This window comes from Streptomyces lateritius (assembly GCF_014649715.1).
GTDB lineage: Bacteria > Actinomycetota > Actinomycetes > Streptomycetales > Streptomycetaceae > Streptomyces > Streptomyces lateritius.
In genome coordinates, this window is record NZ_BMTO01000019.1 from 61,408 (window position 1) to 117,937 (window position 56,530).

A 56,530-nucleotide genomic window follows, 5' to 3' on the forward strand; every position below is an offset into this window, starting at 1 on the left:
TGAGCTGGATCCCCCGGTCACCCCGGCCCTGCGGGACGGCATCCTGCGCCTGTGGGCGGACGTCTCCAACGCGGGCGGCGCCGTCGGCTTCGTCCCGCCGGTGGCGGTCGACGAGGTACGGCCCGAGCTGGTCAAGCACCTCGTCGCCATGGCCGAGGGCCGGATGAGGCTGGTCGTCGGGTACGAGGAGGACGGCACCGTCGCCGCCACCGCCTTCGTCGCGTACAACGCCCACCGGCTGATGAGGCACTGGGTCTGGCTCTACACCGTCATGGTCCACCCCTCTCACCAGGGCAAGGGGTACGGGCGCGACCTGATGGCCGCCGCCGAGCGCGAGGTCCGCGGCCTGGGCGGGATCGAAGCCATCCGGCTCGCCTGCCGGGGCGGCACGGGCGTCGACCGCTTCTACGCCTCCTGCGGCTACAAGGAGGTCGGGCGCGTGCCGAACGCGATCCGGGTCGCCGACGGGGACGACCGCGACGACATCATCATGCTGCTCCCGCTGACTTGATCCCTTTCGTCCCATGCTTCACTGGATGCGACCAGTGAAGAAGAGAAAGGGGCCGTCGTGTCCGAGAACGGAACGGGTGCCGCCACCCTCCGGTACACCCTCATGCGCATCGGCATCTTCGCCGGCTGCTTCTTCGCGCTCTGGGGCCTGGTGTACATCGGCGCCCTGCCGCGCGGCCTCGGCGACTCCAACCTGCTCTGGGTCCTCGTCCTCTCCGTCGTGATCTCCGCGCCGCTCAGTTTCGTGCTGCTGCGCAAGCAGCGGGATGCGATGTCCGAGGGGATCGCGGCCAGGGTCGACCGGGCGAAGACGAAGCTGGAGTCGAACCGGTCCCGTGAGGACGCCCTCTAGAGGGTGTAAAGGGCGCGTAAGTTTCCTCACACGCACCTCACCCCGGTCGTGAGCTTCCAAGGCTCCTGACCGGGGTGTTCTGCGTTTCGGAGGCACGCGTCGGCGCGGGCCCCTCAAAGAAGGGCTTTGAGCATCTCAAAGTTCAAGTGTTAACGTGTTCGGCATGAAGACAGCTGTGCGCCTCCTCGATGCCGTGAGCCCCCCGCTCGTGGCGCGCCTGCATGTCGATCTGTGCCGCTGTATGTCCGCGGTCTGTTGCCGCGAGCTCTGACCCGGCATCATGCAGCGGCACCGCCTGAGCGCGTGTGTGCCGCACCCCCGTCCCCGTATTCCCCCGATACGCACCTGTGGAGTGTGTCTGTGTCCGCGTCCGCGTCCGCGCCCGTGACGAAGTCCCCGTCCCGCATACCGAAGATCCCCTTCTGGGCCCAGATCGTCGCCGGTCTCGTGCTCGGCGTCCTGCTCGGCTGGCTCGCCCGCAGCCAGGACATCAGCTGGCTCAAGGAGACCCTCGGCCAGGTCGGCGACATCTTCGTCCAGCTCCTGAAGCTCGCCGTCGCCCCGCTCGTCTTCTTCGCGATCCTGGTGTCCATCACCAACCTGCGCAAGGTCAACAACGCCGCCCGGCTGGCCGCCCAGACGCTCGTCTGGTTCATGATCACCTCGCTGATCGCGGTCGCCATCGGCCTCACGATCGGCCTGCTCACCAACCCCGGTGCCGGCACCGGCCTCACCCCGCAGGACGGCAAGCTGCCGAAGCGCGAAGGCACCTGGATCGACTTCCTGACCGGGATCATCCCGTCGGACGTCATCACGCCCTTCACCGAGCTGAACGTCCTGCAGATCGTCTTCATGGCCGCCGTCGCCGGTGTCGCCGCGCTGAAGCTCGGTGACCGCGCCAAGCCGATCCTCACGCTCTCCGAGTCGATCCTGGAGCTGCTCCAGAAGGCCCTGTGGTGGGTCATCCGCCTCGCCCCGATCGGCACCGTCGGCCTCATCGGCTTCGCCATCGCCGACTACGGGTGGGAGCTGATCGGCAAGTACGCGACCTTCACCGCCGACGTCTACATCGGCTGCGCGCTCGTCCTCTTCGGCGTCTACCCGCTGCTGCTCGCGACCGTCGCCAAGGTCAACCCGATCCAGTTCTTCAAGGGCGCCTGGCCGGCCATCCAGCTGGCCTTCGTCTCCCGCTCCTCGGTCGGCACCATGCCGGTCACGCAGAAGGTCACCGAGCGCCTCGGCGTCCCGAAGGAGTACGCCTCCTTCGCCGTCCCGTTCGGCGCCACGACCAAGATGGACGGCTGCGCCGCTATCTACCCGGCGCTCGCCGCGATCTTCATCGCGCAGATCTTCGACGTGCAGCTGGGCATCCAGGACTACCTGCTGATCGCCTTCGTCTCGGTCGTCGGCTCGGCGGCCACGGCCGGCCTCACCGGCGCGACGGTCATGCTGACGCTGACCCTCTCCACGCTGGGCCTCCCGCTGGAGGGCGTGGGCCTGTTGATGGCGATCGATCCGATCCTGGACATGATCCGCACCGCCACGAACGTCGCCGGCCAGGCGCTGGTCCCGGTCGTCGTCGCGGCCCGCGAGAAGATCCTGGACCACGACGTGTACAACGCGGCGTCGTCCTCGCCGGTCGACGAGTACGAAGCCCGCGAGGCCGAGCAGAAGGTCGCGGTCCCGGCCACGGCCTGATCGCGTCACAGCCTCTTGATGCCCATGTCCCCGGTGCGGGGGCATGGGCATCAGCGCGTTCCGGCGACCGTCCACAGCGCCGACGCCGGCCTGCGTGCCACGTCCGGGCGGCAGCGCCAGTGGTCAGCTCAGTGCCTGAAGGACTTCACCGCCCGCCCCCGATCCGCCGGTCTTCCCCCCCCCGGCCCGGCGCCCCTCGTCACCTGCGACGGCTGCGACCGGGCCATCCGCACCCACGATCCGGACACACGCTGCGTGGACTGCCGCACGGCCACCGAAGGGGCAGCGGCGTGACCGTCCCGTAGGCTCTCCACGGAGCAGCGAGCGGGGTGGGGAAGGATGTCCGACGTGGGCGGCACGAAGGCCAGGCGGATGCCTCGGGCGGTGCGTGAGCAGCAGATGATGGACGCCGCTGTGCAGACCTTCGGGCAGCGGGGGTACCAGGCCGCGTCCATGGACGACATCGCCGAACTCGCGGGCGTCTCCAAGCCGCTCGTCTATCTCTACCTGAACTCCAAGGAAGACCTCTTCACCGCCTGCATCCGGCGCGAGGCGAAGGCGTTGCTGACCGCGGTGGCCGCGGCCGTCGATGCGCGGCTGCCGGCCGACGAGCAGCTGTGGGCGGGGCTGCTCGCCTTCTTCACGCACACCGCCGAGCATCCGGACGGCTGGGCGGTGCTGAACCGGCAGGCGCGCACGCACGGGGAGCCGTTCGCCAGCGAGGCCGCGCAGATGCGGGACGAGATCGTGGCGTACGTGGGGACGCTGATCGGGGCCGCCGCGAAGGAGACCCACCGGGCGACGCACCGCGATCCGGAGCTGGCCGAGCGGGATGTCGCCGGGCTGTCCCAGGCGCTGGTCGGCGCGGCGGAGTCACTGGCCGGCTGGGCGAACGAGACGCCGGGGATGACGGCCTGGGAGTCCGCGGCGACGCTGATGAACTTCGCGTGGGCGGGTCTGGGCAACCTCATGAAGCACGAGCGCTGGTCGCCGAGATGACTCGGGCGCCCCGGGACGGCTCAGGGCGTCGACACGGTGCCACTGAGGTGCAGGCGGTCTCCGGAGCGTAGCTGGAAGCCGCCCCGCCCGTCGGACGCGTAGGCGACCGTGCGGGGGAGCAGGACCGGCGCCTTGAACTCCGCGCGTACGTGCGCGAGTTCGCCGTCCTCGTCGACTTCCGCCAAGCAGCGGGCCAGGGTCCACATGCCGTGCGCGACCGTCCCCGGGAAGCCGAAGACCCGTGCGGCGAGCGGGTGGAGGTGGATGGGGTTGCGGTCGCCGGACACGGCGGCGTAGCGGCGGCCGAGATCGGACGGGAGCCGCCACTCGGCGCGTTCGGGGAGCGGTGGCGGCGCCGGGCGCGGCCCGTCGGGGGCTCCCGCGCCCTCGGGTGGTGCGTGCCGTGCGTGCCGCGCGAGATAGCCGCTGCGCGACTCCCAGACCAGCCGCCCCGCGAGCCGGGCCTCGGTCACCATCGTGACCTCGGTGCCCCGGCGGTGCGGGGCGAGCGTCTCGGCGTACACGGTGATCTCCGGGCGGTCGTCCGAGGTCAGCGGGGCGTGCCGGGTGATCGTGATCCAGGTGTGGACCAGGCCGGGCACGGGCAGGGGGAAGTCCCGGCGGGACATCAGCCGCATAGCGGCGGGGAAGCCGAGGACATGGGGGTACGTCGCGGGCAGGAGCCCGGAGGGGTCGTACCGGAAGCCGCAGATCCGTGCGTACGCGGCGAGTTGGCCGGGGGTGATCCGCAGCGGGCCGCCGACGATCCGGGCCTCGGGCACGCGGGCGTCCGGGCCGACGGTCGTGAAGGAGGAGCGGACCACGGCCCCGGCCAGGGCGAGCAGGTCTCGCGTCGTCGCTCTCACGGCCATTGTCCTGACTCCCTGACCGGTCATAGATTTACTCCAGAGTAAGGTTACTTGTTGGTTGGGGAGTTGACCGTTCGTTCCGACGACCGAGGAGCCGCACGTGTCCGTCGCCACCCCCTCACACCCCGAAATGCCACCGCCGGTCGAGCCGCACAGAACCGTCGTCGACGGACGGGTGCGGGAGGTCTCCGTACCCCCGCTCGTCCCTCCCGTGCGGCGTGGATCGCTCGCCGACCTCCCCTACGACAACGCCCGCGACGCCCCCGGCGCCGTCGTCTTCGGCCGCAAGCGGCGCGACGGCGCCTGGGCCGACGTCACCGCCTCCGCCTTCGCGGCGGAGGTGCACTCGGTGGCCAAGGGCCTCATCGCCGAAGGGCTCCGCCCCGGGGACCGGCTCGCCCTCATGGCGCGCACCACCTACGAGTGGACCCTGCTGGACTTCGCCGCCTGGGCCGCCGGCCTGATCACCGTCCCCGTCTACCCCACCTCCTCGGCCTTCCAGACCCGGTGGATCCTCCAGGACTCCGGCGCCACCGCCTGCGTCGTCGAGGACACGGCCCAGGCGCGGACCGTCTCCACCGAGCGCCGGGGACTGCCCGGCCTCGCCCACCTCTGGGTCCTCGACAGCGGCGCCGTCGACCAGCTGCGCCGGGCCGGGGCGCACGTGCCGGACGAGGCCGTGACCACGCGCCGCGGCCTGCTCACCCCCGACACCCTCGCCACTCTGATCTACACCTCGGGCACCACGGGCCGCCCCAAGGGCTGCGCCCTGACCCACGCCAACTTCCTCGCCGAGGTCGACAACGCGGTCGCACTCCTGCACCCCGTCTTCCGCTCGGTCAGCGAGGAGCCCGCCTCGACCCTCCTCTTCCTGCCCCTCAGCCATGTCTTCGGGCGCATGGTGGCCATCGGCTGCGTACGGGCGCGGGTGCGGCTCGGGCACGCGCCGTCGATCGAGAACGACGACCTGCTGAGCGACCTGGCCGGCTTCCGGCCCACGTTCCTGCTCGCCATCCCGTACGTCCTGGAGAAGGTCTTCCACACCGCCCGCGCGACGGCGGAACGGATGGGCCGCGGGTCCTCCTTCGACCGCGCCGCACGGGTCGCCGAGCGGTACGGGCACGCCCCGGCTCCGTCCTTCGGGCTGCGCGCGGCCCGTGCGTTGTACGACCCGCTGGTCTACCGGCGGATCAGGGCGGCGCTCGGCGGCCGCGTCCGGTACGTGATCTGCGGCGGATCACCGCTGGGGGCGCGGCTCTCGGAGTTCTACGCGGGCGCGGGCGTGGAGGTCTTCGAGGGGTACGGACTGACGGAGACGACCGCCGCCTCGACCGTCACCCCGCCGCAGCGGCCGCGCACCGGGACCGTCGGGTGGCCGCTGCCGGGGACGGCGGTGCGGATCGCGGACGACGGCGAGGTCTGGCTGAAGGGCGGTCACGTCTTCGCCGGCTACTGGGACTCCCCCCGCGGTGTGGCCCTGCCCGCCACCACCGAGGGCTGGTTTCCGACCGGCGATCTGGGCGCGCTCGACGACGAGGGCTCCCTGCGGATAACCGGCCGCAAGAAGGACGTCCTCATCACCTCGGCCGGCAAGAACGTCGCTCCCGGCCCGCTGGAGGACTGGCTGCGCGCCCACCCGCTGGTGAGCCAGTGCGTGGTCGTCGGTGACAACCGTCCGTACGTCACGGCTCTGATCGCCCTCGACCGCGAGGGGCTGGTGCACTGGCGGCGGATGCGGAAGAAGAACCATGTCGCGCTCTGGGAGCTCACCGGGGACGAGGAGCTCCTGGCCGCCCTCCAGCGGGCGGTGGACGAGGCCAATCGGCTCGTCTCACGCGCCGAGTCGATCCGCGCCTTCCGCCTCCTGACGACCGAGTTCTCCGAGGCCGCCGGACACCTGACACCGTCCTTGAAGCTGAAACGGGCGGCCGTCGTACGGGACTTCGCGCGGGAGATCGACGCGATGTACGCGGGGGAGTGAGGGCGCGGGCCGACCGGAACAGCCGTGCGGTCCGACGACACGCGCCCCTCGCCACGAGCACGCGGGCGGGCGACCCGGCGCACACGCGGGCGGGCGAGGCGCACACGCGGGCGGGCGACCCGGCGCGCCCCACCACCGTGGGGCGCTCCCGGCGGACCGCTCGTCACACGCTGAGCGGCACCTCGTGGATCTCGTCCGCCGCGTGGCCCGTGCGCTCGTGGATGCGCTGGACCGCCTCGGCCGACGGACCCGTGGAGAGGCAGTACACCGTTCCGGACGCGGGGTCCGCCCAGGCCCTCTGGAAGTGCACACCCTCGTCCTTCTCGATGGCGAGGTCGGCCGCGTGGGCCTCCTTGAGCTGATCACCGGTGATGCCCACCATGTTGTGGTGGACGTCCATGTACGTTCCCATCTCGTCCCACCTCCTTCTCTCATGGTGCGCTCGCACGGCGATCACGGCCAGAGCAGCTCACGGACCCAGCCGGCGCCGTCCCGGCGGTAGCGCAGCCGTACGTGCCGGCGCTCTTCGTCCCCCTGGAAGAACTCGACCTCGGAAGGCTCCAGGATGTAGAGCGTCCAGGTCTTCGACGCGGTCTCCGGCTCGGCGTTCGCGCGCTCCCAGGCCGCCGCGCTGGCCTCGGCGAGCACCTCGACCGACTCCAGGACCTCGCTCTGGCGCTGGACGAGCGCCGAGGCCAGGGCGCCCGTCGAGCGCGCGTGGAGGTCGGCGTACGACTCCTCGGGGGTCCCGGTGGCCACCCGGCCGCGGACCCGCACCTGGCGGCCCTGGCCCGGCCAGTAGAAGCCGAGCGCGGCCTCGGGCCGGGCTGCGAGCTGGCGGCCCTTGGCGCTGGTGGCGTGCGAGGCGAAGTGCCAGCCGCGCGCGTCGGCGTCGTGCAGCATCAGGACGCGGACGTCGGGGCGGCCGTCCTCGTCGGCGGTCGCCAGCGACATGACGTGCGGCTCGGTCTCCCCGGCCTCGGCCGCGGCCGTGAACCACTCGTGGAAGAGGGTGAGCGGGTCGGCGGGCGCGGTGGACGGGTCGAAGGTGGGCAGCTCGGTGTCCCAGACCCCCAGCGAGTGGAGGGCGGTGCGAAAGTCGGTCATGCCGCCACCGTAGGGCCCGGCCGGCCGGCCGCGGTCCCGTACTCCCTCACCGGCACGGCGTGTGCCGCCTTCTGGATGTCGTCGCGGATCTTCTTCGCGATGAGGTTCTTCCACGGCGTGCGGGGGAGGGTGCGGACCATGAACATCCGCAGGGCGATCTTCCGGCGGGAGGAGAGCGTCATCTCCTTGGCGAAGCCCTTCGCGAACCTCTGGTTCAGCTCCACACCCGGCCGCATCTCCCGCTCGTACGCCTCGAACGCGACCCGGTGGTCGCCGTGCGCCGCCGCCAGTTCGCCCGCCAGGACGTACGCGCCGGACAGGGCGAGTCCCGTGCCCTGGCCGGAGGCGGGGGAGGCGCAGTGGGCGGCGTCGCCGAGGAGGACGACCCGGCCGCGGGACCACCGGTCCATCTCGATCACGCTGATCGCGTCGAAGTAGAAGTCGTCGGCGTCCGCCGCGTCGGCCAGCAGGCGGGGGATCTCCCAGCCGTCGCCCGCGAACGCCCCGGCGAGCAGGCGCTTCTGTGCGCCGGTGTCACGGTGGTCGTACGACAGCTCCTCGGCCGAGGCGAAGACGAAGCAGTTCTTCGCCGTCCCCGCGCCCTGTCCGGCCGTGCTGTAGACGGAGATCAGCTTGTTCGGACGGGCGTGGTACGTCTCCCAGCGGGTGAGGCCCAGCCGGTTCGGGGCGGTGAAGATCGAGACGTACGCGCCCAGGTACCGCTTGAAGCGCTCCTCGGCACCGAAGACGAGCCGGCGGGTGTTCGAGTGGAGGCCGTCCGCGCCGACCACGAGGTCGAAGCGGCGGCGCGTCCCGCTCTCGAAGGTGACGTCCACGCCGTCCCCGTCGTCGTCGAGGGCGGCGATCGAGTCGCCGAAGACGTACTCGACGTCGTCGCGGGTCCGCTCGTACAGGATCCGGGCGAGGTCGCCGCGCATGATCTCCTCGTCGCCCTCGACCCGGCCGCCGAAGATCTCGGCGGGCAGCTCCCCGACCGTTCGGCCCTGGTCGTCGACGTACGAACCGCCCGTCATGCCGGTGGAGTGGGCGCGGATCTCGTCGAGGATGCCCATGCGCCGGCAGACCTCGACGGCCGTGCCGCGGATGTCGACCTTGTAGCCGCCGGTACGGAGCGCGGCGGCGCGCTCGACGACGGTGGGGGTGAAGCCGTAGCGGTGGAGCAAGAGGGCGAGGGCCGGGCCGGCGACGGAGGCGCCGGAGATCAGGACGGTCTTGTTCACGGGCGTGCGCGTCATGGCAGGACTCCTCGTCGCGTGGCGTGCGGGCCTCTCCGGCCCCGCACCGACGACTATACGGACGTCCTACACGGATGTATATGACGCTTGTATAGATTTGACGGCGGCCTCAGTCCCGGCCGAGCACCACCGTTCCCGAGGAGCAGAACCAGCCCCCCGTCCCCGAGGCCACCGCGAGCTGCGGAAGGCTCCCGTCCGCCCGTCGCACCTGGAGCCCCGGCGCCTCCCCGCGCAGCTGCCGCACCGCCTCCACCAGCAGGAACAGGCCTCGCATCCCGGGGTGACAGGCCGAGAGCCCGCCACCGTCGGTGTTGACCGGCAGCCGGCCCTTCTCCTGCACGAACGGACCGCCCTCCCCCTTGGCGCAGAAGCCCAGGTCCTCCAGCGTCACCAGGGTCATGTAGGTGAAGGCGTCGTAGATCTCCGCGAGGTCGACGTCCTCCGGCCGGACCCCCGCCCGCTCGAAGGCGAGCCGCCCGCTGACCGCCGCCGGGGAGACCGTGAAGTCCTCCCACTCCGACATCGTGGTGTGCGAGACGTGCTCGCCCGTGCCGAGGACCCAGACGGGCGCCTTCGCCGTGTCCGGTACGTACTCCTCGGCCGCCAGCAGCACCGCGCAGCCGCCGTCGCTGCGGATGCAGCAGTGGAGCTTGGTGAAGGGGTCGGCGATCATCGGGCCGTCGAGCACCTCGTCGACCGTGATCGGCTCGCGGAACATCGCCTCGGGATTGTGCGCGGCGTTCGCCCGCGCCCGGACGGCGACCTCGGCGAGCTGCTCCAGGGTGGTCCCGTAGGTGTGCATGTGGCGGCGGGCGGCCATCGCGTACTTGGCGATCAGGGTGTGGCCGTAGGGGACCTCGAACTGCAGTGGCCCGCGCGCGCCGAAGGAGAGGTTCGAGGTGCGGCGACCGGCGCGGATGTCGGCGCGGGCGGTGGAGCCGTAGACGAGCAGCACGGCGTTGGTGTGCCCGGCGGCGATGGCGTCGGCGGCGTGTGCGGCCATCACCTCCCAGGTGGCGCCGCCGACGGTGGTCGAGTCCACCCAGCGGGGCCGCAGCCCCAGGTACTCGGCGACCTCGGCCGGGGCGAGGGTGCCGAGCCCCGCCGAGGCCAGACCGTCGATCACCGAGCGGTCGAGCCCGCTGTCCGCGAGGGCGCGGCGGGCGGCCTGGGCGTGCAGAGTGTAGGGAGTGGCCGCGTCGACGCGGCCGCAGTCGGAGAGGGCTATGCCGACGGCGGCGACGCGGCGCCCGGCGCGGTTCCGTGAGGTGGTGGGCATGAATCTGACGGTACATCAGATCAGATGGGCCGGATAAGGAGCCAGGGATGCCGAGAAGCGCGGCCGAGGATGTGGACGGCTACCTCGCCGAGATCGCGGAACCGGACCGGCTGACGGTCCTCGTCCGGCTGCGCGAGCTGTGCCGCACGGAGCTCCACGGCTTCGAGGAGGTCATGGCGTACGGCGTGCCTGCCTACCGGCGGCCGGGCGGCGAGCCGGAGATCGCCTTCGCCCTGCGGCAGCAGTACATCTCCTTCTGTCTGATGCGGCCGGACGTCCGGGAGGTCTTCGGGGAGCGGCTGGCCGGCCAGGACATGGGCGAGGGGTGCCTGCGGTTCCGGCGCACGGAGAACGTCGACTACGGGCTCGTACGGGACCTGCTGCGGGCGACGGCGCGCAGGCCGGGTGAGGCTTGCTGATCGTGGCGGCGCGCCGGCGCTTCTCCCGGGCGGCCTCCGCCCTCTGGGCTTCTGTCTCGCCCCGGCCTAACATGACGGGCCGTCAGATACGGAGGGGAGCTCCATGGACGCCGCCTCGACCGCCGAGCAGGACGAGATCCGCCGCACGCTGCGCGAACTGCTCGCCAAGCACTCCGGGCCCGCCGAGGTCCGCGCCGCCGTCGCGACCCCCGAGGGGTACGACACCGACCTGTGGCACCGGATGTCCGGCACGCTCGGACTCGCCGGGCTCGCCCTGCCGGAGGAGTACGGCGGTGTCGGCTGCGGCCCCGCCGAACTGGCCGTCGCCTTGGAGGAGACCGGCCGGGCCCTCGCCCCCTCGCCGCTCCTCGCCACCGCCGTCCTCACCGCCCCGCTGATCGCCGCCCTCGGCAGCGAGCGGCAGCGTGCCGCACTCCTGTCCCGCATCGCGATCGGCGGGCTGACCTGCGCACTCGCCGTCCCCGGCGGTTCCCTCGCCCTCGCCCTCGGCCTGACCGGGGACAACGCCGACGACTCCTGGGCCGGCGGCGGCCGGGCCGGCGGCGTCCAGGCACGGACCGTGGAGGGGCGCACGCTGCTGTACGGGGAGGCCGCGCAGGTCCTCGACGGCCACAGCGCCGGGCTGCTCCTGGTCGCCGCGCACGCGGGCGGCTTCGCGCGGAGCCGGACCCTGCTGTTCCTGGTGCGCGGGGACGCGGCCGGTCTGGCGCGCGTACGGCTGCCGACGCTCGACGCGACCCGCACACAGGCCGCCGTACAGCTGCGGGACGTCGAAGGCGAGCTGCTCGGCGAGGATCCGCCGAACGCACCGGCCGGCGTGCTCGGCGCACTCGCCGCGACGGGGCGGACGGCGGCCGTGATGCTCGCCGCCGAGGCGGTCGGCGCGGCCGGGGCGGCACTGGACCGCACGGTCGAGTACACCGCCACCCGCGAACAGTTCGGGCGGCCCGTCGGCTCCTTCCAGGCGGTCAAGCACCGGCTCGCCGACCTGTACGTCCAGGTGGAGGCGGCCCGCTCGCTGGTGTACTGCGCGGCGCGCGAGGCCGGACCGGGCGGGCTCGCGCTCGCGGCGGCCCTGGAGGCACTGCGGACGGTGGCCGGGGAGACGATCCAGCTCCACGGCGGGATCGGCTTCACCTGGGAGCACGAGGCCCACCTCTACTTCAAACGGGCGACGGCCGACGAGCTGCTCTTCGGGCCCGCGCGCAGGCTGCGGGCGCACGCGGCGGCCGGCCTGTTCGGAGAGGTGGCCGCATGATGGCCGCCGGCCGAGAGCGGGTGATCCGTCTGATCCAGAAGGTCTCGTCGACGCGGACGTTCGCGAAGGCCGCCCCGCACGTCATCCCGGCGATGGACCGGACGGTGCACCGGCTGACCCGGGGCAAGGTGCTGCTCAGCGCCCGGATGCTGCCGGGCGTGATCCTCACCGTACGGGGGGCGAGGTCGGGGCTGCCCCGGTCGACACCGCTGGCGTGCATGCCGGAGCGGGCCGGGACCTGGCTCCTGATCGGCTCCAACTTCGGGCGGGAGGGGCATCCGGCGTGGACCGCGAACCTGCTGAATAACCCGGACGCGGAGGTGAGTTGGCGCGGCGAGACGATCCCCGTACGGGCTGAGCTGCTCGCCGGGGATGAGCGGGCGGCGGCGTGGCGTGCGGCTCTGGCGTTCTGGCCGCCGTACGCGACGTACCAGGCGCGGGTGGAGCGGGAGATCCGGCTCTTCCGGCTGACGAGGCGGTGAACCGGGCCGGACGGCAGCCCCTGGCCGGGGGCCCGGACGTGACGGAGTCCGGACATGGGAACGCCGACGGCGGTCTCTCGAAGGGGGGCCGCCGTCGGCGCGACAGGACGGATGAAGGGCGCGTGCCGGTTACTTCGTCGGCTTCTTGCCCGTGATTCCCAGGTGCACCAACAGGGCCAGGTTGGGCTTGAGTTCGGCCTGCTTCACACCCCACGTCTGGAAGCCCTTCTGGTGGCCCGCCACCGAGGCGAGCATCGCCACGAGGGAGCCCGCCATGGCCGCCGGGCTGACGTCCTTGTCCACCTTGCCCTTGGTCTGGAGCTCCTTCACCGCCTCGGTAAGGGAGTTGGTGACGGAGTTCAGGATCTTCATGCGGATCTTGTAGAACCGTTTGTCCCCTTCGGCGGCCCCGAGGTCCACGACGCGGAGGATGGCGTCGTGCTTGCGCCAGAAGTCCAGGAAACCCTCGACCAGTTCCTCGGAGGTCTGCCAGCCGGCCTTGCCGACCCAGGAGCGGCCGGAGACCAGTTCGGTCAATCCTGCGCCTTCCTTGGCCATTTCCTCCGCGATCTCGAGAACGGCGCCCTCGACGTCGGGGAAGTACTGGTAGAACGTCGCGGGTGAAGTGCCCGCCTTGCGGGCCACGTCGATGACCTTGACGTCCCGGTACGGCGAGGAGCTGAGCATCTCGCTGAGGCAGTCGAGCAGCTTCTGCCGCGTCGCCTGGCCGCGTCGTCCGGCCACGCGGCCGTCGACCGTGCGTACTTGTCCTGTCATGCCGTCAGCTTACCGAGGGGTGATCGGGGCGCGATTCGGCCGACTGCAAATGGGGTGCGGGGGCACGTGCGCCCCCTCCCAGGGGCTCGGTGGCGGGTCGTCCTCAGGTCGGCCGTGGGTCCTCGGCGGCCCTCGGCGGGCCCGGCCGACAGGTCCGTACCCGAATAGGCTTATTAACAGCCTGTGGAAAACTTCGGTGGACAACCCATGGGAATCAAGGGCCGCCGGGGACTTTCCTCCCCATCTGTTCGGTTTTGGGGTGTGCGGGGGAAGTCCCTGCGCCCTAGCGTGGAGCCATGGCCGCATTCACAGAGGGCACCCCGTGCTGGGTGGAGGCGCAGCTCCCCGATCTCGAAGCGGGGAAGCGGTTCTACGGCGAGCTCTTCGGCTGGACCTTCGACGACGACCGGGACGAGGCGCTCAGCGACGGCAAGCGGGTCGCCGGACTCCTCCCCAAGCGGGACGGCCGGATGCCCACGACCTGGACCGTCTACCTCGCCACCGAGGACGCGGGCGTGCTCTCGGCGCGGATCAAGGCGGCCGGCGGGCAGATGATCATGGAGCCCTACCCCGTCGGCCGTTTCGGCGTCATGGCGCTCGCCGCAGACCCCGGCGGCGCCGTCTTCGGGCTGCGGCAGGCCGGCGACGACGACGGTTTCGAGAAGACGATGCTCCCCGGATCCTTCTGCTGGATGGAGGTCTACACGCGGGAACGGGACGCGGTCGACACCTTCTACGCCTCCGTCTTCGGCTACCTCGGCCGCCAGGTGGCGGCGGACGAGGAGGGCAGGGAGAGCGACTTCGACTACCGCGTCTGGTCCCCGCCCGGCTCCCGCCCCGGTGACGAGTCCGCCTTCGGCGGCCGGGCCGTCCTGACCGACGCCTTCCCGGCCGAGATGCCCGGGCACGTCCTCGTCTACTTCGCCGTCTCCGACTGCGACGAGACCTGCGCCACCGCCGTCCGCCTCGGCGGCCGCGTCACCAACCCGCCCTTCGACACCCCGCACGGCCGCATCGCCGTCCTCCACGACAACCAGGGCGCCCGTTTCGCGGTGCTCGCGGAGCCCGTGGACGCCGAGCGGACCGACGCCGAGCGGCCCACCGCCGAGGTGCCGGTCACGGACGGTGCGGCCCGGCCCGCCACTGAGCCCGCCCCTGCGCCCCCACGCCCGCCACGCGCCCTGTCCGCGGGTCCGGCCCCGAGCCGACCCCTGAGCCTGACGCTGGGCCCGGCGGGAAGCCGCCCGCCACGCCCGGCGATATGAGCTGACACACGCCGATCCGCCCCCGGGTTCGCAACCACCGCCTCGGACAGGAAGAATCAGGGCCACGGGGCCGTATTCTCATGGCCCGTACGGGGAGGTGGCAGGCAAGTGGAGCAGCTCACGCAGCACGACCCGAGACGGATCGGGCCCTTCGAGGTGCTGGGCCGGCTCGGTGCAGGCGGCATGGGGCTGGTCTATCTCGCGCGCTCGGCGTCCGGCCGGCGCGTGGCGATCAAGACCGTGCGGACCGAGCTCGCCGAGGACCAGCTGTTCCGTGTCCGTTTCACCCGTGAGGTCGAGGCCGCGCGGGCCGTCTCCGGTTTCTACACGGCCGCCGTCGTCGACGCCGACCCCCGTGCCGCCGTGCCGTGGCTGGCCACCGCCTACGTACCGGCGCCCTCCCTCGAAGAAATAGTGAACGAGTGCGGGCCGCTCCCGGCCCAGGCCGTGCGCTGGCTGGCCGCCGGTGTCGCCGAGGCCCTGCAGTCCATCCACGGCGCGGGCCTGGTCCACCGCGACCTGAAGCCCTCCAACGTCCTCGTCGTCGAGGACGGACCCCGGGTGATCGACTTCGGTATCGCCTCCGGCGTCTCCAACACCCGGCTGACCATGACCAACGTCGCCGTCGGCACGCCCGCGTACATGTCACCCGAGCAGGCCCGCGACTCGCGCAGCGTCACCGGCGCGTCCGACGTCTTCTCGCTCGGCTCGATGCTGGTCTTCGCCGCCACCGGCCATGCCCCCTTCCACGGTGCCAACCCCGTCGAGACCGTCTTCATGCTGCTCCGGGAAGGCCCGGACCTGGAGGGGCTGCCGGACGAGCTGCGTCCGCTGATCGAGTCCTGCATGCAGATGGACGTCTCGCGCCGCCCCACCCCGGCCGATCTGCAGGCCCAGCTCGCTCCCCATCTCTTCGGCTCGGGCAGCGACGACAGCGGTACGGCCTCGGCCTGGCTGCCGCACAGCGCCACCGCGATGATCGAGCACCGCCGGGGCGGCCGGCCCAGCCCCCCGCCTCCCGCGCCCGTCGCCGCGCCTCCCGCCCCGCCCGTACCGCCGCGTCCGCCCCGGCAGACGCCGGGGTGGGGCGGGGCCGGCGACCCGCGCACCGGCCAGGCGGTCGGCGGCGGGCGGCACGCCGCGCCCGCGGAGGCCGCCGGTCCGGTACGTCTCGCGGGGGCCGCCGTCCCGATCGGCCCCGGCCCCCGGGTGGCCGACACCCGCGCCGCCGTCCGCCCGGGCGCCGACGCGGGCCCGGCCACCGGCTGGATCCGCCCGCCCGGCGGCGGCCCGAACGGTGCAGAGCCCGGCCCGCCGCCCGGCTCCCGCCCGCTGCCCTCGCCCGCGCCGGCCCCGGAGGCGCAGGCCGCCCCCGAGCCCGGCCACTGGCGCCCCTGGCGCTTCCGGATGTCGAACGACGTCTGGGGCACCCCGGTCGTCGCCGGTGACCTGCTCTACGTCACCTCCTTCGAGGTGCACGCCCTCGACGTGGCCAGCGGCCGCCGCCAGTTCAAGACCCGGGACGTGGCCTGGTCCATGGCCGTCGCCCAGGGCCGTATCCACGCCTCCGACGGCCCCACGCTGTACGCGCTCGACGCCGCCGACGGCAGTGAGCGGTGGCGCCTCGCGGCCGATGCCTGGGTGTACTCCCTCAAGGTCGACCGGGGCACGGTCGTCACCGGCACCCGGGGCGGCGGTGTGCAGGGCTGGGAGGCGTCCAACGGCGCCAAGCTGTGGGAGATCACGGGCGCGCAGACCGACTTCGAGACCCCGGAGGCAGGGCCCGCCGTCCACGGCGACACGGTGTACGTGTGGCGGGACGCCAGGCTCCAGGCGCTGGACGCCCGTTCGGGTGTCGAGCGCTGGTCGTACCCGATCGGCGACGCCGCCTCCTGCGGCAACGTCCCGGTCCGGGTGGCCCCGGCGGAGGACGGCTGTGTGTACGTCTCGGCCGGCACCCGGGTGCTGTCGATCGACATCGCGGGCGGCCACGTCCGCTGGCACTTCGAGGCGCCCGCCGTCTTCCTCTCCCCGCCCGCCTTCGCCCCCGGCCCGGCGGTCACCGGCGGCGGCGTCTACCTCGCCGACTACCTCGGCACGGTGTACGCGCTGGACGCCACCACCGGCCAGGACCGCTGGCGGATCGCGACCGAGTCCCGTCAGTCGATCGAGCCGGTCCTGGTCGTCGACGGCAATGTGCACGTGGGCAGCGGCAGCGCGCTCTACACGCTGGACGCGGTCACCGGCACGCCGAAGTGGCGGTTCGCGGCGGGCGGCGAGCTGATCGGCAGCCCGGTCGTCGCCGACGGCCGGGTGCACTTCGGTTCGGCGGACCACGTCCTCTACACGCTGGACGCGACGGGTGGTCAGCTGCGCTGGAAGCTCGCCACCGGCGGCGAGATCACCGGCTCGCCGGTGGCGCGGGGCGGGGTCGTGTACGCGTGCAGCAAGGACCGGTGCGTGTACGCACTGGACGCGGTGAAGGGAACGGCGACGGGGCGGGGCGCGGCGCCGAGGGCGTGAGCCCCGTGTCAGGGGCGCTGCTGCGGCGGCTCGTCCGGGTACGGGCCGCGGCCGTCGTGGCCGTAGCCGTCTCGCCCGTAGCCGTCCCGCCCGTGGTCGTCGCGCCCGCGTCCGCCGTAGCCGTCCTGGCCGCCGTGGGACGGGTCCTGCTGGTTCCAGCGGGGCTGGTCCATCGTCCGGGTGGGTGAGTCGGCGTCATGCGGATAGCCGGGGACGCCGCGTTGGTCACCCTGATCGCCCCGGTACCCCTGATCGTGAGGGGACGGGTACGGGTGCGCCGGCCGCTGGTGGTCGTCGTCGAGCCGGGTCGTGCGCGCGCGGCGGCGGCCGGACATGAGCGCCGCGGCGAGGAGCAGCAGGACACCGCCTCCCAGCGCGAGCCCGGCCCCGTCGCCCAGACCCGTACCGTCCGAGCCGACCGTCAGACCGCCCTCGGCCTGCCCGACACGGACCATCCACAGGACGGCGAAGCCGATCACGACCACGCCGGCGACGGCCACCAGGATCCGGGAGCGGAGCACCAGGCCGACGAGGGCGACCAGGGCGGCGAGGGCGAACGGCAGCAGGATCGAGCCGAAGACCCCGGCCTTGGCGTCGGTGATGCCGCCGAACAGGTCCCCGATGCGGTAGTCGCTGCCGTGACGGCCGCCGTACCAGGCACGGAAGGGGCTCCAGACGGCGGCCGTCGCTCCGGCGATGGCCAGGACCGAGGCGATGACGTTACGAACCATCGTTCGAGCCTCCTTCGGTCCGGCTCACGCTCCCGACGCTACGCCGGGTGGGGGAGCCCCGCCACGCGGGCTAGGGTGGCGCGGACACGACAGGAAAGGTGTGCGATGGCAACGGGGACGGCGCGCCGCAGGAGCCTCAGGCTGGCGGCGACGCTCACGGTGGTGGTGCTCGCGCTGACGGGGTTCCAGACGGGCAAGGGCAAGGGCAGCTCGGGCGGGAGCGGCGGCAAGAGCCGCAGCAGTGGCGGGGGCGGTGACAGCGGTGGCGGCTGCTCCAGCTCCGAGAAGAAGAACGACGACTACGACTACGACGACAACGCGAACAGCGGCAGCTCGGGCGGCAGTAGCCACACCGCCTCGCCCACCCCTACCGTCTCCTCCACCTCGACGGTGGACGTGGTGGTCGTCGACTGCGTCAAGCCCGCGCAGAAGAAGCGCAAGGGCAAAGCCGCCCGTAAGGCGGACACCACCGCCACCCTGCGGATCACCTCACGGGAGACCTTCACCGAGACCTTCAAGATCACCCTGGAGTTCGAGGGCTCCGCGGGCTCCGAGGTCGACTCGGCGGAGAAGCTGGTCACCGTAGAGCCGGGGGAGACGAAGACCTTCGAGGTCGCGATGAAGACCCCGAAGGCCGTCGGCAAGGTGAAGAACTGCTCGGTCGACGACGTGCGCGTGCGGTAGCGCGCACGCGGGAGGTCGTCAGTTCCAGCGGACCAGGGACTCGCGGTGCTCGTCGGAGCCGTCGATCGGCGGGTCGACGTCGGTGATCTTCACCGGCTCGGCCCCGGAGAAGTCCCCCCGGAACAGACCCCACCGGTCGTTCTCGCCCTTGGAGAGGAACGCGAAGCTCTTGCCGTCGGGGGAGAGGACCGGGGGCAGGTTGGTCCGGTCGTTCTCCGGGATCAGGTCCTCGGTCTTCACGACCTTCGCGTAGTCGGCGGTGAAGGTGATCTGCTTGAACTCGCAGACCAGGGTGGTGGCGTCCCGCCAGAAGGACGGCCGGCAGTTCAGGCTGGTGCCGTCGAGGCCCTTGGTCTCGATGTCGGTGAGGAAGGAACCCGCCCCGACGTCGCCGTCGCGGTCGACACGGTTGAGGTGGACGCCCGCGCCCATGCTGTAGCCGGCCACGATGCCGCCGCGGGGGACGGCCGGGCCGTGGATGCCGTCGGTCGCGAGGATGGTGGTGGCCGTGGGACCGTCCGTCCCGAGGAGGTCCGGGAGCTTCTCGAAGGGGACGGTCTCCTCGGTCTTCGGGCCGCCCTTCGGGTCGCGCGAGGCCACCGGGTCGTCGGACTCGAAGTCGTGGTGCTGCATGTCGTACCAGAGGCGGCCCGTCACCGGGTGGAAGGCGGCTCCGTTGTTCTTCGGGCGCTTGGCGAAGGAGTCCGGGTCCGGCGGTGCGAGCTCCTTGCCGGTGGCCAGGTCGAAGGCGGCGGCCCGGTCCGTCGAGGCGCTCACGATGCCGGCCACCAGGGTGAGGTCCTTGTTGAAGGCGGTCCCGACCCCGTGGCCGGGCCCGTCCTCCTCGCACCCGGCCGTGGGCTCCACGTCGGCGGGCAGGACGGTGCTGCGCTCGCCGACGAAGGCGCCGTCCTTCGCGGAGAAGGAGCGCAGGGTGAGCCCGTAGACCTCCCCGCCGTCCCCGCTCGGGATGGTGTGGCAGAAGGACACCGTGAGGGTGTCGGGCTGGGCCAGCGACGCCGTCCTGGGGTCGCCGCCGCCCGCTGGGCCGGCCTCGCCGCCGCCGTTCTTCCCGCCGCCCGAGGCACCGCCGGAACCGGCCGCGTCCGCCGGGTCGGTGCCGCCTCCGCAGCCCGCCAGCAGCAGCGCGGCCCCCGCCGCGAGTCCGGCCCTGACGATGCGTCGTCCCATCACGATCTCCCCGCGCGCAGGTCACAACGGCCGAGCGCGCGGCCCGGACCAGATGGTGAACTCGGGGCGGTCTCACCGAAGTTGACGGTGTCTCTTCAATGTGAAGATCCATTAAAACAGACCGCGGGCGTCTCCCCGCCGGTACGTCATGCGGTCACCTCACCGCAGGCGGAAGCCGCGGGCTCCGTTCTCCCTTCGAGTGAAGAGTTCCGCCTGTCGCTCGGCCGGCAGGTTCCCGAGTGCGACGAGGTGCGGCGCGTGGGCGAGGGCCTGGGCGCGGGCGGCCTCCTTGACCGACCAGAGCGCCCGGACGGTGCCCTGCACCGCCTCCGTCGGGTACGCGGCGATGACGGACGCGGCCCGGCGCGCGGCGTCCAGCGCCCCGCCGGTCTCCGTCACCTCGGACACGAGCCCCGTCTCGTACGCCCGCCGGGCCGAGATCCGTTCGGCCGTCCCCATCAGAGCCATGCGCGCGACCTCCCCGAACGGCATCCGCTGCGCCATGTGGACGGTCTCGAAGGCGCTGACCATGCCGTAGGCGGTGTGCGGGTCGAAGAAGGTGGCGCCCTCGCCCGCGACGAGGAACTCCGCCTCCCCGAGCAGGTAGAACGCCCCGCCGCAGGCCATGCCCTCCACGGCGGCGACGACCGGTTTCCACAGGTCGTTCGCCTTGGGGCCGATGGAGATCAGCGGATCGTCGATCGTGTACGGGGAGGAGGGCTGGGGGACCTCGCCGGCGGCGGTGCGGTCGATGCCGGTGCAGAAGGCCGCGGTCCCCGCGCCGGTGACGACGACGGCCCGCACCTCGTCCTCGTAGCGCAACCCCCGCCATAGGGCGCCCAGCCGCTCGGCCATCTCCGGGGTGATCGCGTTGTGTTTCGCGGCCCGGTCGAGGGTGACGACCGCGACGCCGGACTCCTTGTCGGTCTCCACGCGGACGCTCATCCGCGCTCCAGCAGCCAGCGAGGCACGATGACGCCGGCGATCTCGGTGAACGCGACCCTCACCCCGGCGCCGATCCGCAGCCGTGCCGGGTCGACCGAGTCGAGCGGCGCGTCCGGGGCGGCGACCACGTTGCCGACGAGACGGATGCGGGGAGCGTCGGCGAGTTCGACGAGGACGGCGTTGTACGGCGCCTGGGCGGCGTAGTCGGGCAGGAGCGGCGGATGGGGCACGACGTACGACCAGATCCGGCCGCGGCCGGACATCCGCCGCCACTCGCTGTCGAAGGACCGGCAGTGCGGGCAGCAGGGGCGGGGCGGGAAGCGCGGCTCCCCGCAGGCGGCGCAGGCCTGGACGCGGAGTTCGCCCCGGGCGGCGTACTCCCAGAAGGGCGCGCCGTCCTCGTCGACCACGGGTGTCAGCATCTCAACTCCTCAGCAGGATCGCCGATGTGGGGACGCCCTCACCGGCCGTGACCAGGCAGGTGGCGGCGTCGGGCACCTGGGCGGTGGAGGTGCCGCGGAGTTGCTTCACACCCTCGTTGATGAGGTTGAAGCCGTGGACGTAGGCCTCGGAGAGTCCGCCGCCAGCGGTGTTGAGGGGCAGCCGTCCGCCGATCTCCAGGGCGCCGCCCTCGGTGAACGCGGCCCCCTCTCCCCGTCCGCAGAAGCCGTAACCCTCCAGGGAGAGCGGGATGAGCGGGGTGAACGCGTCGTAGATCTGGGCGACGTCGATGTCCTGCGGCCCGAAGTCGGCCTGCTTCCACAGCTGTCGGGCGGCGGTCCACGCGGGGCCGCTGAGCGGGTCCTCGTTCCAGTAGTTGACCATGCCGTGATGCTGGGAGGGCAGTCCCTGCGCGGTGGAGTGGACGTACACCGGCTTCTGCCGGCAGTCGCGCGCGCGCTCGGCGCCCACGACGACGCAGGCGAGCGCTCCGTCCGTCTCCAGGCAGTTGTCGAAGAGGCAGAGGGGTTCGCTGATCCAGCGGGCGGTCATGTACATCTCGCGGGTCAGCGGCCGCTCGTACATCATCGCCGCCGGGTTCTGGTTGGCGCGGTTGCGGCAGGCGAGGGCGACGTTGAAGAGGTGGTCGCGGGTGGCGCCGTACTCGTGCATGTAGCGGCGGGCGAGCATGCCGATCTCGTCGGCGGGGCGCAGGAGGCCGAAGGGGCGGGTCCACTGCCCGGGGGTCGGGAGCTGCGCCCGGGTGTTCTTCCAGGGGCGCGGCCCGGAGCCCCGCTTCCGTGACCTCCACGCCACTCCGACGCTCGCCTGCCCGGTGGTGACGGCGGCGGCGAGATGGCCGACGGTCGCGCACGAGCCGCCACCGCCGAAGCCGACCTTGCTGAAGAAGGTGACGTCGCCGGCGCCGATGGCCTTGGCTATCTCGACCTCGTCGGTCTCCTCCATCGTGTACGAGGCGAAGGCGTCCACCTCCTCGGGCGCGATGCCGGCGTCGTCGAGAGCGGCGAGGATCGCCCGGCAGGCGAGGGTCTTCTCGGACTCGGGGAGCTGTTTGGCGAACGACGTCTGCCCGATGCCGACGATGGCCGTGGCGTCCTTGAGCACTGGCAACCTCCCCGTTCGCGAGCTGCTGACAGCGCGTCAGGCTACAGCTAATCTGACGAACAGTCAGCTAAGGGGAGTGGTGGAGATGACGCGCGGCGACCTGGAGTGGGGCTCGGTCCCGGGGCTGGTGCGGGCGGCGGCCGAGCGGTACGGGAGCGCGGAGGCGGTCGTCGAGGGCCGTAGCCGCATCTCGTACGAGGAGCTGGGCGAGCGCGTCGAACGCGCGGCGGCGGCGTGCATGGCCTCCGGGGTCCGGGCCGGCGACCGGGTCGCGATCTGGGCGCCGAACACCGTGGACTGGATCGTCTCGGCGCTCGGAGCGGTGACGGCCGGGGCGGTGCTCGTCCCCCTGAACACCCGCTTCAAGGGCACGGAGGCCGCCCACGTCCTGCAGCGCTGCCGGGCGAAGCTGCTCTTCGTGACGGGTACGTTCCTGGGCACCTCGTACGTCGCCTCCCTGCGCCGGGCGGGAGCCGAACTCCCGGCACTGGAACGGGTGGTGGTGCTCGGCGACGCCGCGCCGGAGGACTGGACGACCTGGAAGTCCTTCCTGGCGGAGGGGGACGAGGTGACGTCGGCGGAGGTACGGCGGCGGGCCGACGCGATCGCCCCGGAGTCCCCCTCGGACATCATCTACACCTCGGGAACGACCGGCCGGCCCAAGGGGGCGGTGATCACCCACGCCCAGACCCTGCGCTGCTACGAGGTGTGGAGCGACCTCGCCGGCCTGCGGGAAGGCGACCGCTACCTCATCGTGAACCCGTTCTTCCACACCTTCGGCTACAAGGCCGGGATCATCGCCTGCCTGATGCGGGGCGCGGTGATGATCCCGCAGCCCGTCTTCAACGTGGACACCGTCCTCGCGAACATCGCCGCCGAACGCGTCTCGGTCCTCCCCGGCCCGCCGACCCTCCACCAGTCGCTCCTCGACCACCCCTCCCGCTCCTCGTACGACCTCTCGGCGCTTCGCCTCGTGGTGACCGGGGCGGCGGTCGTCCCGCTCCGGCTGGTCGAGCGCCTGCGCGGCGAACTGGGCGTCGGCACGGTCCTCACGGCGTACGGCCTCTCCGAGGCGAGCGGCATCGTCACCATGTGCCGCCGCGGCGACCCGCCGGAGGTCGTCGCCACCACCTCGGGCCGCCCGATCCCCGACACGGAGGTCCGCCTCTCGGACGCGGGCGAGGTGTTGGTCCGGGGGCACCACGTGATGCGCGGCTACTTCGAGGACGAGCCGGCCACCGCCGAGGCGATCGACCCGGACGGCTGGCTCCACACGGGCGACGTGGGCGTCCTGGACGCGTGGGGCAACCTGCGGATCACGGACCGGATCAAGGACATGTTCATCGTCGGCGGCTTCAACGCCTACCCCGCGGAGATCGAGCAACTCCTGGGCCTGCACCCCGGCATAGCCGACGTGGCGGTCATCGGCATCCCGGACGCGCGGCTGGGCGAGGTCGGCAAGGCCTTCGCGGTCCGGCGTGCGGGGGCGCGGGTGACGGGCGACGACCTGATCGCGTGGGCCCGCCGCGAGATGGCGAACTACAAGGTCCCGAGGGAGGTCGAGTTCGTGACGGAGCTGCCGCGGAACGCGAGCGGGAAGGTGATGAAGGGGGTGCTGCGGGGCGGGGTGGAGTGAGGGGTCCCCTGCCGGTGGGGCTTCGAAGGCCTCGGGGTGTCACCGACTCACCCGTCCGGCCGGCGGAGGACCACCACACCGTGGTCCTCGTGGATCCGGCGCCAGCCGAGAACCTCCGCCCGGTGCAGGACGGCTCCGACGGCACCGGCCGGGAAGAGGTCCCTCGTATCGGCCACGATCCAGTCCACCGGCGCCACCCGGTCGGGACGATCGGGCCGGTCGAGCACCCCTCGGGCCACGAGACGCACGCGCGCGCGGTCGGTGAGGTGCGGCGCGAGGCTGTTGCTCGCCGCGACGCGGGCACCGTCGGGTACCAGCCGGAGCGCGGCCCGGGCAGCGCCCTGACGGGGACTGTCCTCCCAGAAGCCGGGCGTGGCCAGATCGCGCAGGGGCTGGCCCGGCAGGAGCACCAGTGCGACGAGGAGCGGGGCGAAGTGGGGTATGCGCGCTCCCCGGCGGAGCGCGTCGATCAGGGCGGCGAAGGCTACCGGGACGAGGACGGCGGAGTAGTGCAGCTCCGGTCCCCAATAGGCCGGGTTGGGGGAGGTGAGCCGCCAGGCCAGGGTGGGCAGCAGAAGCCAGGCGAGCGGGCTGCGCAGCACAAGGCCGAGCGTGACGGCCAGGAGGGCGGCGAGGGTGAGCGATTTCACGGGCCAGCCCTCGAGCACCCCGTGCGCGTACGGCTGGTTCAGATAGCCGTACCGGCCGTCCGGTGCCCACGCGGGCAGCACGACGCACACGACGAGCACCGTGGAGGCGGCGCCGAACGCGCAGAGCGCGGCACCGCCGCGGCGATGGTGGCGCATCAAGAGCAGTCCGAACACGGCCGTGGTGACGCCCAGATCCTCCTTGACGAGAGGCAGGCAGGCGGCCCAGCAGGCGGCGGCGCGCCACCGGCCGTCGAGGTGGGCTCGGCAGGCCAGGGCCAGCAGCGGAACGGCGAAGGCGACTTCATGGAAGTCGAAGCCGGCCAGCTGCTGCAGTCCCCAGCACAGGCCGAAAGCCAGCCCGACGGACACGGCGGCGCCGGGATGGGGGAGATGACGCTGGGCCGCACGGGAGATCACGTACACGGACACGGCCACGAGCCCGGACTGGCCGAGGAGCAGCACCTCGACGTGGGGGAAGAGCCGGTACAGCGGCCCCAGAAGAGCCAGGACCGGGTGGAAGTGATCGGCGAGCAGCGGATACGCGTCGCCGTCGAAGCCCGGCGGGGCCGTCGCCGTACGGATCTCCGACGCGGGCGTCCGCAGCTCGGCGTACGAGCGGACGGCCTGCGCGAAGATCCCGAGGTCGTAGCCGCTGGTGCCGAAGCGTCGATGCTCGCGGAGGGAGTAGACGGCGTACAGGACGAGAACGACGGCGGAGGTGAGAGCGGGCGCGGCGCGGGTGCGACGCGGGCCGACGGCCCGGGGGAGCACAGGGCGACGGGCGGACAGAAGTGCCATGGAGCGACCGTCGGTGATACCCGCTGAGGCGCACCTGAAGAAGGCTGAGGATTTCTTCAGCCGGCCGTCTCCGGGGGAGGCGATACTGCGCCGTATGCGGTTGTTGGTGATCGAGGACGAGGAGCGGCTGGCCGCTTCCCTGCGCCGGGGCCTGACGGCCGTCGGCTACACCGTCGACGTCGCGCACGACGGTGTGACGGGCCTGCACCTGGCACGGGAGCATCGTTACGGCGCGATCCTGCTCGACCTGATGCTGCCGGGGCTCAACGGCTACCAGGTCTGCTCCCGCCTTCGTGCCGAGCGGATCGAGGTACCGGTGATGATGCTGACGGCGAAGAACGGGGAGTACGACGAGGCCGAGGGCCTCGACACCGGAGCCGACGACTATCTGGCCAAGCCCTTCTCGTACGTGGTCCTGGAAGCACGCTTGCGGGCGCTGCTGCGCCGTGGCGGATCCCGCGTTCCCACCCTGCTGGAGTGCGGGGACCTCTGGCTCGACCCCGCCCGCCGGGCGTGCGGGAGAGGAGAGAGCGTCATCGCGTTGACGCCGAAGGAGTTCGCCGTGCTGCAGACGCTGATGCGGCGGATGGACGAGGTGGTGCCCAAGCTCGACATCCTCGACGAGGTGTGGTCGGCGGATTTCACGGGCGACCCGAACATCGTGCAGGTCTACATCAGTGCCGTGCGCAGAAAGGTCGATCTTCCCTTCGGGAGGAAGACCGTCGAGACGGTGCGGGGCGGCGGGTACCGGGTGTCGGGGTTCGCCGGTGCGTGAGCCAGGTGCCCGTGCGGTGTGGGCCACGGGAGCGGCTGCCTGGCTGGTGGTCGTGGTGGCGGTGGGGTGGCTGGAGTACGCGGACCGCCGGGCGGGCCCGCCTCCGCCGCAGGGCACGCCGCTCATGCTCGAGGACCGCGTGGGTCCGCAGATCGAGCTGCTGGCCTGGCCGGGACACCTGGTGGGCGCGGGGTTCGTCGCGGTCGTGTGCTGGGCGGTGGGGCGCGGCCACAACAGGACGGTACGGGTCCGGACGACGTTCGTCGCGGCCCTGACCTCGGAAGGGCTGTATGCCACCTACGTGTGGTGGCTCACGCAGGAGAACCCGCAGAAGCCGTGGATCGTGGCCGAAGAGGCCTTCCGGTGGGGGCTGATGTTCATCGGGCCGTCGGCGGGCGGGCTGACGGCGGCGGCCGTCTGGATCGCTCTCGGGCGGGGAGCGGGCCGTCTCTCCTTTCCCGGACGCCTCGTCCTGACGGCGGCGGGCGCGACAGGCGTGCTGTCTCTGAGCGGGGTGTATCTGCTCAGGCAGGCGAGAGAAGAGGGAGCGGGGGAGTCCATCCGCGAGGTCTACTGGATCGCCTGCACCACGGGGGTGCCTCTCGTGGCCCTGCTCACCGGGGCCCTCGTGCACCTGGCGGCCGCCCGCGCCCTTCGCCCGGTGGAGGCGATCCGGCGGGAGCTGGAGGACATCACCAGCCACTCCCTGGACCGGCGGGTCCCGGTGCCGGCGACGGATGACGTGATCGGCCGCCTGGCCCGGACGACGAACGACACGCTCGACCGGCTGGAGCAGGCGTCGGCGCGGCAGCAGCAGTTCGTCGCCGACGCGGCCCACGAACTGCGCAGCCCTCTCGCGGCCCTGCGCGCCCAGCTCGAATCGGCGCTCCGTCACCCCGAAGGCGTCGTCTGGGGCTCTGTCGTGGAGGGTGCCGCCACGGACGTCGTACGGCTCCAGGCGCTGGCGGACGACCTCCTGCTGCTGGCCGGCATGGACGGAACCCGGCACCGGGCCCGGGTGGTGGAGGACGTCGACCTGTCGGCGGTCGCGGAGGATCTCGTCCGGGAACACGCGCATCTGCCCGAGGCCGGGACGCTGAAGCTGCTCTGCGAGACGGAGGGCCCGGCCGCGGTCGTCGGCGACGCACGACAGCTGGAACGCCTGGTCCGCAACATCCTCGGCAACGCGTGCAGGCACGCCGACTCCGCCGTGACGGTGGCGGTACGCACCGACAGGGGCTCCGTCGTCCTCGAGGTCCTGGACGACGGCCCCGGCATCCCGCCCGCCGACCGCCACCGCGTCTTCGACCGCTTCACCCGCCTCGACGAGTCCCGCGCCCGCACCGCGGGCGGCGCGGGCCTGGGCCTCCCGATCGCCAGGGAGATCGCGGCGCGTCACGGAGGGACGCTGACGGTCGAGGAGAGCGCGCGGGGAGCGCGGTTGGTGGCGCGCCTGCCGTGCGGGCTTCACCCTTCGGGGTGATGCGGGCCATTTCCCCTGTCGGCATGGTCATTGGTACGGCAACGAAGAAGTACACAGTCACCCTGCCTGAGGGGCTGACGGAGCAGATCCGTAAGGACACGTCCTGGACAGTGGGGGCCTGTCGAAGTCCGTCCTCGGTGAGCCGGCCATGAAGGCCCGCCTGAAGGAAGCCCACCGCAGCGGAATCCGTGTCGGGACGAGTTCCATGACCTTGATCAAGGCCTACCACGACAAGGTGCCGTACGCCGCCTGGAAGTGGTTCCACTCCCGGATCGTCGTACCCGTCACGGACGACGGGTTCAGGCGGTCTGGCCGGGGGGAGTCGCAACCAACTCCCCCCGCGCCGGCGTCATGTGAGCCGTAGCCCTCGGCAAGGCCGCTCCGTGGGGGCCAGGCAGTCTGCGTCCGTCGCACGCTCACCTCCTGGAGGAAGCCGGTGTCGTCGCAAGAAGTCCTCATATCCCTCACCCCGCAACAGGCCGCTACCGGCGTCATGTTCACCGTCACCCTGCCGACCGGCCCCGCCCACATCCGCATCCCGCCCAGCAGGGACGGCGACCTCGTCCGGGCCCGCCTGGGCGACGGCGAAGTACTCCTGCGGGTCCGGGTCACCGGGCAGCCCGTGGCTCCGGCCGCCCGGAAGTCCGGTGGTCTGGGCTGCCTGGTGACAATCGGAGTCGTCGGCGCGGTGATCGCCGCCCTCGTCCTCACGAACGACAGCGACGACGACAGCGGCAGCGCCGCCACTCCCACCGTCACCTCGTCGCCCACCGTCACGCCCAGTTCGTCGTACGACGACCCGTTCGACACCCCGACCACCGCCGCCCCGACGACGGAGCCGCCGCCCGACCCGTACACGGCGTGCACCTGCCTCAACGGAACGCTGCCGGACTCGACGACCGCGCAGCGCGTCAGCGACGTGGAAGAGGTCTCCTGCTCGGCGTCGGACGCCCACTACCGCGTGATCCAGACGATCCCTCTGACCTCGGACCTGAACCGCTGCCGGTCCAACCCGAAGACGCAGTACGCCTTCTCCTACCGCTACACGATCAACGGCGCGACGATCAACGAGTACGTGTACTGCCTGGTGGGGCTGGGCGCGTACGCCCGGTGACGCCGGACACGGGAGGAGGGGCCGGGCAGATGCCCGGCCCCTCCTTCGTGCTGTCCGGTCGCGGCGCGCCGCGCTCTGTCCGCCGGGTTCCCCCGAGCTCGACGGACGTCCCCCGAGCGCTTGCGCTGCTCACTCCCGGACGGTGACGGCCCCGGCGACTCCCCCGTTCGTGCCGCCGCGGCCGTTCCCCGTGGGGGAGTGGTCTACTTCGCCGGCTCCGACGTGGCGTGCAGGTTGTCCGTCGATGCGTCGGCGTTGACCGGGGTGCCGGTGGCGTGCAGGTTCTGCGTGGTGATCTTCTTCGTGATCGCGTCCACCGCCGGCTCCGACGTGGCGTGGAGGTTCTTCGTCGTGATCTCCTCGCCACCGCCGGTCGCGTGCAGATTCGTCGGCTTGATGACCGGCTCGTTCGAGTCGATGTCGCCCATGGTGATCAACCTCCTGTTAATGCCTCAAGTGGTGGGCGAGGACCGCCCGGCTGTTCCCCCGTGGACGGCCGGGCGGCCCTCTCAGGGCCGCTCACCTTAGTGCGTAGGAGCGACGGCCTTACCAGCGACCCGTCTGCCCCCCGACGCGACGGGTCGATGAGAAGAAGCATGCAGGCCGGCGATAAACGAACGATGAACGCCCTGGCAGGGCGGGTCCGGGGCGGTCAGGCGGCCGAGACGGGGGTGAGCAGGGCCCGCACCTCGTCCGCTTCCGGCGAGCCCAACTCTTCGTAGATGGACAGTGATTCCTGCCAGCACACCTGCGCACGGCCCGGCTGTCCGATGCCGTTCAGTGCTCGGCCGAGCACCATGAGGACGTTCCCCCGGCGCCACTCGCCCCCGATGTCCCGGAGCACGGTCAGCGCCATCTCCGCACCCGAAGCGGCGGCGGCGTACTGGCGAGCCGCGATGTCGACCTCGGCGATCCGGAACAGGGTCATCCCCTCCCAGAGCCGCTGCCGGCTGTCGCGGAACACCGCGAGGGCCTCCCGGAGCCGCGCGGCCGCCGCCGTGAGCTGCCCGCTCGCCGTGAGGGCCATGCCCAGGGCGTACCGGCCGTTGGCGCCCTTGAGGGCGTGGCCCATCTCGTCGTACCGGTCGGCACCCTGCTGGGCCAGCCTGACCGCCTCCGCCGTCCGTCCGGTGGCGAGGTAGATGCGCGAGAGATTGCACAGGGCAGCCGCTTCGCCCGCCCGGTCGTCGCAGTGACGGAACTGGGTGATGGCCCAGGCCAGGTGCTTCTCTCCGTCGTCGTATCGCATCTGGTAGAGCGCGATGGCTCCGCGATTGTTCGCCGCCCAGCAGCCGGGCAGCGGATCCGCGACGCTCCGCGCGAGCCCCAGGGCCTCCTCCGCCTCGTAGTCGGCCTGGTCGAACCGGCCCTGGTAATGGTGGACGTACGCCAGGGCGTTGGCCGCACGGCCCTCGGCGCGGGTGTCGCCGGTGTCCCGCGCGGCCTCACGCAGCCCCGCCGCGACCGCCTCGTACTCCTTCGAGTTCGCGCCCGACTCCGCCAGGTCCAGCGACGCCCACAGCAGGTCCACCGCCCGCCTCAGCGTCCCCGCCCCCGCCGACTGCCTCACGCACGCCAGCAGGCAGTTCGCCTCCGCGTACAGCCAGTCCTGGGCGGCGTGGCGGTCCGTGAAGGTCAGGCCCTCGTACTCCGTCGGTTCCAGGTGGTCGACCAGGCGGTCGCCCGGCCTTTCGATCGCGTACACCCTCGCCGCCGTCGAGAGGTAGAAGTCGAGCAGGCGGGACAGGGCCCGCTCCCGCTCCGCCGGGGGCTGTTCGTCACGGTCCGCGCACGCACGCGCGTAGAGGCGAACCAGGTCGTGGTAGCGGTAGCGCCCCGGGGCCGCGGATTCGAGGAGGGAGGTGTCGACGAGGGCTTCGAGCAGGTCCTCGGTGTCGTGGAGCGGCAGGTCGAGGACGGCCGCCGCCGCCGTCAGGGAGATGTCCGGGCCGTCCGCGAGGCCCAGGAGGCGGAAGGCGCGGGCCTGGGCCGGCTCCAGCTGGCCGTAGCCGAGTTCGAAGGTGGCCTTGACCGCAAGGTCACCTGCCTGGAGCTCGTCCAGGCGGCGGCGCTCGTCCGCCAGCTTGGCCGCCAGGGCCGCGACCGTCCACGTGCGGCGGGCCGCCAGCCGGGAGGCCGCGATACGGATCGCGAGCGGCAGGAAACCGCACGCGGCGACCACGTCCAGCGCGGCCTCCCGTTCCGCCGAGACCCGCTCCACCCCCACGATGCGGGTGAAGAGCCGCAGCGCCTCCTCCGGGGACATCACGTCCAGGTCCACCAGGTGCGCACCCGCCAGGTCCACCATCCGGATCCGGCTCGTCACCAGGGCCGCGCAGCCGGCCGTGCCCGGCAGCAGCGGACGGATCTGGGCCGCGTCCCGCGCGTTGTCCAGGAGCACCAGGATCCGGCGGCCGTCGAGCGTCGAGCGGTACAGCGCGGCCCGCTCGTCCAGCGAGTCGGGGATCGCGGAGTCCGGGGTGCCCAGCGCGCGCAGGAACGCGCCCAGGACCGTCTCGGGCGCCGCCGCCCGGGAGCCCGCGCCCTGGAGGTCGACGTACAGCTGGCCGTCCGGGAAGTGCGGCCGGGCCTCGTGGGCCACGTGCACGGCGAGGGTCGTCTTGCCGACGCCGCCGATGCCCGCGAGCGCCGAGACGGCCATCACGGAACCCTCGGCGGCGACGAGCCGGTCGCCCAGCTCCCGGACGAACGCGGCCCGGCCCGTGAAGTCGGGGACGGTGGCCGGGAGTTGTGCCGGGCGGGAGACGGTGGGGGCCGGCGCCGACTCCTCGACCGGCCGGGCCAGTTCGGCGTCCGCCTGGAGGATCCGCTGCTGGAGCCGGGACAGCTCCGGGTTCGGGTCGACGCCCAGCTCGTCGGCGAGGAGCCGGCGCGTGTCGGCGTACACGGCCAGCGCCTCGGCCTGCCGTCCGCTGCGGTAGAGCGCCAGCATCAGCAGCTCGCGCAGCCGCTCCCGCAGGGGGTGGGCCGCCGTGAGCGCCGTCAGCTCCGAGACGGCCTCCGCGTGCGCGCCGGCCTCCAGATCCATGTCGAGTCGCGTCTCGACGAGCTGGAGCCGCCACTCCTCCAGACGGGTCCGCTGCGTCTCGGCGTACGGCCCCGGTACGGACGCCAGCGCCTCGCCGTCCCACAGCCCGAGCGCCTTGTTGATCCGTGCCCGGGCCGCACCGCGGTCCCCGCCCGCCCGCAGCTTCTCCGCCTCGGCGGCCAGCTCCTGGGCGACGGTCAGGTCCAAGGCGTCCCGGTGCGGCCGGATGGCATAGCCGCCGGACTCGCTGACCAGGACCCCGGGCGGCAGGATCTTGCGCAGCCGCGAGGCGTAGGTCCGTACGGCCGCGAGCGCCTGCGAGGGCGGCTCCTCACCCCAGATGGCGTCGATCAGCTCCGAGGCGGTCGCCGTGCGCCCGTCACGCAGGAGGAGTGCGGCCAGCAGTGCCCGCTGCTGCGGCGACCCGGACGGCAGGGCTTCGCCGTCCCGCCAGGCGCGCACCGGACCGAGCACCCCGAAACGCAGGTCCTGCCCGACTTCGCCGGGACCTGTCGACGGGGCTCGCTGCCCCGGAACCCGCGGGCCGTTCTCACGGTCCATAGCTCCCCCTGCCCACCGCTGGTTTCGCCCAAGACAGTCTGCCTTGTCCGGAGGGGGCGCGTCAGCATCGGGTCACTGTCTGCACAAGGTCTGCCACAGGTTCCCGGCGTCAGCTAGCTGACGGGTCGTCAGATCGGCGCTACCGTGAAACGCATGGAGACCTTCCCGAAGATCATCTCGGTGGACGACCACACCGTGGAGCCCCCGCACGTCTGGCGGGACCGGCTTCCGGCCCGGTACCGGGACGTCGGGCCCCGGATCGTCCGTGCGCCCCTGAAGGAAATGACCTTCCTCGGTGGGAAGTTCGCGCCCGTCATGGGTGCCGAGGGGGACGACGGGCCCATCGGGGACTGGTGGGTGTACGAGGGCCTGCACCGGCCGCTCACCCGGCTCGACACCGCCGTCGGTTACGACCGGGACGAGATCAGGCTCGAGATCATCACCTACGAGCAGATGCGGCCCGGCTCGTACTCCGTCCCCGACCGCCTCGCCGACATGGACGTCAACCACGTCCAGTCCGCGCTCTGCTTCCCCACCTTCCCCCGCTTCTGCGGGCAGACCTTCACCGAGGCGGACGACCGTGAGCTGGGGCTGCTCGGCGTCCGCGCCTACAACGACTGGATGGTCGAGGAGTGGTGCGGGCCCGAGGCGCGCGGCCGGCTCATACCGCTCACGCTGATTCCGCTCTGGGACGCGGAGCTGGCCGCCGCCGAGGTGCGCCGCAACGCCGACCGGGGGGTGCGGGCCGTCGCGTTCTCCGAGATCCCCCCGCACCTCGGGCTCCCGTCGATCCACACCGACCACTGGGACCCGTTCCTGCGGGCCTGCGACGAGACCGGCACCGTGATCGCGATGCACATCGGCTCCTCCAGCCGGATGCCGTCCACCTCCGCCGACGCCCCGCCGGCCGTCGGCTCCACCATCACCTTCGCCAACTGCTGCTTCTCGATGGTCGACTGGCTCATGAGCGGCAAGTTCGAGCGCTTCCCGAACCTCCGGATCATGTACGCCGAGGGCCAGATCGGCTGGATCCCGTACATCCTCGAGCGCGCCGACGTGGTCTGGGAGGAGAACCGCGGCTGGGGCGGGGTCGCCGAGAAGGTGCTGCGGCCGCCGTCCGAGCTGTTCGCCGGCCACGTGTACGGGTGCTTCTTCGACGACGCCTTCGGGCTCGGGAACCTCGACGCGATCGGGGCCGGCAACGTCCTCTACGAGACGGACTACCCCCACTCCGACTCCACCTGGCCCAAGTCCCGCGAGGTCGGCGAGGCCCAGATGGGCCACCTTGCTCCGGATGTCGTCGAGCGGATCGTGCGCGGCAACGCGATCGAGCTGCTCGGCCTGACCGCCGACGGCCTGTGGCGTCCGTAGGAGGAGGGGTTCCCATGGTCGTGTACGGGATGCAGCTCCCGGTCCAGTCCCAGAGCACCCTCTACGCCGAACCCTGGGAGGCCGGCGCGGGCCCCGCCGATCTCGCCGAGATCGCCCGGACCGCCGACCGGACGGGGTTCGACTACGTCGCCTGCTGCGACCACGTCGCCATCCCGCGCCGCCTCGCCGGGCCGATGAGCACCGTCTGGTACGACCCGGTCGCCACCCTCTCCTTCCTCGCCGCCGTCACCGAGCGCGTCCGCCTCCTGTCGCACGTCGCCGTCGTCGGACTGCGTCACCCGCTGGTGAGCGCCAAGGCGTACGCGACCCTCGACCATCTCTCCGGCGGCCGTCTGGTGCTCGGGGTCGGCGCGGGGCACGTGCGGGAGGAGTTCGAGGCGGTCGGGGCGGACTTCGACGGGCGCGGCCCGGTCCTCGACGAGACGATCGACGCGCTCCGGGAGGCCCTCGGGCCCGAGGAGTATCCGGAGTTCGCCGGGGAGCGCTTCGCGTTCAAGGAGCTCGGACAGCGGCCCCGGCCCGCCCAGGAGCGGGTGCCGGTCTGGGTCGGCGGCTCCTCGCCGGCCGCCGTGCGCAGGGCCGCGCTCAAGGGGGACGGCTGGCTTCCGCAGGGGGATCCCCGCGACCGGCTCCCCGCGCGGATCGCCCGGCTGCACAGGCTCCGGGCGGCGGCCGGGGTGGAGGGCCCGATCACCGTCGGGGCGATCACGGAGGCGCTCCACGTCGGCGAGGCCGGCTGGGACGTCGGCCGCCGGACGCTGACCGGGAAGCCCGAGGCGCTGGCCGAGTCGCTGCGCGCCTACGGGGAGATGGGCGTGCACCAGATCCAGGTCCGGTTCCGTTCCCGGAGCCGTACCGAACTCACCGACCAGATGGCGGCGTTCGCGGCGGAGGTCGCCCCCCACCTGAACTAGGCGGTGTCTTGTGCGTCTTGCCGGGCTCGCCACGCCTGGCGCGCACGCTCGCTGCGTCGTCGTCAGTCGTCGACGCTGCGCGTGGGCCTCTTCCTCCGCCTCGCGATCGCACGCACCGGACGCCGCTCGCTGATCCGGCCTGATCCACAAGACACCCCCGAGGAGAGCGCACATGGGCAAGCTGGACGGCCGCGTCGTCGTCATCACGGGCGCGGCGCGCGGGCAGGGCGAGCAGGAGGCGCGGCTCTTCGCCGCCGAAGGGGCCAGGGTCGTCCTCGGGGACGTCCTGGACGACCTCGGGAAGGCGCTGGCCGAGGAGCTCGGGGAGGAGCGGGCCCGTTACGTCCGTCTCGACGTCACGCGCGAGGAGGACTGGACGGCGGCCGTCGCCGTCGCCAAGGAGCGCTTCGGGCGGATCGACGGCCTGGTCAACAACGCGGGCATCCTGCGCTTCAACGAGCTGGTCTCCACGCCGCTCGCCGAGTTCCAGACGATCACGCAGGTCAACCAGGTCGGCTGTTTCCTCGGCATTCGGGCGGTGGCGCCGGAGATCGAGGCCGCCGGCGGCGGGACGATCGTGAACACCGCTTCGTACACGGGCCTGACGGGCATGGCGGGGGTCGGCGCGTACGCGGCCACCAAGCACGCCGTCCTGGGGCTGACCCGGGTCGCGGCGATCGAGCTGGCGGCGAAGAGGATCCGGGTGAACGCGGTCTGCCCGGGCGCGATCGACACCCCGATGAGCAACCCGGAGGGGGTCGACCCGGCGGCGACGGCCGAGCTGTACCGGAAGCTCGTGCCGCTCGGGCGGATCGGGAAGCCGGAGGAGGTGGCGGCGCTCGCGCTCTTCCTGACCTCCGAGGACTCCGCGTACATCACGGGGCAGCCGTTCGTGATCGACGGCGGCTGGCTGGCGGGAGTGAGCCTGTTCTGACGCTTCGTCAGCTATTGACGCACCCGCCGCACGGTGCCACAGTCGGGCACATCACAGATCTGACGATGCGTCAGAAATCGCGAGGACGGTGAACCCCCTTGGAATTCGGGATCTTCGTGCAGGGATACGTCGGCAAGCGCGCCGAGACCGATCCCGAGGCCGAGCACAAGGCGCTGATGGAGGAGACCGAGTACGTCGTCCAGGCGGACGCCTCCGGCTTCAAGTACGCCTGGGCCTCCGAACACCATTTCCTGGAGGAGTACTCGCACCTCTCGGCGAACGACGTCTACCTCGGGTACCTGGCCCACGCCACCGAGCGGATCCACCTCGGCTCCGGCATCTTCAACCCGCTCGCCCCGGTGAACCACCCGGTCAAGGTCGCCGAGAAGGTCGCCATGCTCGACCACCTCTCCGGCGGACGCTTCGAGTTCGGCTCCGGCCGCGGCGCCGGCTCCCACGAGATCCTCGGATTCATGCCGGGCATCACCGACATGAACCACACCAAGGAGATCTGGGAGGAGACGATCGCCGAGTTCCCCAAGATGTGGCTCCAGGACGAGTACGTCGGCTTCCAGGGCAAGCACTGGTCGCTGCCGCCCCGCAAGGTCCTGCCCAAGCCGTACGGGAAGTCCCACCCGGCCATGTGGTACGCGGCCGGGTCACCGTCCTCGTACGCCATGGCCGGCAAGAAGGGGCTCGGTGTCCTCGGCTTCAGCGTGCAGAAGGTCTCCGACATGGAATGGGTCGTCGAGTCGTACAAGACGGCGATCAAGGAGGCCAGGGCGGTCGGTGACTTCGTCAACGACAACGTCATGGTGACGTCCACCGCGATCTGCGCCGAGACCCACGACAAGGCGGTCGAGATCGCCGCCGGCGGCGGGCTCAACTACCTCCAGTCGCTCCTCTTCCGCTACCACGACACCTTCCCCCGGCCCGAGGGCGTCCCGGAGTGGCCCGAGCTGCTGCCGGAGTACAGCGCCGAGATCATCGAACTCCTCATCGCCGAGGAGCTGATGATCTGCGGCGATCCGGAGGAGGTCACCCGCCAGTGCAAGCGCTGGGAGCAGGCCGGCGCGGACCAGCTCTCCTTCGGGCTGCCGATCGGGATCTCGTACGAGGACACGATGAACACGATCAAGCTGATCGGTGAGCACGTGATCCCGAAGATCGACACGGACCCGGTCCATCGCACGACCCGCTTCCGCCAGGCGGCGGGTTCCTGACCGGGGCGGTGTCTTCCCGGACCGCCGCCCCGCACCGGCCCCGGCCGGGGACGTCGTAGCCGCGGCCGGCTACCGCGACCCCGGCCGGGGCATGCCCGCGCCCGGCGCCGGACGCGGAAAGCCCGGGGGCGCCGTACGCAGAAAGCGACCGTCATGCGAAAGGGACCGTCATGCTCGATCACCTGATCAGGGGTGCCACCGTCGTGGACGGCACCGGCGCCCCCGCCCGTACCGCCGACGTCGGCCTGCGCGACGGGCGGATCGCCGTCGTCGCCGAGCCCGGGACGATCCAGGAGGAGGCCCGGACGAGCGAGGACGCCACCGGCCTCGTGCTCACCCCCGGCTTCGTCGACCCGCACACCCACTACGACGCCCAGCTCTTCTGGGACCCCTTCGCCACCCCCTCCATGAACCACGGCGTCACCACCGTCGCCGGCGGCAACTGCGGCTTCACCCTCGCGCCGCTCCATCCCGACCGGCCCGAGGACGCCGACTACACCCGCCGCATGATGTCCAAGGTCGAGGGCATGGCCCTCAAGGCGCTGGAGGAAGGGGTCGACTGGTCCTGGTCGTCCTTCGGCGAGTACCTCGACGCCCTCGAAGGGCGGATCGCCGTCAACGCCGGCTTCATGGTCGGCCACTGCGCCCTGCGCCGGTACGTGATGGGCGCGGACGCGGTCGGCGGGCAGCCCACCGAGGAGCAGCTGGCCCGCATGGTGGACCTGCTCCACGACGCCATGGACGCCGGCGCCTGGGGCCTGTCCACCACCCAGTCCTCCACCCACTCCGACGGCGACGGCGCCCCCGTCGCCTCCCGGCACGCCGGGCCCGCCGAGCTGGTCGCCCTGTCGAAGGCCGTCGGCGAGCACGAGGGCACGCAGCTCGAAGCGATCCTCGCCGGCTGCCTCGACCGGTTCTCCGACGACGAGATCGACCTCTTCGTCGAGATGACGGCCGCCGCCGGACGCCCGCTCAACTGGAACGTCCTCACCATCGACGCCGCCGTCCCCGAACGCGTCCCGCGCCAGCTCGTCGCCTCCGAACGGGCCCGCAGGTCCGGCGGCCGGATCGTCGCCCTCACCATGCCGATCCTCACTCCCATGAACATGTCGCTCGGCACGTTCTGCGCCCTCAACCTCATCCCCGGGTGGGGCGAGATCCTCGGGCTCCCCGTCCCCGAGCGGATCGCGGCACTCCGCGACCCGGCGGTGCGGGCCGAGATGCTGCGCCGCGCCGAATCCAAGGAGGCCGGCGTCTTCCGGCGCCTGGCCGACTTCGGCCGGTACGTCATAGGGGACACGTACAGCCGCGAGAACGCGGGTCTGACCGGCCGCGTCGTGAAGGACATCGCGGTCGAGCGCGGCCAGGACGCCTTCCAGTGCCTGGTGGAGATCTGCGCCAACGACGAGCTGCGGACCGTGCTGTGGCCCATGCCCACCGACAACGACCCCGCGTCCTGGGCCCTGCGCCGCGAGACCTGGGAGCACGAGGACGTGATGCTGGGCGGCTCCGACGCCGGCGCCCACCTGGACCGCATGTGCGGAGCCCCGTACACCACCCGCTTCCTCGGGGACTGTCTGCGCGGGCGGAAGCTCGTCCCCCTCGAACAGGCGGTGCGGATGCTCACCGACGACCCCGCCCGGCTCTTCGGGCTGCGGGAGCGCGGCCGGGTGGCCGAGGGCTTCCACGCCGACCTGGTCCTCTTCGACCCCGAGCGGATCGAAGCGGGCCCCGCGACGCTGGTGCACGACCTGCCCGGCGACAGCCCTCGGCTCGACTCACGGGCCGTCGGCATCGTCTCGGTCCGCGTCAACGGGGTGGAGACCGTCCGCGACGACGAGGTGACCGGTGCGATCCCGGGCCGGGTGCTGCGCTCCGGCAGGGACACCAGGACGGTGAGCACGCGATGACGCGCACGGAGAGGGCACGCTCTCAGAGGCTCTTCATCGGCGGCGAGTGGGTGGAGCCGGACGGCGGGCACTACGAGGTGATCGATCCGGCCACGGAGCAGGTCGTCGGCCTCGCGCCGGAGGCGAGCACGCGCCAGGTGCACGAGGCGGCGGCCGCCGCCCGGGACGCCTTCGGCGCCTGGTCCCGTACGAGTCCGGAGGAGCGGGCCGCGATCCTCGACCGGGCCGCGGACCTGATGACGCGCGACGCCGAGGAGAACGTGGCACTCGCGCGGGCCGAGACCGGCGCCACGACCGCCACGGCCCGCGGCATGCAGGTCGCCGTCGGATCCGCCCGCTTCAGGCGGTACGCGCGCGGCGCCCTGGAGCCGGTCGAGCAGCCGTTGCCGCCGCAGATCAACGAGGCGGGCCCGATGGGCAGGGCCGGGGTCTTCGGGGCGGTCGCCGTACGCCGCCCGGTCGGCGTCGTCACCTGCATCACGTCGTACAACAACCCCTGGGCCAACGCGGCGGGCAAGATCGCCCCGGCGCTCGCCATGGGCAACACGGTGGTGGTGAAGCCCGCCCCGCAGGATCCGCTCTCCGTCTACGCCATGACGCGTGCCCTTGAGGAGGCCGGGGTCCCGGCCGGGGTGGTCAACGTCGTCACGGGCGCGAGCCCCGCCGTGGGGGAGGCGGCCGTCGACTGCCCGGACGTCGACATGGTCTCCTTCACCGGCTCCACGGCGGTCGGGCAGGCGATCGGCGAGGTGTGCGGCCGGGCGCTGAAGCGGCAGCTGATGGAGCTGGGCGGCAAGGGCGCGGCGCTGGTCTTCGACGACGCCGATCTGGACTCCGCCGTCATGGGGATCGGCACCACCTTCGCCTTCTACAGCGGACAGATCTGTACGGCCCCCACCCGGGTCCTCGCCCAGCGCGGGATCTACGAGCGGCTGGTGGAGAAGCTCACCGGTTTCGCGGCGTACATGAAGGTCGGCGACCCGGCGGCCCAGGGGACGGTGGTCGGGCCGGTGATCTCGGCGGCCCACCGTGACCGGGTGGAGGCGTACGTCGAGCTGGGCAGGAAGGAGGGCGCCCGGATCGTCGCGGGAGGGGAGCGCCCGCACTTCCCCCAGGGCTTCTACGTGGCGCCCACGCTGCTCGCGGAGTGCACCAACGAGATGCGGGTGGTCCGGGAGGAGATCTTCGGCCCGGTGGTGGTGGTCGTGCCCTTCGACGACGAGGAGGAGGGGATCGCGCTCGCCAACGACAGCGACTACGGGCTCCTGGACTACGTGTGGTCCGGGGACGTGGCCCGCGCATTCCGCATCGCCGGCCGGCTGCGGGCGGGCGGAGTGGGGGTGAACACCGTCGGGCGGAACATGGAGGCGCCGTTCGGCGGATTCAAGAAGAGCGGTGTGGGGCGCGACGTGGGCTCGTACGCGCTGCACGCGTACAGCGAGTTACAGGCGGTGGTCTGGCCCGGTTGATCCACTCCCATCCCCTGGGGAAGAAGGTTCGAGAAACAGCACGGGAAATTTTGGAAACGGACATTTGGGGCGTGGCTGCGGTTCCCGCATATCGGACGTGCGCGAGTGAAGCTGTCGATCGCTCAGGTTCGACCGGGCGTCGATCTTTCAATCAACGCCGCCAGGGCGCCATAGCCCTTCTAATGCAAGGCGAAGATCGGTCGAAGTGGCGGAGTTCCGTCCTCCGGATGTGGAAACCGCAGCCTTTAACGTCCTGTTCATGACTCAGGTGGATGCACGGCCCCAGGCCGGAGACACGGTAAGGGGCGTCGCCGCCTCCGGCGACAACCACGGCGTACAGACCAAGGGACTCGGCAAGAACTCCGTCGGGCTGATGGGCAGTGCCGTCATCGGCATCTCGACCGTCGCCCCCGTCTACTGTCTGACCTCCACGCTCGGCTCCACGGCCGGCGAGGTCGGCCTCCAGATGCCCGCGATCTTCCTCGCGGGCTTCCTCCCGATGCTGCTCGTCGCCTTCGCGTACCGCGAGCTCAACAAGGTGATGCCGGACTGCGGCACCTCCTTCACCTGGACGGTGAAGGCCTTCGGCCCCCGGATCGGCTGGATGTGCGGCTGGGGCCTCGTCATCGCGACGATCATCGTGCTGTCCAACCTGGCCGGCGTCGCGACCTCCTACTTCTGGCTGCTCGCCGGTGAGATCACCGGCAGCGAGTCCGTCGCCGCCCTGGACGAGAACAAGGCCGTCCACATCCTGACCTGCCTCACGCTCATCGCCGTCGCCACCGCGATCAGCTACCGCGGCATGACCGCCACCAAGGGCGTGCAGTACGCCCTCGTCGGCCTCCAGCTCGTCGTCCTCGTCGTCTTCGTCGCCATGGCCTTCCAGAAGGCCGGCAGCGGTGCGTTCGACACCGGCCTGAGCTTCTCCTGGACGTGGATGAACCCGTTCGCGGTCCAGTCCTTCGCCGCCTTCACCGCAGGCCTGTCGCTGTCGATCTTCATGTACTGGGGCTGGGACGCCTGTCTCGCCACCAACGAGGAGACGACCGGCGCCGAGAAGACCCCCGGCCGCGCCGCCCTCATCGCGATGCTCGTCCTGGTCGCCTCCTACCTGGCCACCGGCATCGCCGCCCAGATGGCCGTCGGGGCCGGCGACAAGGGCCTCGGCCTCGCCAACCCCGAGACCTCCGACAACGTCTTCGCGGCCCTCGCCGGCCCGGTCATGGGCCCGGCCCTCGGCATCCTGCTCTTCATCGCGGTCCTCGCCTCGGCGGCGGCCAGCCTCCAGACGACGTTCATCCCGGTGGCCCGCACCGTCCTCGCCATGTCGGCGTACGAGGCCCTTCCCGCCTCCTACGCCAAGGTCCACCCGCGCTTCAAGGTCCCGGGCAAGGCCACGGTCATCGCGGGTGTCGCCACCGGCGTCTTCTACACGGTGATGACCCTGGTCAGCGAGAACGTCCTGGTCGACACGATCTACGCGCTCGGCCTGATGATCTGCTTCTACTACTCGCTCACCGCGTTCGCCTGCGCCTGGTACTTCCGCAAGGAGCTGTTCCGCTCCGGCCGGGACCTCCTCTACAAGGGCCTGTGCCCGGTCCTCGGCGGCGTCCTGCTGACCGCCGTCTTCGGCAAGACGCTGTACGACATGTGGGACCCGGCCTACGGCAGCGGCTCCTCGGTCCTCGGGGTCGGCTCGGTCTTCGTGATCGGCGTCGGACTGCTGCTGCTCGGCGTGGTGATCATGCTGGTCATGCAGCGCAGGAGCCCCGCGTTCTTCCGCGGCGAGGTGCTGACGAAGGAGACGCCGTCGCTGGTGGTCGCCGACTGATCCGCTGATCCACGGCAGAACCCCTGAGTCACCGGCGAGGTGGCGGGCCCCTCCGGGCCCGCCACCTCGCCGTTCTCGTCGTTCCGGCCGGTTGGGGATCAGGCCGGTTCGGCGATCAGGGCCGTGCCGATCGTGCGGAAGCCGAGCCGGGCGTAGAGGCGGGCCACGTCGGCGTCCGTGGCGGTGAGGAAGACCGTCTCCACACCTCGCGCGCGGGCGTCGGCGACCAGGGCGGCCGTGACCGCAAGACCCAGGCCGCGGCGGCGAGAGCCGGGCAGGGTGCCCACGCCGACGACCTCCGAGACGGCGCCGACCGACTGGTGCTGCCCGGCGCAGAGCGCGGTGCCGGTCGCGTCCACGGCGGCGGCCAGACGCGTGAGACCCGCGTCGATCCGGGCGGCGAGCTGGGCGGCCGCGGCCGGCGAGGGGTCGACGCCGAAGGCCGCGTACGGGACGGCGGCGGCCGAGGGCAGTACGGGGTCGTCGGCGCCGACCATCCGCACGGTGACGCCGTCCGGCGCCGGAACCCGCTCACCCTCGCCGTCGAGCACCATCAGCGGGTGCTCGTGCACCACGAGCCCGCTCTCCTCGACGGCGGCCCGCAGCCCCGGCGTCGTCTCGGCCACCCATTCGAAGGCCTCCGGCACGCCCAGCTCCCGCTGACGGGCCCGTACCCGCTCCACCTCGGCGGCGGAGACGGTCCCGGTCCGCCCGAGCGCGGGCCGCGCGTAGTACGGCCAGCCGTCCCCCTCCCGTACGAACAGCGTCAGTGGCCCGAAAGCCTCGGCGCGGGCGGCGGAACGGGGGACGGCGTCGTAGTAGTCCTCGAGGCGCTGCAGCATGCTGGTCATCCAAGCAGGGCGGCCACGGAAGCACAGGTGGATTCTCCCCGCGCCCGGGCGATCCGCGGGGCGGCCCGGAACAGCAGCGGGACGGGGTGCCACGGGGCCGATTACCGCCCGGCCGCCCGGTTCGACAGGATGGTGCCATGACCGAGATCCGTACGCCCCGCCTCCTCCTCCGCCGCTGGACCGACGACGACCTGGTCCCCATGGCCGAGATCAACGCGGACCCGGAGGTCATGCGCTGGATCGGCGACGGCTCCGTCCGGGATCTGGAGCAGACCGCCGAGGACATCGAGCGGTGGGAGGAGGAGTGGGACGAGGAGGGCTTCGGGCTCTTCGCCGTCGAGCTCCTCGGCTCCGGCGAGCTGATCGGCTTCGCCGGGCTCTCCGTGCCCGACTTCCTCCCGGAGGTGCTGCCCGCCGTGGAGATCGGCTGGCGGATCGGAAGGCCGTTCTGGGGTCAGGGGTACGCCTCCGAGGCCGCCCACGCCGCCCTGGAGTTCGCGCTGCAGGACCGCGGCCTGGACAGGATCGTCAGCATCGCGCACATCAGCAACACGGCCTCCGAGAACGTCATGCGCAAGCTCGGCATGGTCCCGGAGCGCGACACCAACCACCCCGTCTTCGGTGTCCCGCTGCGGGTCCACGCCATCGATCTCAGCGAGTACGCGGGCTGATCTCGAGGAACACCGGGTTGGTGAAGGCGGCGAGCGCGCCCGGCAGGGGCGGCAGCGTCGCCGGGTGCCGGACCTCCGCCCGTACGTAGGTGGCGTACGCGGCCGTCGTCACCCACTCCACCGTCCCCTCGCCGGCCCCGCCCCCCTCACCGGCCCCGGGCAGCACCGACGTGTGCAGCACGCCCTGGTCCGTCACGAAGCGGACGGTACGGCCCGGGGCGCCGGTCGCCGTCAGCCGGACGGTGACGGGTTCGTCCGCCGCCACCCGCAGCCGCTCCCCGATACCGGCCGCCCGGCCGCGGCCGTCGGTCGCCGTGAAGGCCAACGACACCGACGAGGACTCGGCGACGTACGAACGGCCCGCGCGCAGGCCCGCCAGGATCGCCTCCCGGCTCAGGTCGTCGGCGAGCACCACCGTCTGCGGGGTGCCGACCCGGTCGGGGTCGCGGTGGGCGTCGCTGTTGCCCATCGCAGGCGTCCACCGGCCGGTGGCGAGCGCCGCGTCCCAGCCGGCCAGCGACACCTCGTCGTCCGGAGTGAACGGGCCGTTCCACACCTCCACCACGTCCGCCTCGCCGAAGCCGGACTTCCAGCCGCAGCCGATGCAGGTGGCGTGCGGATGCGCCGGGACGACCAGTCCGCCCGCCCGCCGGATCTCCCGCGCGATCCGGCCGAAACGGTTCTCCCGCGCTCGGTAGCGCCAGTCCACGAAGGTGCCCGGATCGGTCCCCAGGGCCAGCACATGACCGTTGCGGGTGGTGATCTCCTCACCTAGGAGGATCAGCAGGTCGTCCCCCGCGAGCTCCGCCCATGCCCCGTGGCCGGCCTGGGTGTTGTGCTCGGTGGTGGTCAGGAAGTCGAGCCCGGCGGCGCGGGCGAGCGCGGCGACCTCGGCCGGGGTGCGCCGCCCGTCCGAGTACACCGTGTGCAGATGGCTGTCGCCGCGGTACCAGGCACGGCCGCGCCCCTCGGCCCGCTCGGGCGGGTAGGCGGGCCTCACGACCGGCTCCGGGGCGCCGAAGCGGAGGGTGATCGTCACGGTGTACGTGAGGCCCTGCGGCGCCACGGTGTACGGCGCGAGCACCACGAACCACGTCCCCGCCCTCAGCGGCCCGGCCACATAACCGGGGGTCGCCGCGTCGGTCCGTAGGAAGAACTCCTTGCGCGCGCCGCCCGACCAGCCCCGGAAGCCCTCGCCGCCGAGCTCCGTGCCGCGCTGGTCGAAGATCCCGATGTCGAGGGCGTTGCCCTGTGTCCCGGCGGGCACGGCCGGCCGCTCGTACGCGTACGAGACATGGATCTCGCGCACCCCGCGCGGGATCTCGACCGGCAGGTACACGTAGTCGGGGGAGCCGGGCGGCAGCGTGCCGCCGACGGTCTCGGTCCGGTCGCCGCCGCCCGCGTCGGCGTGCGCGAAGCTGACGCCTCCCAGGGCGAGGGTGGAGGCGACCCCGGTCGTGAGGAGCGTTCGTCTGGTCGGTGCGCTCATGTCCGGCACCCTGGTATGAAGCCGTGAACTCCGGGGCAACGCAAGACCGCCTCGTGCCGCACCTCTCGGAAATCCCTGCCGCACGCCCTACGTTGCCCTCATGCGGATCTCGACCACGATCTTCCTGACCGACGAGACCATCTCCCCCGTGCGGATCGCGCGCGAGCTGGAGGAGCGCGGCTTCGCCGGGCTCTACCTGCCCGAACACACCCACATCCCGGTCGAGCGGACGACCTCGTACCCGGCGGGCGGCACACTGCCGCGCGAGTACGGCCGCACCCTCGACCCCTTCGTGGCGCTCGGTCAGGCCGCCGCCGTCACCGAGCGGCTCGGGCTGGGCACCGGCATCACGCTGGTCACCCAGCACGACCCGATCGCCCTGGCCAAGCAGATCGCCACCCTGGACCATCTGTCGGGCGGCCGTTTCACCCTCGGTGTCGGCTTCGGCTGGAACAGGGAGGAGGCCGCCGACCACGGCGTGGAGTGGGCGACGCGCCGCGAACTCGGCCGGGAGCGGATGGCGTTGATGCGAGCCCTGTGGGCGGAGGAACCCACCCCCTACGAAGGCCGGTTCGGGATCTCGGTACGCGCCTCCCACGCGTACCCGAAGCCGGCCGGCGGCGCGCCCCGCATCCTGGTCGGCGGGGCGGCGGGACCGAAGCTCTTCGCGCAGATCGCGGAGTACGCGGACGGCTGGATGCCGATCGGCGGGCGGGGTCTGAGCGAGACCGTCCCGGTGCTGCGCGAGGCCTGGGAGGAGGCGGGCCGCGGCCCCGGGGCGCCGCAGGTGGTGCCGTACGCGGTCCTGCCGAACCCGGGGAAGCTCGCGCACTACGAGGAGTCGGGGTGCGAGGAGGTCGTCCTGCAGCTTCCGCCGGCGGACGAGACGGAGGTGTTGCGCGTCCTGGACGACTACGCGAAGTACCTCTGAGATTCCTGAGACCTCGGAGACCTGAGCCTCACCGCAGCGTGGGCGGCTCCAGGTCCTCGACGGCCTGCTCGCCCTGGCCGCCGGCCGGGTCGTAGGCGCACGGCATGCCGGTGAACCCTTCGAGGGTCTGCCAGTGGGACCGCCAGGTGAAGGACAACCGGTCGTCGTCGCCCTTGCGCGCCCGCAGCTCCCGGTTGTCGCCCACCGTCTCGTAGTCGGTGACCGTCCACCCGGTCGTCTTCAGGTGCGCGTGCAGCCGGCGCAGGGCCGCCGCGCCCTCCGCCTCGTCGACCGCGTCGAGCCGCCACTCGTGGTAGAGGTGGTACGAGCGAGGCTCGGGCGTGTCGTCGACGCCCTCGATGCCGCGGGGGTGACAGACGCTGCCCGAGATCCGGTTGTCGGCCTCCGCGCGCTCACCGCTGCGCACGGCCGGCAACGGACGGCCGATGCCCGCCGCGTCGTACATCTCCTGCGACCGGTCCGTCGCCCGCCGCGCCATCTCGGCCGGCGGCACGACCGGGAAGTCCTCGCCGGTCGCCCGGTCGACGGCGTACCAGACGACCAGCCCGACGATCAGCAGCACGGGCAGGGCGACGACGCCGAGGACGACGTACAGGCCGGTACGGAGACGGCGGCGGGTGGGATCGTTCATGGCACCGACGCTACGGGCGGGCCCGGGGGCCGGGATCCGTACGAGGGCCCAGGGCGACGGGGCCCAGGTACTCAGGACTCCTGGAAACAGCGGGAGACGACGGTGATGGAGAGGACGGAGGTCGGGTCCTTGTCGTCGCGGTTGTCCATCAGCCGGAGATCGGCGGAGAAATCGCCGTCGGGCGAGTCCGCGACGATCGTGGGCGTCTTCGCCCTACTGGTGTCCGGGCCGTCCGAGACGATCTTCCAACCCTTCTCCGGGAGGGCTCGGCGCAGTGCCGCGTAGGCCTTCTCCAGCTCCTCGAAGGGGAGGTCGTAGATGCTCCAGCTATGGCGCAGATGGATGACCTGCCCTTCGGGCTCGTAGCCGTCACAGTCGAGCGGCAGCGGCCCGGGCTTTGTGATCTTCCCGTTCTTCACGCCGGTCATGTCGAGAAGGCTGCTGGAGGCGCGCTGTACGCCCTCCCGCATCCGGACGGTGTCGCGCACCTCTGCGGTCTTCTTGTCCATCGTCGAACATCCTGTCAGGAGTGCGCACGCCAGCAGGACGGGCACGGCCAGTCTCAGTCGCTTAGTCAAGAGTCACCTTGTCGTGTAGGCCGGCGATGACGGCCCCCTGGTTGAACAGGCTGTTCCGGCCCGGTACCCAGAAATCACCGTGGTCCTTCGCGTCGCTCGCCATGATGTTCCCCCCGAAACCCTTGTCCGTGGGGATCGTGAAGCCCTCCCCATGCCCCACGAGCCTGCCGCCCTGCCGGACGAGAACGTCGTCTCCGTCGCCGCCCATGGCCCAGACGTGCTCCTTGCCCACGCCCAGGTCGCTCGCGTGCTCCACCTGCATGCCGGGGCTGCCGACCGCGATGATGTCGTCCGCGAGCGGCCCGGCGCCCCGGTCCTGCTGGGTGGCCATGCCGGCGACCGTGGAGCCGTAGCTGTGACCCATCACGGTCGTGTGCGACCTGTCGGGGCCGCCTTGGGCGGTCTCCATGCCGTTCATGAACTGCCGCAGCGTCGGGGCCCCCTCCTCCCCGTACTTGTTGAGCGTGGCCGCCGGGATGTCGTTCGGCGCGTTGTAGTCGAACCAGGTGATCGTGGAGACGCTCTGGTTCGGTACCAAGCCGTTGGTCTGCGACCACAGGGCGTCGGTGCGCCCGAGGTCACCTTCGATGTCCGACAGCTTCGTTTTCGTCCCCGGCACGTACACGGCCGTGTGGTCCGCCGTGTCCGGGTTGCCGTTCGCGAGGATGACCCGGCCGTCATCCTTCTCCGCGTCGAACTTCAGCAGGTACGCCTCCGGCATGCCGCTGCCCGCCGGGCGCTCCAGGCGGCTCTCGATGGCGTTCATGCCGTGCAGCCAGCCCTTGAGGTCCGCCTGGCGGCCTTCGTACTTGTGGTGCCAGTCGAGCCACTTCTGGCTGTACACCATGCCGCCGCGCGCGCCGTACGAGACCAGCTTCGGCTTCGGCTCCGGCGGGATCCCCGCCAGCTCGATCTCGTACTTCGCCTTCGACTCGGCGAACACCATCCGGTTCGCGTCGTCGCGCACCGTCGACGGGATGCCGTCGAGCGCGCCGACGGACGCCGGGAAGAGCGTGGCGTACTCGTCACGCTGCTCCTGGGTGAGCCCGTTCCACCACTTGGCGTTCTCCTCGGTGCTCCTGCCCTGCGGGATGTCGCTCGCGGCGACGTACTTGCCGGCCGCGTCCTGGAGGCGCTTGGTGTCGGCCGCCGCGTCCGCGAGGTCCTTGTTCTCGACCTTGAGGCCGGGGTCGGCCTTCAGGTGGCGCAGGACCCCGGAGTAGCGGCCGTCGATCTCGTTGGCCTCGCGGACGGCGGCGGCGATCGCGTTGGCGACGGCCTGGGCCTTGGCCTGGTTCGGGTTGCCGCCGCCGAGGCCCGGATACAGGCCCGGCGGGTTCAGGAGCGGCGAGTTGCCCTGCCCCTGGTACATCGGCGGGGCGGTGGGGGAGAAGAGGCCGAACTGCGAGCCGTTGGCGGTGCCGCCCGGGATCGGCTTCTTGTCGATGAGGTTCTCGCCGCCGGCCGGGTACTCGACCGAGCCGTCGGCGTGGACGGTGAACTTGAGGTTCTCGGCGTCTTCCAGGGCCTGCTTGAGCTTCTTCTGGGGGGCGGCGAGTTCGGCGGCGAGGCCGTTGAGGGCGGTGCGGACGAGCCCGCACTCGGTGTGCAGGTACTGGTAGTTGCGGGCGAGCTGGTCGAGGTCGGCCTCGGCCGCCTCGGCCGCCTTTCCCTCCTGCGACTTCCGGATCCTCGCGAGCATCTCGTTGTCGACGCGGTCCTTGTCGGCGTTGGAGCGGGAGCTGACCTTGCCCCAGCCGTCGGCCGCGTCGGTGTACTCGTTCAGCTTGACGTCGCGCAGTTGCTGCCAGGTGGGCACCGGCGCTCAGCTCCCGTACGTCGGCCGGGAGGGCGGCGCGGGCCACCGGGTTTCGAACGTCACCAGATTCCCCCGAGAATGTGATCATCAGCTGCCGGGCGTCATCGTATGCAGTCGCGGGCGGGGGCGGATGAGTACTCCTACTCATCGCCGTGATCTCCGCGATCTCCGTGATCGCCGTGGTCTCCGGGGTTGTCCACAGGCCCCACCGCAGGTCACGGTCGGCTCGTATGCTCGACGCATGACGGATCACCAGCCCGGACGGCCCACCGAGAACGCCATGCGCCGTGCCCTCAGGCGAGCCAGGGACGGGGTGGCGCTCGACGTCACCGAGGCCGCCGTGCTCCTCCAGGCGCGCGGGGGCGACCTGGAGGACCTGGCCGCTTCGGCGGCCCGGGTGCGGGACGCCGGTCTCGAGCAGGCCGGCCGGCCCGGTGTCATCACGTACTCGAAGAGCGTGTTCATCCCGCTCACCCGGCTCTGCCGGGACAAGTGCCACTACTGCACGTTCGTGACCGTGCCGGGCAAGCTGCGCCGGGCCGGGCACGGCATGTTCATGTCTCCGGACGAGGTCCTGGACATCGCCCGCCGGGGCGCCGAACTGGGCTGCAAGGAAGCGCTGATCACGCTCGGCGACAAGCCCGAGGACCGCTGGCCCGAGGCGCGCGAGTGGCTGGACGCGCACGGATACGACGACACCCTGGCATACGTACGAGCCATGGCGATCCGGATCCTGGAGGAGACCGGACTGCTGCCCCATCTCAATCCGGGCGTGCTGTCCTGGACGGACTTCCAGCGGCTCAAGCCGGTGGCCCCCTCCATGGGGATGATGCTGGAGACGACGGCCACCCGGCTGTGGTCCGAGCCCGGCGGCCCGCACCACGGCTCCCCGGACAAGGAACCGGCCGTGCGGCTGCGGGTCCTGGAGGACGCCGGACGCTCCTCCGTCCCCTTCACCAGCGGGCTGCTCATCGGCATCGGCGAGACGTACGAGGAGCGGGCCGAGTCGCTCTTCGCGCTGCGCAAGGTCTCCCGCGCCTACCACTCCATCCAGGAGCTGATCATCCAGAACTTCCGCGCCAAGCCGGACACGGCGATGCGCGGCATGCCGGACGCGGACCTCGACGACCTGGTCGCCACGATCGCCGTCGCCCGGCACATCATGGGCCCCTCGGCCTGCCTGCAGGCCCCGCCGAACCTCGTCGACGAGGAGTACGGACGGCTGATCGGCGCAGGCATCGACGACTGGGGCGGGGTCTCGCCGCTCACCATCGACCATGTGAACCCCGAGCGGCCCTGGCCGCAGATCGACACGCTCGCCGAGAAGTCCCGCGCGGCCGGCTTCGAGCTGCGCGAACGCCTCTGCGTCTACCCGGAGTTCGTCGGCCGTGGCGAGCCCTGGCTCGACCCGCGTCTCCTCCCGCACGTCCGCGCCCTCGCCGACCCGGAGACGGGTCTGGCGAACCCGGAGGCCCCGGTGCGCGGGCTGCCCTGGCAGGAGCCGGACGAGGCGTTCACCGCCACGGGCCGGACCGACCTGCATCGCACCATCGACATCACCGGCCGCACCCACGACCGCCGGGACGACTTCGACGAGGCGTACGGGGACTGGGAGTCGCTGCGCGAGGCGGCGGCGCCGGGCATGGTCCCCCAGCGCATCGACACCGATGCCCGCGAGGCCCTCGCCGTCGCCGCCGACGACCCGACGCGGCTCACCGACGACCAGGCCCTGGCCCTGCTCCACGCCGACGGGCCGGCGCTCGACGCGCTGACCCGGATCGCGGACGACGTCCGCCGGTCGGTGGCCGGCGAGGACGTCACGTACGTCGTCACGCGGAACATCAACTTCACCAACGTCTGCTACACCGGCTGCCGTTTCTGCGCCTTCGCCCAGCGCCGCACCGACGCCGACGCGTACACCCTCTCCCTGGACCAGGTCGCCGACCGGGCCGAGCAGGCGTGGGAGGTCGGCGCGGTCGAGGTGTGCATGCAGGGCGGCATCCACCCGGACCTGCCGGGCACGGCCTACTTCGACATCGCGCGGGCCGTGAAGGAACGCGTCCCGGGCATGCACGTGCACGCCTTCTCCCCGATGGAGGTCGTCAACGGAGCGACGCGTACGGGCCTTTCGATACGGGAGTGGCTGACGGCGGCGAAGGAGGCCGGGCTCGACTCGATCCCCGGCACGGCGGCCGAGATCCTCGACGACGAGGTCCGCTGGGTCCTCACCAAGGGCAAGCTGCCCACGGCCACCTGGATCGAGGTGATCACCACGGCCCATGAGCTGGGCATCCGCTCCTCGTCCACGATGATGTACGGGCATGTGGACCAGCCCCGCCACTGGCTCGGTCACTTCCGCACGCTGTCACGCATCCAGCGGGAGACCGGTGGCTTCACCGAGTTCGTGACACTCCCCTTCATCCACACCAACGCCCCCGTCTATCTCGCGGGCATCGCCCGACCCGGCCCGACGGTCCGGGACAACCGGGCGGTCACGGCCATGGCCCGGCTCCTCCTCCACCCGCACATCCCGAACATCCAGACCAGCTGGGTGAAGCTGGGCGCGGACGGCGCGGCCGAGATGCTCCGCTCGGGCGCCAACGACCTCGGCGGCACGCTGATGGAGGAGACGATCTCCCGGATGGCGGGCTCCAGCTACGGCTCGTACCGCTCGGTCAAGGATCTCGTCGCCATCGCGGAGGCGGCCGGGCGGCCCTCCCGCCCCCGCACGACGCTGTACGGCGAGGTCCCCGAGGAGCGGATCAGGGCGGCCCGGGCCTCCGACGGGCACCTCCCGGAGCTGCTGCCGGTCCTGCCAGACTGAGCCAAACCCGGTCCTGAAGGGCGTCCGATCACATAACGTTCCGACCCCCGAACGCGCGTACCCGGTCGATTACAGTGCTGCGGCAGACCAGACCTGCGTCAGACCTGCGTCACCGGGGGAGGGCACGTCGTGACCACAACCGCCGCGGCCGTGTGGGGCCGTGCCGAGCAGCAGGACTTCCGGGCCCGGGTCCGGGGCTGCCTCCTCGGCGGCGCTGTCGGCGACGCGTTCGGCGCGGGCGTGGCCGGGCTCACCCTGGAGGAGATACGGGCCGCCCACGGGCCCGAAGGACTCACCGAACCGGTGCCCGCGTACGGCAGACGCGGGGCCGTCACCGCCGCCACGCAGATGACCCTGTTCACCGTCGACGGGCTCATCCGCGCCCAGGTCCGCCGCGACACCGGCGCCTGGCACCCGCCCACCGACGTCCACCGGGCCCATCTGCGCTGGGCCGCCACCCAGCGCGACTGGGGCCCCGACGAGCGGCGCAAGGACAACGGCTGGCTCGCCCGGGAGGAGTGGCTCTACGCCCGCCGCGACCCGGCCCGCTCCTGCCTGACCGGCTTCGGCGACGAGATCCTCGGCACCCTGGACCGGCCCAAGAACCCCGACGCGACCGACTCCGGCGCCCTGGTCCGCTCGGCCCCCTTCGGGCTCCTGGTGGGCTGGGAGCCCCAGCTGGTGTGCCAGCTGGCCGTGGAGTGCGCGGCGCAGACCCACGGCGACCCGGCCGCGTACCTCGCGGCCGGCGCCCTCGCCGTGGTCGTGCACGGGCTCGCGCGCGGCGAGAGCGTGGACGGCGCGGTGCAGCGGGCGCTCGGCCAGCTCGCCCCGCGCCCCGGCCACGAGCCCGTCACCGACGCGCTGCAGCACGCGCTGGGGGCCGTACGCCAGGGGATGCCGAACGCGGCCCGGGTGACCGCGCTCGGCGCGGACGAGGACCGGGCGGAGAACCTGCTCGCCGCCGCCGTCTACTGCGCGCTGGTCGGCGAGGACATCCGCCACGGGCTGCGCCTCGCGGTCAACCACGACGGGCCGTCGGCGGCGGCGGGAGCGGTGACCGGCGCGCTGCTCGGCGCCCTGCACGGCGAGACGGCCCTCCCGCCGGCCTGGCTGGCCGAACTGGAGGGCCGTGCGACGGTCCTGGAGCTCGCGGACGACTTCGCGATGGAGATGACCCAGGGGGCCGCTCTGCACAGCCCCTCGGAGTCGTCGCCCGGCTGGCTCGCCCGCTACCCCAGGGGCTGATCGGCGCGGTCGCCGCCGCCCTGCGCGGGAACGGCGGCCGCGGCCGCGGCGCCACCGGCGGGGCTGCCGTCGTCCGAGTGGAGCCTGTCGAGGACCGCGTCCCGCTCCGGGGTGTCCTCCGGCCTGATGAAGCCGATCAGGACGTACAGGATGAGCGAGGTGGCGAGCGGCGAGACGATCTGGATCTGCAGTTCGATGCCGTCCAGGCCGTAGTTGGTCAGCCAGAAGGCGAACAGACCGGCCGCCCAGGAGACCAGCGCCGCAGTGGGGCCGGACTTCCGGAAGGACCGCAGCAGGCCGAGCATGAACGGGATCGCGATCGGCCCCATGAGCCCGGCGACCCACTTGATGACGACGGTGATGATGTCCTTGAAGGCGGGGGAGTTGACCTGGGTGGCCACCGCCATCGACAGGCCGAGGAACGCGATCGTCGACCAGCGCGCGGCGAGCAGCCCGGCCCGCTGCGACCAGGTCCGCGCGGCCTTGCTCATGACGGGCGCGATGTCCCGGGTGAAGACGGCCGCGATGGCGTTGGCGTCGGAGGAGCACATGGCCATCGTGTGGGAGAAGAAGCCGACGATGACCAGGCCGAGGAGCCCGTGGGGGAGGAGCTGTTCGGTCATCAGGGCGTACGAGTCGGAGGCGTCGGGCTTCTGTGGGTCGACGAGCAGCGGCGCGACCCACATGGGGAAGAAGAGGACCAGCGGCCAGACGAACCAGAGCACCGCCGAGAGCCGGCCGGAGCGGGTCGCCTCGCGGGCGTCGGGGGTGGCCATGTAGCGCTGGGCCTGGTTCCACATGCCGCCGCTGTACTCGAAGGTCTTGATGAAGAGATACGCGAGCAGGAAGGTCATCGTGTAGGGGCCGGCCGTCGGCGCGGTGTGTCCCTGCAGCTCGGGCCGGTCCCAGACGGTCCACAGCGCGCTGAAGCCGCCGAGCTTCGCCATGACGGCGACGAGCATCGCGATACCGGCGAAGAACTGGATGACGAACTGGCCGAGCTCGGTGAGCGCGTCGGCCCAGAGCCCGCCGACCGTGCAGTAGATGCCGGTGATCACGCCGGTGATCAGGATGCCCTGGTTGAGGGAGATCCCGGTGAAGACGGAGAGCAGGGTGGCGATCGCCGCCCACTTGGCGCCCACGTCGACGATCTTCAGCAGGACGCCCGACCAGGCGAGGGCCTGTTGGGTGGGCAGGTTGTAACGGTTCTTCAGGTACTCGAGGGGCGAGGCCACGTGCAGGCGTGAGCGCATCCGGTTGAGGCGGGGCGCGAAGAGGTGGGCGCCGATGGCGATGCCGATCGCGATGGGGAAGGACCAGGTGACGTAGGAGGTGACGCCGTAGGTGTACGCGATGCCGGCGTAGCCGGTGAACATCACGGCGCTGTAGCCCGACATGTGGTGGGAGATGCCGGAGAGCCACCAGGGCATCTTGCCTCCGGCGGTGAAGAAGTCGGAGACGTTGTCCACGCGCTTGTGGGACCAGACGCCGATCGCGACCATCACGCCGAAATAGCCGATGAGCACGGCCCAGTCGAGACTGTTCATTGAGCCCCCTCCAGGGGTCCGGTCCGCCTTGTGAACGCCGTTCATGGTGTGGCGAGTTGAGCAGCCACGACAACGGACAGGAGGGTCAAGAGAACGTAAAATCGTTCGGGTTTTTGACCTGAGTTCACGGACATGAATTCAGATGGGGTCAAAAAGGGCCGTACGACGAAGGGTCGTCGTACGGCCGGGTCGGGCCGCCTCCGCGGCTACCGCATCAGCTCGCCCGCATTGACGAGCAGTGACTGCCCGGTGATGGCGCGCGCCCGATCCGAGGCGAGGAAGGCCGCCGCCTCCGCCACGTCCCCGTCGGTCGCCAGCTCCGGCAGCGCCATCCGCTCCGTGAGCCGGCCGAGCACCTCGGCCTCCGCCACCCCTTCGGTGTGCGCGGTGAACCGCACGTACGCCTGGACCGGCGGGCCCCACATCCACCCCGGCAGCACGCTGTTGACCCGGATCCGATGGCGGCCCAGCTCGCGGGCCATCGAGTACATCGCAGAGGTGAGCGCCCCCTTCGAGGCCGCGTACGCCGCCTGCTGGACCTGCGAGGGCGCCGCCACCGCCGACTGCGTCCCGACCAGGACGACGGCACCCCCGTGCTCCTTGAGCGCCGGCAGGCACGCCCGGGTCATCCGCAGGGTGCCCAGCAGATTGACGTCCAGGACGCCCTGCCAGGTGGTGAAGTCGGCGTCCTCCAGGCCGCCGAAACAGCTGTCCCAGGCGGCGACGTGGACCACCGCGTCGATCGCGCCGAAGCGCGACAGTGCGAGCGCGGCGAGCGCCTCGCACCGCGCCTCGTCGGTGATGTCGGTGGCGAGGTACGCGGTGCGTCCGCCCTCCGGGTCGATCTCGGCCGCCGACTTGGCGAGGTTGGCCTCGGTGCGCGCGCCGAGCACCGCGTTGCCCCCGTCCCGTACCACCGTCTCGGCGATCCGGCGCCCGAGCCCGGGACCGACACCCGACACGACCACGGTCTTTCCCTGGAGCAGCATCCGGGCGCCTCCCGCCTCTGGCCATCTACCTGACGGCCCGTCAGAGTAGGGGTCTCCGACGGACAAGGGAAGGGCGGGAGATGGACGAGGCGGGGAGCGGGACACGCAGCGAGACGTACGCGGAGCTGGCGGCGGTGGGGCCGTACGGGGTCCGCCCGGGACACGCGCTGATCACCATGGTCGAACCGCACCCGGGTCACGAGTACGCCTACAACCGCTGGTACGAGGACGACCACTACTACGCGGGGGCGATGGCGATGCCCTGGATGTACGCGGGCCGCCGCTGGGTCGCCACCCGCGAGCTCCAGGAACTCCGGGTCCCGGAGAAGTCCGCGGTCGCCCAGCCCGTCACGGCCGGCTGCTACCTCTCCACGTACTGGATCACCGAGGGCCGCTACGACGACCACATGAAGTGGACCGTCGCCGTCAACAAGCGCCTGAACCGCGACGCCCGGGTCTACCACGACCGTACGCACGTCTTCACGGCCTTCCAGAACCACGAGGCGACCGTGTACCGGGACGGGGCGGCCGGGCCGCGCGACGTCCACGCCCTCGACCACCCGTACGCGGGCCTGATCCTCCAGGTGATCGACACGGAGGGGCCGGAGCGGCGGGTCGAGCTGCTCGAACGGCTGTGCTCGCGCGAACTGCCCCGGCGGCTCACCGGTTCTCCGGCGGCGATGGTCACGGTCTTCCGGCCGACACCGCTGCCCGGCGACCGGATGACGTACGTGAAGCAGGTCGAGGGGGCCGACACGCGGCTGACCCTGCTGTGGTTCCTGGAGCGCGACCCGCGCGCCTGCTGGTCCGCCCACTTCGCGGACCTGGACACGGTCGCGGGGGAGGCCGGGCGGGCCGAGCTGGTGGCGCCGTTCATCCCGACGGTGCCGGGCACGGACCGGTACGTGGACCAGCTTCGCTGAGCCCTTCGGGAGCCGGCTCTTTCGGAGCCGAGCCTTTCTGAGCCGGCCCTTTCGGAGCCGAGCCTTTCGGAGCCGTTCCTTTCGGGGCCGAGCCTTCTCGGGAACGGCCGAGCCCCCTCGGCCAGGACGGCGGACCGGACGAGAGGGCTCTTTCCGTGGTGCGGAGCGAACTCAGAGAGTCCCGGTGGTGACCAAGCCGACGAAGGCGTTCCACGACCCCGACCCGAAAGCGATGGACGGACCCTCGGGGGCCTTGGAGTCCCGGACCGCGATCGATGCCACGACGGGGGACTTGACTTCGACGCAGGCCCCGTTTCCGCCGGAATAGGAGGACTTCGTCCAGGTGTCCGTAGCGC

The 56,530-nt window shown here is 71.9% G+C and carries 48 protein-coding genes and 1 pseudogene (1 of these 49 cut by a window edge); 27 read left to right on the forward strand and 22 right to left on the reverse strand.

What is annotated here, in order from left to right:
- The 4 genes from IE136_RS30880 to IE136_RS30895 all read left to right on the forward strand — a co-directional run.
- On the forward strand, positions 1-511 hold a 511-nt coding region (locus IE136_RS30880; RefSeq protein ID WP_229819320.1), incomplete at its 5' end, for a GNAT family N-acetyltransferase.
- A 57-nt stretch (positions 512-568) separates the two neighbouring features.
- Positions 569-862, forward strand: coding sequence for a DUF4229 domain-containing protein (locus tag IE136_RS30885; protein WP_158988170.1), 294 nt, complete (start codon positions 569-571; stop codon positions 860-862).
- A gap of 360 nt (positions 863-1,222) precedes the next feature.
- Entirely contained in the window at positions 1,223-2,560 is a 1,338-nt protein-coding gene (locus IE136_RS30890; RefSeq protein WP_158988169.1) for a dicarboxylate/amino acid:cation symporter, read from the forward strand.
- A 372-nt stretch (positions 2,561-2,932) separates the two neighbouring features.
- Entirely contained in the window at positions 2,933-3,559 is a 627-nt protein-coding gene (locus tag IE136_RS30895; protein WP_373309186.1) for a TetR/AcrR family transcriptional regulator, read from the forward strand.
- Positions 3,560-3,579: 20 nt separating this feature from the next.
- On the opposite strand, the gene IE136_RS30900 is transcribed toward IE136_RS30895, so the two are convergent.
- Positions 3,580-4,431: a MaoC family dehydratase gene (locus tag IE136_RS30900; protein WP_158988161.1), complete on the reverse strand. Its 852-nt coding sequence runs from the start codon at positions 4,429-4,431 to the stop codon at positions 3,580-3,582.
- Between the two features lie 127 nt (positions 4,432-4,558).
- Between IE136_RS30900 and IE136_RS30905 the strand changes: the two genes are divergently transcribed.
- The gene (locus IE136_RS30905; RefSeq protein WP_189601979.1) at positions 4,559-6,409 is read left to right on the forward strand and encodes an AMP-dependent synthetase/ligase; all 1,851 of its coding nucleotides are present in this window, start codon (positions 4,559-4,561) and stop codon (positions 6,407-6,409) included.
- A 163-nt stretch (positions 6,410-6,572) separates the two neighbouring features.
- Here IE136_RS30905 and IE136_RS30910 read toward each other — a convergent pair whose 3' ends face one another.
- From IE136_RS30910 to IE136_RS30925, 4 genes are all read right to left on the reverse strand, one after another.
- On the reverse strand, positions 6,573-6,821 hold the full coding sequence (locus tag IE136_RS30910; RefSeq protein WP_158988160.1) for an SCO4226 family nickel-binding protein: 249 nt from the start codon (positions 6,819-6,821) through the stop codon (positions 6,573-6,575).
- A gap of 41 nt (positions 6,822-6,862) precedes the next feature.
- On the reverse strand, positions 6,863-7,516 hold the full coding sequence (locus tag IE136_RS30915) for a pyridoxine/pyridoxamine 5'-phosphate oxidase (protein WP_158988159.1): 654 nt from the start codon (positions 7,514-7,516) through the stop codon (positions 6,863-6,865).
- The gene (locus IE136_RS30920; protein WP_158988158.1) at positions 7,513-8,772 is read right to left on the reverse strand and encodes an FAD-dependent monooxygenase; all 1,260 of its coding nucleotides are present in this window, start codon (positions 8,770-8,772) and stop codon (positions 7,513-7,515) included. The genes IE136_RS30915 and IE136_RS30920 overlap by 4 nt, the downstream gene beginning before the upstream one ends.
- 109 nt (positions 8,773-8,881) lie before the next feature.
- Entirely contained in the window at positions 8,882-10,051 is a 1,170-nt protein-coding gene (locus tag IE136_RS30925; RefSeq protein ID WP_189601952.1) for a thiolase C-terminal domain-containing protein, read from the reverse strand.
- Between the two features lie 47 nt (positions 10,052-10,098).
- Here IE136_RS30925 and IE136_RS30930 point away from each other — a divergent pair, with 47 nt between their 5' ends.
- The 3 genes from IE136_RS30930 to IE136_RS30940 all read left to right on the forward strand — a co-directional run bounded on the left by IE136_RS30930 (position 10,099) and on the right by IE136_RS30940 (position 12,231).
- Entirely contained in the window at positions 10,099-10,470 is a 372-nt protein-coding gene (locus tag IE136_RS30930) for an iron chaperone (RefSeq protein WP_158988156.1), read from the forward strand.
- Positions 10,471-10,573: 103 nt separating this feature from the next.
- Positions 10,574-11,749, forward strand: a complete 1,176-nt coding sequence (locus tag IE136_RS30935; protein WP_189601953.1) for an acyl-CoA dehydrogenase family protein — start codon at positions 10,574-10,576, stop codon at positions 11,747-11,749.
- Positions 11,749-12,231 carry a nitroreductase family deazaflavin-dependent oxidoreductase gene (locus IE136_RS30940; RefSeq protein WP_158994386.1) on the forward strand — a complete coding sequence of 161 codons (483 nt, stop codon included), beginning with the start codon at positions 11,749-11,751 and terminating at the stop codon, positions 12,229-12,231. Before IE136_RS30935 ends, IE136_RS30940 begins: the two co-directional genes overlap by 1 nt.
- A 129-nt stretch (positions 12,232-12,360) precedes the next feature.
- Here the strand turns inward: IE136_RS30940 and IE136_RS30945 are convergent, their stop codons facing one another.
- Positions 12,361-13,008 (reverse strand): TetR family transcriptional regulator, encoded by a 648-nt coding sequence (locus tag IE136_RS30945; RefSeq protein WP_158988154.1) that lies wholly within the window; start codon positions 13,006-13,008, stop codon positions 12,361-12,363.
- A 296-nt stretch (positions 13,009-13,304) separates the two neighbouring features.
- Here IE136_RS30945 and IE136_RS30950 point away from each other — a divergent pair.
- Both IE136_RS30950 and afsK read left to right on the forward strand, forming a co-directional pair.
- Positions 13,305-14,078: pseudogene (locus IE136_RS30950) on the forward strand (VOC family protein); the annotation flags it as partial.
- 303 nt (positions 14,079-14,381) lie between these two features.
- Complete coding sequence (gene afsK / locus IE136_RS30955; RefSeq protein ID WP_158988152.1) at positions 14,382-16,796, forward strand: protein serine/threonine kinase AfsK; 2,415 nt, start codon at positions 14,382-14,384, stop codon at positions 16,794-16,796.
- Between the two features lie 8 nt (positions 16,797-16,804).
- Here the strand turns inward: afsK and IE136_RS30960 are convergent, their stop codons facing one another.
- Positions 16,805-17,527 (reverse strand): hypothetical protein, encoded by a 723-nt coding sequence (locus IE136_RS30960; protein ID WP_189601955.1) that lies wholly within the window; start codon positions 17,525-17,527, stop codon positions 16,805-16,807.
- Between the two features lie 105 nt (positions 17,528-17,632).
- On the opposite strand from IE136_RS30960, the gene IE136_RS30965 reads away from it, so the two are divergent.
- Positions 17,633-18,211, forward strand: coding sequence for a hypothetical protein (locus tag IE136_RS30965; RefSeq protein WP_189601956.1), 579 nt, complete (start codon positions 17,633-17,635; stop codon positions 18,209-18,211).
- 18 nt (positions 18,212-18,229) lie between these two features.
- Here IE136_RS30965 and IE136_RS30970 read toward each other — a convergent pair whose 3' ends face one another.
- The 4 genes from IE136_RS30970 to IE136_RS30985 all read right to left on the reverse strand — a co-directional run bounded on the left by IE136_RS30970 (position 18,230) and on the right by IE136_RS30985 (position 21,919).
- A complete protein-coding gene (locus IE136_RS30970) occupies positions 18,230-19,402 on the reverse strand; it encodes a TolB-like translocation protein (protein WP_158988149.1) in 1,173 nt (390 codons plus the stop codon).
- 159 nt (positions 19,403-19,561) lie between these two features.
- Positions 19,562-20,347, reverse strand: coding sequence for an enoyl-CoA hydratase/isomerase family protein (locus tag IE136_RS30975; protein WP_158988148.1), 786 nt, complete (start codon positions 20,345-20,347; stop codon positions 19,562-19,564).
- Entirely contained in the window at positions 20,344-20,769 is a 426-nt protein-coding gene (locus IE136_RS30980; protein ID WP_158988147.1) for a Zn-ribbon domain-containing OB-fold protein, read from the reverse strand. Before IE136_RS30980 ends, IE136_RS30975 begins: the two co-directional genes overlap by 4 nt.
- Before the next feature lies 1 nt (position 20,770).
- Positions 20,771-21,919 (reverse strand): lipid-transfer protein, encoded by a 1,149-nt coding sequence (locus IE136_RS30985; RefSeq protein ID WP_158988146.1) that lies wholly within the window; start codon positions 21,917-21,919, stop codon positions 20,771-20,773.
- 79 nt (positions 21,920-21,998) lie between these two features.
- Here IE136_RS30985 and IE136_RS30990 point away from each other — a divergent pair, with 79 nt between their 5' ends.
- On the forward strand, positions 21,999-23,549 hold the full coding sequence (locus tag IE136_RS30990) for a FadD3 family acyl-CoA ligase (RefSeq protein WP_158988145.1): 1,551 nt from the start codon (positions 21,999-22,001) through the stop codon (positions 23,547-23,549).
- A gap of 47 nt (positions 23,550-23,596) precedes the next feature.
- Here IE136_RS30990 and IE136_RS30995 read toward each other — a convergent pair whose 3' ends face one another.
- Complete coding sequence (locus tag IE136_RS30995; protein WP_189601957.1) at positions 23,597-24,997, reverse strand: DUF2079 domain-containing protein; 1,401 nt, start codon at positions 24,995-24,997, stop codon at positions 23,597-23,599.
- 94 nt (positions 24,998-25,091) lie between these two features.
- Between IE136_RS30995 and IE136_RS31000 the strand changes: the two genes are divergently transcribed.
- The 3 genes from IE136_RS31000 to IE136_RS31010 all read left to right on the forward strand — a co-directional run bounded on the left by IE136_RS31000 (position 25,092) and on the right by IE136_RS31010 (position 28,369).
- Positions 25,092-25,772, forward strand: a complete 681-nt coding sequence (locus IE136_RS31000; protein WP_158988143.1) for a response regulator transcription factor — start codon at positions 25,092-25,094, stop codon at positions 25,770-25,772.
- Positions 25,765-27,255 (forward strand): sensor histidine kinase, encoded by a 1,491-nt coding sequence (locus IE136_RS31005; protein WP_229819324.1) that lies wholly within the window; start codon positions 25,765-25,767, stop codon positions 27,253-27,255. The genes IE136_RS31000 and IE136_RS31005 overlap by 8 nt, the downstream gene beginning before the upstream one ends.
- 436 nt (positions 27,256-27,691) lie before the next feature.
- Entirely contained in the window at positions 27,692-28,369 is a 678-nt protein-coding gene (locus IE136_RS31010; protein WP_189601958.1) for an LppU/SCO3897 family protein, read from the forward strand.
- Positions 28,370-28,572: 203 nt separating this feature from the next.
- On the opposite strand, the gene IE136_RS31015 is transcribed toward IE136_RS31010, so the two are convergent.
- Both IE136_RS31015 and afsR read right to left on the reverse strand, forming a co-directional pair.
- Positions 28,573-28,797, reverse strand: a complete 225-nt coding sequence (locus tag IE136_RS31015; RefSeq protein WP_189601959.1) for a hypothetical protein — start codon at positions 28,795-28,797, stop codon at positions 28,573-28,575.
- 224 nt (positions 28,798-29,021) lie between these two features.
- Positions 29,022-31,979, reverse strand: a complete 2,958-nt coding sequence (afsR, locus tag IE136_RS31020; protein ID WP_158988139.1) for an SARP-family global regulator AfsR — start codon at positions 31,977-31,979, stop codon at positions 29,022-29,024.
- A gap of 153 nt (positions 31,980-32,132) precedes the next feature.
- On the opposite strand from afsR, the gene IE136_RS31025 reads away from it, so the two are divergent.
- From IE136_RS31025 to IE136_RS31055, 7 genes are all read left to right on the forward strand, one after another.
- A complete protein-coding gene (locus tag IE136_RS31025) occupies positions 32,133-33,350 on the forward strand; it encodes an amidohydrolase family protein (RefSeq protein ID WP_158988138.1) in 1,218 nt (405 codons plus the stop codon).
- Between the two features lie 14 nt (positions 33,351-33,364).
- A complete protein-coding gene (locus tag IE136_RS31030; RefSeq protein WP_189601960.1) occupies positions 33,365-34,285 on the forward strand; it encodes an LLM class F420-dependent oxidoreductase in 921 nt (306 codons plus the stop codon).
- A 172-nt stretch (positions 34,286-34,457) separates the two neighbouring features.
- Positions 34,458-35,219, forward strand: coding sequence for an SDR family NAD(P)-dependent oxidoreductase (locus IE136_RS31035; RefSeq protein ID WP_189601961.1), 762 nt, complete (start codon positions 34,458-34,460; stop codon positions 35,217-35,219).
- A gap of 98 nt (positions 35,220-35,317) precedes the next feature.
- Entirely contained in the window at positions 35,318-36,442 is a 1,125-nt protein-coding gene (locus IE136_RS31040) for an LLM class flavin-dependent oxidoreductase (RefSeq protein ID WP_189601962.1), read from the forward strand.
- A gap of 170 nt (positions 36,443-36,612) precedes the next feature.
- Positions 36,613-38,352, forward strand: a complete 1,740-nt coding sequence (locus tag IE136_RS31045; RefSeq protein ID WP_189601963.1) for an N-acyl-D-amino-acid deacylase family protein — start codon at positions 36,613-36,615, stop codon at positions 38,350-38,352.
- Complete coding sequence (locus tag IE136_RS31050; protein ID WP_189601964.1) at positions 38,349-39,821, forward strand: aldehyde dehydrogenase family protein; 1,473 nt, start codon at positions 38,349-38,351, stop codon at positions 39,819-39,821. Before IE136_RS31045 ends, IE136_RS31050 begins: the two co-directional genes overlap by 4 nt.
- A gap of 259 nt (positions 39,822-40,080) precedes the next feature.
- Positions 40,081-41,652: an APC family permease gene (locus IE136_RS31055; RefSeq protein WP_158988132.1), complete on the forward strand. Its 1,572-nt coding sequence runs from the start codon at positions 40,081-40,083 to the stop codon at positions 41,650-41,652.
- A gap of 98 nt (positions 41,653-41,750) precedes the next feature.
- Here IE136_RS31055 and IE136_RS31060 read toward each other — a convergent pair whose 3' ends face one another.
- Positions 41,751-42,503 (reverse strand): GNAT family N-acetyltransferase, encoded by a 753-nt coding sequence (locus IE136_RS31060; RefSeq protein WP_158988131.1) that lies wholly within the window; start codon positions 42,501-42,503, stop codon positions 41,751-41,753.
- Between the two features lie 137 nt (positions 42,504-42,640).
- On the opposite strand from IE136_RS31060, the gene IE136_RS31065 reads away from it, so the two are divergent.
- Complete coding sequence (locus IE136_RS31065; RefSeq protein WP_158988130.1) at positions 42,641-43,174, forward strand: GNAT family N-acetyltransferase; 534 nt, start codon at positions 42,641-42,643, stop codon at positions 43,172-43,174.
- Here the strand turns inward: IE136_RS31065 and IE136_RS31070 are convergent.
- Positions 43,155-44,663 carry a CehA/McbA family metallohydrolase gene (locus tag IE136_RS31070; RefSeq protein WP_189601965.1) on the reverse strand — a complete coding sequence of 503 codons (1,509 nt, stop codon included), beginning with the start codon at positions 44,661-44,663 and terminating at the stop codon, positions 43,155-43,157. The genes IE136_RS31065 and IE136_RS31070 overlap by 20 nt on opposite strands.
- Positions 44,664-44,763: 100 nt before the next feature.
- Between IE136_RS31070 and IE136_RS31075 the strand changes: the two genes are divergently transcribed.
- Positions 44,764-45,594, forward strand: coding sequence for an LLM class F420-dependent oxidoreductase (locus IE136_RS31075; RefSeq protein WP_189601966.1), 831 nt, complete (start codon positions 44,764-44,766; stop codon positions 45,592-45,594).
- Between the two features lie 28 nt (positions 45,595-45,622).
- On the opposite strand, the gene IE136_RS31080 is transcribed toward IE136_RS31075, so the two are convergent.
- The 3 genes from IE136_RS31080 to IE136_RS31090 all read right to left on the reverse strand — a co-directional run bounded on the left by IE136_RS31080 (position 45,623) and on the right by IE136_RS31090 (position 48,643).
- Entirely contained in the window at positions 45,623-46,246 is a 624-nt protein-coding gene (locus IE136_RS31080; RefSeq protein WP_189601967.1) for a hypothetical protein, read from the reverse strand.
- Between the two features lie 71 nt (positions 46,247-46,317).
- The gene (locus IE136_RS31085; RefSeq protein WP_158988127.1) at positions 46,318-46,755 is read right to left on the reverse strand and encodes a hypothetical protein; all 438 of its coding nucleotides are present in this window, start codon (positions 46,753-46,755) and stop codon (positions 46,318-46,320) included.
- A 61-nt stretch (positions 46,756-46,816) separates the two neighbouring features.
- Positions 46,817-48,643 carry an alpha/beta hydrolase gene (locus IE136_RS31090; RefSeq protein WP_189601968.1) on the reverse strand — a complete coding sequence of 609 codons (1,827 nt, stop codon included), beginning with the start codon at positions 48,641-48,643 and terminating at the stop codon, positions 46,817-46,819.
- 241 nt (positions 48,644-48,884) lie between these two features.
- On the opposite strand from IE136_RS31090, the gene IE136_RS31095 reads away from it, so the two are divergent.
- Together IE136_RS31095 and IE136_RS31100 are read left to right on the forward strand one after the other, a co-directional pair.
- Positions 48,885-51,467, forward strand: coding sequence for a bifunctional FO biosynthesis protein CofGH (locus IE136_RS31095; RefSeq protein WP_189601969.1), 2,583 nt, complete (start codon positions 48,885-48,887; stop codon positions 51,465-51,467).
- A 129-nt stretch (positions 51,468-51,596) separates the two neighbouring features.
- Positions 51,597-52,715, forward strand: coding sequence for an ADP-ribosylglycohydrolase family protein (locus IE136_RS31100; RefSeq protein WP_158988124.1), 1,119 nt, complete (start codon positions 51,597-51,599; stop codon positions 52,713-52,715).
- Here IE136_RS31100 and IE136_RS31105 read toward each other — a convergent pair.
- Positions 52,700-54,262, reverse strand: a complete 1,563-nt coding sequence (locus tag IE136_RS31105; protein ID WP_189601970.1) for a sodium:solute symporter family protein — start codon at positions 54,260-54,262, stop codon at positions 52,700-52,702. The genes IE136_RS31100 and IE136_RS31105 overlap by 16 nt on opposite strands.
- 206 nt (positions 54,263-54,468) lie before the next feature.
- Positions 54,469-55,251, reverse strand: coding sequence for an SDR family oxidoreductase (locus IE136_RS31110; protein ID WP_189601971.1), 783 nt, complete (start codon positions 55,249-55,251; stop codon positions 54,469-54,471).
- Between the two features lie 80 nt (positions 55,252-55,331).
- Between IE136_RS31110 and IE136_RS31115 the strand changes: the two genes are divergently transcribed.
- The gene (locus IE136_RS31115) at positions 55,332-56,174 is read left to right on the forward strand and encodes a hypothetical protein (RefSeq protein WP_158988121.1); all 843 of its coding nucleotides are present in this window, start codon (positions 55,332-55,334) and stop codon (positions 56,172-56,174) included.
- 171 nt (positions 56,175-56,345) lie between these two features.
- On the opposite strand, the gene IE136_RS31120 is transcribed toward IE136_RS31115, so the two are convergent.
- Positions 56,346-56,530: the 3' portion of a DUF397 domain-containing protein gene (locus IE136_RS31120; protein WP_158988120.1), read on the reverse strand. 16 nt of this gene lie beyond the right edge of the window; the window shows 185 of its 201 coding nt (coding positions 17-201); its start codon lies beyond the right edge, outside the window; the stop codon is at positions 56,346-56,348.

What these genes read in the sequence shown, in the direction of transcription:
- IE136_RS30895 (WP_373309186.1), top strand. Translation starts at nt 2,933, where the DNA reads ATGCCTCGGGCGGTGCGTGAGCAGCAGATGATGGACGCCGCTGTGCAG.
- IE136_RS30900 (WP_158988161.1), bottom strand. Translation starts at nt 4,431, where the DNA reads ATGGCCGTGAGAGCGACGACGCGAGACCTGCTCGCCCTGGCCGGGGCC.
- IE136_RS30905 (WP_189601979.1), top strand. Translation starts at nt 4,559, where the DNA reads ATGCCACCGCCGGTCGAGCCGCACAGAACCGTCGTCGACGGACGGGTG.
- IE136_RS30910 (WP_158988160.1), bottom strand. Translation starts at nt 6,821, where the DNA reads ATGGGAACGTACATGGACGTCCACCACAACATGGTGGGCATCACCGGT.
- IE136_RS30915 (WP_158988159.1), bottom strand. Translation starts at nt 7,516, where the DNA reads ATGACCGACTTTCGCACCGCCCTCCACTCGCTGGGGGTCTGGGACACC.
- IE136_RS30920 (WP_158988158.1), bottom strand. Translation starts at nt 8,772, where the DNA reads ATGACGCGCACGCCCGTGAACAAGACCGTCCTGATCTCCGGCGCCTCC.
- IE136_RS30925 (WP_189601952.1), bottom strand. Translation starts at nt 10,051, where the DNA reads ATGCCCACCACCTCACGGAACCGCGCCGGGCGCCGCGTCGCCGCCGTC.
- IE136_RS30930 (WP_158988156.1), top strand. Translation starts at nt 10,099, where the DNA reads ATGCCGAGAAGCGCGGCCGAGGATGTGGACGGCTACCTCGCCGAGATC.
- IE136_RS30935 (WP_189601953.1), top strand. Translation starts at nt 10,574, where the DNA reads ATGGACGCCGCCTCGACCGCCGAGCAGGACGAGATCCGCCGCACGCTG.
- IE136_RS30940 (WP_158994386.1), top strand. Translation starts at nt 11,749, where the DNA reads ATGGCCGCCGGCCGAGAGCGGGTGATCCGTCTGATCCAGAAGGTCTCG.
- IE136_RS30945 (WP_158988154.1), bottom strand. Translation starts at nt 13,008, where the DNA reads ATGACAGGACAAGTACGCACGGTCGACGGCCGCGTGGCCGGACGACGC.
- IE136_RS30960 (WP_189601955.1), bottom strand. Translation starts at nt 17,527, where the DNA reads ATGGTTCGTAACGTCATCGCCTCGGTCCTGGCCATCGCCGGAGCGACG.
- IE136_RS30965 (WP_189601956.1), top strand. Translation starts at nt 17,633, where the DNA reads ATGGCAACGGGGACGGCGCGCCGCAGGAGCCTCAGGCTGGCGGCGACG.
- IE136_RS30970 (WP_158988149.1), bottom strand. Translation starts at nt 19,402, where the DNA reads ATGGGACGACGCATCGTCAGGGCCGGACTCGCGGCGGGGGCCGCGCTG.
- IE136_RS30975 (WP_158988148.1), bottom strand. Translation starts at nt 20,347, where the DNA reads ATGAGCGTCCGCGTGGAGACCGACAAGGAGTCCGGCGTCGCGGTCGTC.
- IE136_RS30980 (WP_158988147.1), bottom strand. Translation starts at nt 20,769, where the DNA reads ATGCTGACACCCGTGGTCGACGAGGACGGCGCGCCCTTCTGGGAGTAC.
- IE136_RS30990 (WP_158988145.1), top strand. Translation starts at nt 21,999, where the DNA reads ATGACGCGCGGCGACCTGGAGTGGGGCTCGGTCCCGGGGCTGGTGCGG.
- IE136_RS30995 (WP_189601957.1), bottom strand. Translation starts at nt 24,997, where the DNA reads ATGGCACTTCTGTCCGCCCGTCGCCCTGTGCTCCCCCGGGCCGTCGGC.
- IE136_RS31000 (WP_158988143.1), top strand. Translation starts at nt 25,092, where the DNA reads ATGCGGTTGTTGGTGATCGAGGACGAGGAGCGGCTGGCCGCTTCCCTG.
- IE136_RS31015 (WP_189601959.1), bottom strand. Translation starts at nt 28,797, where the DNA reads ATGGGCGACATCGACTCGAACGAGCCGGTCATCAAGCCGACGAATCTG.
- afsR (WP_158988139.1), bottom strand. Translation starts at nt 31,979, where the DNA reads ATGGACCGTGAGAACGGCCCGCGGGTTCCGGGGCAGCGAGCCCCGTCG.
- IE136_RS31025 (WP_158988138.1), top strand. Translation starts at nt 32,133, where the DNA reads ATGGAGACCTTCCCGAAGATCATCTCGGTGGACGACCACACCGTGGAG.
- IE136_RS31030 (WP_189601960.1), top strand. Translation starts at nt 33,365, where the DNA reads ATGGTCGTGTACGGGATGCAGCTCCCGGTCCAGTCCCAGAGCACCCTC.
- IE136_RS31035 (WP_189601961.1), top strand. Translation starts at nt 34,458, where the DNA reads ATGGGCAAGCTGGACGGCCGCGTCGTCGTCATCACGGGCGCGGCGCGC.
- IE136_RS31045 (WP_189601963.1), top strand. Translation starts at nt 36,613, where the DNA reads ATGCTCGATCACCTGATCAGGGGTGCCACCGTCGTGGACGGCACCGGC.
- IE136_RS31050 (WP_189601964.1), top strand. Translation starts at nt 38,349, where the DNA reads ATGACGCGCACGGAGAGGGCACGCTCTCAGAGGCTCTTCATCGGCGGC.
- IE136_RS31055 (WP_158988132.1), top strand. Translation starts at nt 40,081, where the DNA reads ATGACTCAGGTGGATGCACGGCCCCAGGCCGGAGACACGGTAAGGGGC.
- IE136_RS31060 (WP_158988131.1), bottom strand. Translation starts at nt 42,503, where the DNA reads ATGACCAGCATGCTGCAGCGCCTCGAGGACTACTACGACGCCGTCCCC.
- IE136_RS31065 (WP_158988130.1), top strand. Translation starts at nt 42,641, where the DNA reads ATGACCGAGATCCGTACGCCCCGCCTCCTCCTCCGCCGCTGGACCGAC.
- IE136_RS31070 (WP_189601965.1), bottom strand. Translation starts at nt 44,663, where the DNA reads ATGAGCGCACCGACCAGACGAACGCTCCTCACGACCGGGGTCGCCTCC.
- IE136_RS31075 (WP_189601966.1), top strand. Translation starts at nt 44,764, where the DNA reads ATGCGGATCTCGACCACGATCTTCCTGACCGACGAGACCATCTCCCCC.
- IE136_RS31080 (WP_189601967.1), bottom strand. Translation starts at nt 46,246, where the DNA reads ATGAACGATCCCACCCGCCGCCGTCTCCGTACCGGCCTGTACGTCGTC.
- IE136_RS31085 (WP_158988127.1), bottom strand. Translation starts at nt 46,755, where the DNA reads ATGGACAAGAAGACCGCAGAGGTGCGCGACACCGTCCGGATGCGGGAG.
- IE136_RS31095 (WP_189601969.1), top strand. Translation starts at nt 48,885, where the DNA reads ATGACGGATCACCAGCCCGGACGGCCCACCGAGAACGCCATGCGCCGT.
- IE136_RS31105 (WP_189601970.1), bottom strand. Translation starts at nt 54,262, where the DNA reads ATGAACAGTCTCGACTGGGCCGTGCTCATCGGCTATTTCGGCGTGATG.
- IE136_RS31110 (WP_189601971.1), bottom strand. Translation starts at nt 55,251, where the DNA reads ATGCTGCTCCAGGGAAAGACCGTGGTCGTGTCGGGTGTCGGTCCCGGG.
- IE136_RS31115 (WP_158988121.1), top strand. Translation starts at nt 55,332, where the DNA reads ATGGACGAGGCGGGGAGCGGGACACGCAGCGAGACGTACGCGGAGCTG.